This window comes from Paenalcaligenes sp. Me52, from assembly GCF_050487965.1.
Lineage (GTDB): Bacteria > Pseudomonadota > Gammaproteobacteria > Burkholderiales > Burkholderiaceae_B > Paenalcaligenes.
This window is the reverse complement of record NZ_JBKQFO010000001.1, coordinates 807402-863569: the sequence shown is the minus strand read 5'-3', so window position 1 is coordinate 863569 and position 56168 is coordinate 807402. Positions and strand designations below refer to the sequence as shown.

Annotated in this window: 59 protein-coding genes and 2 tRNA genes (2 of these 61 cut by a window edge); 27 read left to right on the top strand and 34 right to left on the bottom strand. The window is 50.4% G+C overall.

The features are described 5' to 3' along the window. On the top strand, positions 1 to 1192 hold the 3' portion of the coding sequence (recN, locus tag ACLO87_RS04045) for a DNA repair protein RecN (RefSeq protein WP_430222852.1). 458 nt of this gene lie to the left of the window's left edge; the window shows 1192 of its 1650 coding nt (coding positions 459-1650); the start codon falls outside the window, past its left edge; the stop codon is at positions 1190 to 1192. Between the two features lie 66 nt (positions 1193 to 1258). Here the strand turns inward: recN and fur are convergent, their stop codons facing one another. Further along, positions 1259 to 1717, bottom strand: coding sequence for a ferric iron uptake transcriptional regulator (fur, locus tag ACLO87_RS04040; RefSeq protein ID WP_135865641.1), 459 nt, complete (start codon positions 1715 to 1717; stop codon positions 1259 to 1261). Positions 1718 to 1875: 158 nt separating this feature from the next. Between fur and ACLO87_RS04035 the strand changes: the two genes are divergently transcribed. Next, positions 1876 to 2358, top strand: coding sequence for an outer membrane protein assembly factor BamE (locus ACLO87_RS04035; protein WP_135865642.1), 483 nt, complete (start codon positions 1876 to 1878; stop codon positions 2356 to 2358). A 14-nt stretch (positions 2359 to 2372) separates the two neighbouring features. Next, the gene (dapB, locus tag ACLO87_RS04030; RefSeq protein WP_135865644.1) at positions 2373 to 3164 is read left to right on the top strand and encodes a 4-hydroxy-tetrahydrodipicolinate reductase; all 792 of its coding nucleotides are present in this window, start codon (positions 2373 to 2375) and stop codon (positions 3162 to 3164) included. A 9-nt stretch (positions 3165 to 3173) separates the two neighbouring features. On the opposite strand, the gene murB is transcribed toward dapB, so the two are convergent. Beyond that, positions 3174 to 4178: a UDP-N-acetylmuramate dehydrogenase gene (gene murB, locus ACLO87_RS04025; RefSeq protein ID WP_430222851.1), complete on the bottom strand. Its 1005-nt coding sequence runs from the start codon at positions 4176 to 4178 to the stop codon at positions 3174 to 3176. A gap of 317 nt (positions 4179 to 4495) precedes the next feature. Between murB and ACLO87_RS04020 the strand changes: the two genes are divergently transcribed. From ACLO87_RS04020 to ACLO87_RS03980, 9 genes are all read left to right on the top strand, one after another. Next, positions 4496 to 4571, top strand: a tRNA-Gly gene (locus ACLO87_RS04020). A 111-nt stretch (positions 4572 to 4682) separates the two neighbouring features. Beyond that, positions 4683 to 4758: transfer RNA gene (locus tag ACLO87_RS04015), tRNA-Gly, on the top strand. A 350-nt stretch (positions 4759 to 5108) separates the two neighbouring features. Further along, on the top strand, positions 5109 to 6785 hold the full coding sequence (locus tag ACLO87_RS04010) for a carbon starvation CstA family protein (RefSeq protein WP_135862717.1): 1677 nt from the start codon (positions 5109 to 5111) through the stop codon (positions 6783 to 6785). A gap of 56 nt (positions 6786 to 6841) precedes the next feature. Next, positions 6842 to 7120: a cory-CC-star protein gene (locus ACLO87_RS04005; protein ID WP_135862719.1), complete on the top strand. Its 279-nt coding sequence runs from the start codon at positions 6842 to 6844 to the stop codon at positions 7118 to 7120. 8 nt (positions 7121 to 7128) lie between these two features. Then, entirely contained in the window at positions 7129 to 8154 is a 1026-nt protein-coding gene (locus tag ACLO87_RS04000; protein ID WP_430222850.1) for an ArsA family ATPase, read from the top strand. 131 nt (positions 8155 to 8285) lie between these two features. Then, positions 8286 to 9209, top strand: coding sequence for an alpha/beta hydrolase (locus ACLO87_RS03995; RefSeq protein ID WP_430222849.1), 924 nt, complete (start codon positions 8286 to 8288; stop codon positions 9207 to 9209). A 353-nt stretch (positions 9210 to 9562) separates the two neighbouring features. Continuing rightward, positions 9563 to 10510 carry a 3-carboxyethylcatechol 2,3-dioxygenase gene (locus tag ACLO87_RS03990; protein ID WP_430222848.1) on the top strand — a complete coding sequence of 316 codons (948 nt, stop codon included), beginning with the start codon at positions 9563 to 9565 and terminating at the stop codon, positions 10508 to 10510. A gap of 50 nt (positions 10511 to 10560) precedes the next feature. Then, the gene (locus ACLO87_RS03985) at positions 10561 to 11361 is read left to right on the top strand and encodes a 2-keto-4-pentenoate hydratase (RefSeq protein WP_430222847.1); all 801 of its coding nucleotides are present in this window, start codon (positions 10561 to 10563) and stop codon (positions 11359 to 11361) included. Positions 11362 to 11443: 82 nt separating this feature from the next. Further along, positions 11444 to 12313: an alpha/beta fold hydrolase gene (locus ACLO87_RS03980; protein ID WP_430222846.1), complete on the top strand. Its 870-nt coding sequence runs from the start codon at positions 11444 to 11446 to the stop codon at positions 12311 to 12313. Between the two features lie 49 nt (positions 12314 to 12362). On the opposite strand, the gene ACLO87_RS03975 is transcribed toward ACLO87_RS03980, so the two are convergent. From ACLO87_RS03975 to ACLO87_RS03950, 6 genes are read right to left on the bottom strand one after another with little or no spacing between them, the layout of a single operon-like run. Next, positions 12363 to 13235 (bottom strand): DNA-binding transcriptional regulator, encoded by an 873-nt coding sequence (locus ACLO87_RS03975; RefSeq protein ID WP_430222845.1) that lies wholly within the window; start codon positions 13233 to 13235, stop codon positions 12363 to 12365. Further along, positions 13214 to 14026: an IclR family transcriptional regulator domain-containing protein gene (locus ACLO87_RS03970; protein ID WP_135862732.1), complete on the bottom strand. Its 813-nt coding sequence runs from the start codon at positions 14024 to 14026 to the stop codon at positions 13214 to 13216. The genes ACLO87_RS03975 and ACLO87_RS03970 overlap by 22 nt, the downstream gene beginning before the upstream one ends. 10 nt (positions 14027 to 14036) lie before the next feature. Then, positions 14037 to 14822 carry an aspartate/glutamate racemase family protein gene (locus ACLO87_RS03965; RefSeq protein WP_135862734.1) on the bottom strand — a complete coding sequence of 262 codons (786 nt, stop codon included), beginning with the start codon at positions 14820 to 14822 and terminating at the stop codon, positions 14037 to 14039. A gap of 10 nt (positions 14823 to 14832) precedes the next feature. Then, positions 14833 to 15594: an SDR family NAD(P)-dependent oxidoreductase gene (locus tag ACLO87_RS03960; protein WP_135862735.1), complete on the bottom strand. Its 762-nt coding sequence runs from the start codon at positions 15592 to 15594 to the stop codon at positions 14833 to 14835. A gap of 11 nt (positions 15595 to 15605) precedes the next feature. Then, positions 15606 to 17522, bottom strand: a complete 1917-nt coding sequence (locus tag ACLO87_RS03955) for a TRAP transporter large permease (protein ID WP_430222844.1) — start codon at positions 17520 to 17522, stop codon at positions 15606 to 15608. A 2-nt stretch (positions 17523 to 17524) separates the two neighbouring features. Further along, complete coding sequence (locus tag ACLO87_RS03950) at positions 17525 to 18529, bottom strand: TRAP transporter substrate-binding protein (protein WP_430222843.1); 1005 nt, start codon at positions 18527 to 18529, stop codon at positions 17525 to 17527. 732 nt (positions 18530 to 19261) lie between these two features. Here ACLO87_RS03950 and ACLO87_RS03945 point away from each other — a divergent pair. After that, the gene (locus tag ACLO87_RS03945) at positions 19262 to 19873 is read left to right on the top strand and encodes a LuxR C-terminal-related transcriptional regulator (RefSeq protein WP_430223719.1); all 612 of its coding nucleotides are present in this window, start codon (positions 19262 to 19264) and stop codon (positions 19871 to 19873) included. Positions 19874 to 19882: 9 nt separating this feature from the next. Here the strand turns inward: ACLO87_RS03945 and ACLO87_RS03940 are convergent, their stop codons facing one another. The 8 genes from ACLO87_RS03940 to ACLO87_RS03905 form a co-directional block, all read right to left on the bottom strand. Then, the gene (locus ACLO87_RS03940) at positions 19883 to 20779 is read right to left on the bottom strand and encodes an EAL domain-containing protein (RefSeq protein ID WP_135862740.1); all 897 of its coding nucleotides are present in this window, start codon (positions 20777 to 20779) and stop codon (positions 19883 to 19885) included. Between the two features lie 228 nt (positions 20780 to 21007). Then, positions 21008 to 22711: an FAD-dependent oxidoreductase gene (locus ACLO87_RS03935; RefSeq protein WP_430222842.1), complete on the bottom strand. Its 1704-nt coding sequence runs from the start codon at positions 22709 to 22711 to the stop codon at positions 21008 to 21010. After that, complete coding sequence (locus tag ACLO87_RS03930; protein WP_430222841.1) at positions 22701 to 23495, bottom strand: SDR family NAD(P)-dependent oxidoreductase; 795 nt, start codon at positions 23493 to 23495, stop codon at positions 22701 to 22703. Before ACLO87_RS03930 ends, ACLO87_RS03935 begins: the two co-directional genes overlap by 11 nt. Before the next feature lie 11 nt (positions 23496 to 23506). Continuing rightward, positions 23507 to 24241 carry an SDR family NAD(P)-dependent oxidoreductase gene (locus ACLO87_RS03925; RefSeq protein WP_135862745.1) on the bottom strand — a complete coding sequence of 245 codons (735 nt, stop codon included), beginning with the start codon at positions 24239 to 24241 and terminating at the stop codon, positions 23507 to 23509. Between the two features lie 23 nt (positions 24242 to 24264). After that, positions 24265 to 25380 (bottom strand): C4-dicarboxylate TRAP transporter substrate-binding protein, encoded by a 1116-nt coding sequence (locus tag ACLO87_RS03920; protein ID WP_135862747.1) that lies wholly within the window; start codon positions 25378 to 25380, stop codon positions 24265 to 24267. A 20-nt stretch (positions 25381 to 25400) separates the two neighbouring features. Beyond that, positions 25401 to 26705 carry a TRAP transporter large permease gene (locus tag ACLO87_RS03915; protein WP_135862749.1) on the bottom strand — a complete coding sequence of 435 codons (1305 nt, stop codon included), beginning with the start codon at positions 26703 to 26705 and terminating at the stop codon, positions 25401 to 25403. A gap of 9 nt (positions 26706 to 26714) precedes the next feature. After that, positions 26715 to 27227: a TRAP transporter small permease subunit gene (locus ACLO87_RS03910; RefSeq protein WP_135862751.1), complete on the bottom strand. Its 513-nt coding sequence runs from the start codon at positions 27225 to 27227 to the stop codon at positions 26715 to 26717. A gap of 44 nt (positions 27228 to 27271) precedes the next feature. After that, positions 27272 to 28015, bottom strand: coding sequence for an SDR family NAD(P)-dependent oxidoreductase (locus ACLO87_RS03905; protein WP_430222840.1), 744 nt, complete (start codon positions 28013 to 28015; stop codon positions 27272 to 27274). A gap of 155 nt (positions 28016 to 28170) precedes the next feature. On the opposite strand from ACLO87_RS03905, the gene ACLO87_RS03900 reads away from it, so the two are divergent. The 3 genes from ACLO87_RS03900 (at position 28171) to ACLO87_RS03890 (ending at position 30291) form a co-directional block, all read left to right on the top strand. Continuing rightward, positions 28171 to 28884 (top strand): GntR family transcriptional regulator, encoded by a 714-nt coding sequence (locus tag ACLO87_RS03900; RefSeq protein ID WP_430222839.1) that lies wholly within the window; start codon positions 28171 to 28173, stop codon positions 28882 to 28884. Positions 28885 to 28932: 48 nt separating this feature from the next. Next, entirely contained in the window at positions 28933 to 29547 is a 615-nt protein-coding gene (locus ACLO87_RS03895) for a glutathione S-transferase family protein (RefSeq protein WP_135864271.1), read from the top strand. 132 nt (positions 29548 to 29679) lie between these two features. Further along, positions 29680 to 30291 (top strand): hypothetical protein, encoded by a 612-nt coding sequence (locus tag ACLO87_RS03890; protein ID WP_135864273.1) that lies wholly within the window; start codon positions 29680 to 29682, stop codon positions 30289 to 30291. Between the two features lie 122 nt (positions 30292 to 30413). Here ACLO87_RS03890 and ACLO87_RS03885 read toward each other — a convergent pair whose 3' ends face one another. Together ACLO87_RS03885 and ACLO87_RS03880 are read right to left on the bottom strand one after the other, a co-directional pair. Beyond that, the gene (locus ACLO87_RS03885) at positions 30414 to 32609 is read right to left on the bottom strand and encodes a TonB-dependent receptor (protein ID WP_430222838.1); all 2196 of its coding nucleotides are present in this window, start codon (positions 32607 to 32609) and stop codon (positions 30414 to 30416) included. 10 nt (positions 32610 to 32619) lie between these two features. Continuing rightward, positions 32620 to 33735 (bottom strand): YncE family protein, encoded by a 1116-nt coding sequence (locus ACLO87_RS03880; RefSeq protein ID WP_430222837.1) that lies wholly within the window; start codon positions 33733 to 33735, stop codon positions 32620 to 32622. A 252-nt stretch (positions 33736 to 33987) separates the two neighbouring features. Between ACLO87_RS03880 and ACLO87_RS03875 the strand changes: the two genes are divergently transcribed. After that, positions 33988 to 34797, top strand: a complete 810-nt coding sequence (locus ACLO87_RS03875; protein WP_135864278.1) for an IclR family transcriptional regulator — start codon at positions 33988 to 33990, stop codon at positions 34795 to 34797. A gap of 16 nt (positions 34798 to 34813) precedes the next feature. On the opposite strand, the gene ACLO87_RS03870 is transcribed toward ACLO87_RS03875, so the two are convergent. From ACLO87_RS03870 to ACLO87_RS03860, 3 genes are read right to left on the bottom strand one after another with little or no spacing between them, the layout of a single operon-like run. Then, a complete protein-coding gene (locus ACLO87_RS03870; protein ID WP_430222836.1) occupies positions 34814 to 35284 on the bottom strand; it encodes a carboxymuconolactone decarboxylase family protein in 471 nt (156 codons plus the stop codon). A gap of 30 nt (positions 35285 to 35314) precedes the next feature. After that, positions 35315 to 35929: an FMN-dependent NADH-azoreductase gene (locus tag ACLO87_RS03865; RefSeq protein WP_430222835.1), complete on the bottom strand. Its 615-nt coding sequence runs from the start codon at positions 35927 to 35929 to the stop codon at positions 35315 to 35317. Further along, positions 35926 to 36372, bottom strand: a complete 447-nt coding sequence (locus ACLO87_RS03860) for a GNAT family N-acetyltransferase (RefSeq protein ID WP_135864910.1) — start codon at positions 36370 to 36372, stop codon at positions 35926 to 35928. Before ACLO87_RS03860 ends, ACLO87_RS03865 begins: the two co-directional genes overlap by 4 nt. Positions 36373 to 36480: 108 nt before the next feature. On the opposite strand from ACLO87_RS03860, the gene pdxR reads away from it, so the two are divergent. Further along, positions 36481 to 37893, top strand: coding sequence for a MocR-like pyridoxine biosynthesis transcription factor PdxR (gene pdxR / locus ACLO87_RS03855; protein ID WP_430222834.1), 1413 nt, complete (start codon positions 36481 to 36483; stop codon positions 37891 to 37893). Between the two features lie 74 nt (positions 37894 to 37967). On the opposite strand, the gene ACLO87_RS03850 is transcribed toward pdxR, so the two are convergent. From ACLO87_RS03850 to ACLO87_RS03835, 4 genes are all read right to left on the bottom strand, one after another. Continuing rightward, the gene (locus tag ACLO87_RS03850) at positions 37968 to 38441 is read right to left on the bottom strand and encodes an RES family NAD+ phosphorylase (RefSeq protein WP_135864913.1); all 474 of its coding nucleotides are present in this window, start codon (positions 38439 to 38441) and stop codon (positions 37968 to 37970) included. Further along, positions 38441 to 38947 carry a type II RES/Xre toxin-antitoxin system antitoxin gene (parS, locus tag ACLO87_RS03845; protein WP_430222833.1) on the bottom strand — a complete coding sequence of 169 codons (507 nt, stop codon included), beginning with the start codon at positions 38945 to 38947 and terminating at the stop codon, positions 38441 to 38443. The genes ACLO87_RS03850 and parS overlap by 1 nt, the downstream gene beginning before the upstream one ends. 138 nt (positions 38948 to 39085) lie before the next feature. Continuing rightward, entirely contained in the window at positions 39086 to 39700 is a 615-nt protein-coding gene (locus ACLO87_RS03840; RefSeq protein ID WP_430222832.1) for a hypothetical protein, read from the bottom strand. Between the two features lie 152 nt (positions 39701 to 39852). Next, positions 39853 to 41241: an FAD-binding oxidoreductase gene (locus ACLO87_RS03835; protein WP_430222831.1), complete on the bottom strand. Its 1389-nt coding sequence runs from the start codon at positions 41239 to 41241 to the stop codon at positions 39853 to 39855. A gap of 169 nt (positions 41242 to 41410) precedes the next feature. Here ACLO87_RS03835 and ACLO87_RS03830 point away from each other — a divergent pair, with 169 nt between their 5' ends. The 6 genes from ACLO87_RS03830 (at position 41411) to ACLO87_RS03805 (ending at position 47003) form a co-directional block, all read left to right on the top strand. Then, positions 41411 to 42406, top strand: a complete 996-nt coding sequence (locus ACLO87_RS03830; protein WP_135864918.1) for a TRAP transporter substrate-binding protein — start codon at positions 41411 to 41413, stop codon at positions 42404 to 42406. Positions 42407 to 42506: 100 nt separating this feature from the next. After that, positions 42507 to 42989, top strand: a complete 483-nt coding sequence (locus ACLO87_RS03825; RefSeq protein ID WP_135864920.1) for a TRAP transporter small permease — start codon at positions 42507 to 42509, stop codon at positions 42987 to 42989. After that, positions 42986 to 44266 (top strand): TRAP transporter large permease, encoded by a 1281-nt coding sequence (locus ACLO87_RS03820; protein WP_135864921.1) that lies wholly within the window; start codon positions 42986 to 42988, stop codon positions 44264 to 44266. Before ACLO87_RS03825 ends, ACLO87_RS03820 begins: the two co-directional genes overlap by 4 nt. Before the next feature lie 55 nt (positions 44267 to 44321). Continuing rightward, positions 44322 to 45212: an acetaldehyde dehydrogenase (acetylating) gene (locus tag ACLO87_RS03815; RefSeq protein ID WP_430222829.1), complete on the top strand. Its 891-nt coding sequence runs from the start codon at positions 44322 to 44324 to the stop codon at positions 45210 to 45212. A gap of 25 nt (positions 45213 to 45237) precedes the next feature. Then, a complete protein-coding gene (dmpG, locus tag ACLO87_RS03810) occupies positions 45238 to 46260 on the top strand; it encodes a 4-hydroxy-2-oxovalerate aldolase (protein WP_430222828.1) in 1023 nt (340 codons plus the stop codon). Positions 46261 to 46373: 113 nt separating this feature from the next. Continuing rightward, positions 46374 to 47003 (top strand): LysE family translocator, encoded by a 630-nt coding sequence (locus tag ACLO87_RS03805; RefSeq protein ID WP_135866348.1) that lies wholly within the window; start codon positions 46374 to 46376, stop codon positions 47001 to 47003. Between the two features lie 6 nt (positions 47004 to 47009). Here the strand turns inward: ACLO87_RS03805 and ACLO87_RS03800 are convergent, their stop codons facing one another. The 4 genes from ACLO87_RS03800 to ACLO87_RS03785 are packed head-to-tail and all read right to left on the bottom strand — an operon-like array spanning position 47010 to position 51319. Further along, positions 47010 to 47846 (bottom strand): Lnb N-terminal periplasmic domain-containing protein, encoded by an 837-nt coding sequence (locus tag ACLO87_RS03800; RefSeq protein ID WP_430222826.1) that lies wholly within the window; start codon positions 47844 to 47846, stop codon positions 47010 to 47012. Further along, positions 47836 to 48975: a metallophosphoesterase gene (locus tag ACLO87_RS03795; protein WP_135866352.1), complete on the bottom strand. Its 1140-nt coding sequence runs from the start codon at positions 48973 to 48975 to the stop codon at positions 47836 to 47838. The genes ACLO87_RS03800 and ACLO87_RS03795 overlap by 11 nt, the downstream gene beginning before the upstream one ends. Positions 48976 to 48988: 13 nt before the next feature. Further along, entirely contained in the window at positions 48989 to 50053 is a 1065-nt protein-coding gene (gene alr / locus ACLO87_RS03790) for an alanine racemase (protein WP_135866354.1), read from the bottom strand. 6 nt (positions 50054 to 50059) lie between these two features. Next, a complete protein-coding gene (locus tag ACLO87_RS03785) occupies positions 50060 to 51319 on the bottom strand; it encodes a D-amino acid dehydrogenase (RefSeq protein WP_430222825.1) in 1260 nt (419 codons plus the stop codon). 129 nt (positions 51320 to 51448) lie between these two features. Between ACLO87_RS03785 and ACLO87_RS03780 the strand changes: the two genes are divergently transcribed. Further along, positions 51449 to 51916: a winged helix-turn-helix transcriptional regulator gene (locus ACLO87_RS03780; protein ID WP_135866370.1), complete on the top strand. Its 468-nt coding sequence runs from the start codon at positions 51449 to 51451 to the stop codon at positions 51914 to 51916. Positions 51917 to 52085: 169 nt separating this feature from the next. After that, positions 52086 to 52535 carry an azurin gene (gene azu / locus ACLO87_RS03775; protein ID WP_135866368.1) on the top strand — a complete coding sequence of 150 codons (450 nt, stop codon included), beginning with the start codon at positions 52086 to 52088 and terminating at the stop codon, positions 52533 to 52535. Positions 52536 to 52603: 68 nt separating this feature from the next. Here azu and hpaI read toward each other — a convergent pair whose 3' ends face one another. From hpaI to nhaA, 3 genes are all read right to left on the bottom strand, one after another. After that, positions 52604 to 53407 carry a 4-hydroxy-2-oxoheptanedioate aldolase gene (hpaI, locus tag ACLO87_RS03770; protein ID WP_430222824.1) on the bottom strand — a complete coding sequence of 268 codons (804 nt, stop codon included), beginning with the start codon at positions 53405 to 53407 and terminating at the stop codon, positions 52604 to 52606. Between the two features lie 101 nt (positions 53408 to 53508). Then, a complete protein-coding gene (locus tag ACLO87_RS03765) occupies positions 53509 to 53868 on the bottom strand; it encodes a thioredoxin family protein (protein ID WP_430222823.1) in 360 nt (119 codons plus the stop codon). Then, the gene (gene nhaA, locus ACLO87_RS03760) at positions 53865 to 55217 is read right to left on the bottom strand and encodes a Na+/H+ antiporter NhaA (protein ID WP_430222822.1); all 1353 of its coding nucleotides are present in this window, start codon (positions 55215 to 55217) and stop codon (positions 53865 to 53867) included. Before nhaA ends, ACLO87_RS03765 begins: the two co-directional genes overlap by 4 nt. 222 nt (positions 55218 to 55439) lie before the next feature. Between nhaA and ACLO87_RS03755 the strand changes: the two genes are divergently transcribed. Further along, positions 55440 to 55697 (top strand): DUF2789 domain-containing protein, encoded by a 258-nt coding sequence (locus ACLO87_RS03755; RefSeq protein ID WP_135866361.1) that lies wholly within the window; start codon positions 55440 to 55442, stop codon positions 55695 to 55697. A 17-nt stretch (positions 55698 to 55714) separates the two neighbouring features. Here the strand turns inward: ACLO87_RS03755 and ACLO87_RS03750 are convergent, their stop codons facing one another. Then, positions 55715 to 56071, bottom strand: a complete 357-nt coding sequence (locus ACLO87_RS03750; protein WP_135866359.1) for a carboxymuconolactone decarboxylase family protein — start codon at positions 56069 to 56071, stop codon at positions 55715 to 55717. A gap of 54 nt (positions 56072 to 56125) precedes the next feature. Next, positions 56126 to 56168, bottom strand: partial view of an ArsR/SmtB family transcription factor gene (locus ACLO87_RS03745; protein ID WP_135866357.1) — the end only. 299 nt of this gene lie beyond the right edge of the window; the window shows 43 of its 342 coding nt (coding positions 300-342); the start codon falls outside the window, past its right edge; the stop codon is at positions 56126 to 56128.

The following is a 56168-nucleotide window of genomic DNA, read 5'->3' as shown; positions in this document are numbered from 1 at the left end:
TTCCAAGCAAGTCGCTACAGCATGGAATACTTGGCAATCATTGCAGCAACGCTTGCGCCAAGCTCAAGAACAATCTGCTGGCCTGCAAGCCGAACGCGAAAAACTGCAATGGCAATATGATGAGCTGCAAACCTTAGCATTACAGCCAGGTGAGTGGGAACAAACCGGTGTAGAGCATCAGCGTTTAGCACACGCTCAATCGCTTCTAGATGGTGCAACGCGTGCCTTAAATCTACTGGATGGTGAAGACCAAGCCGCACAACGTGCCTTGTTCTCAGCCACTCAAGAAATCACCAAGTTGCTGCACCATGACCCTGCCGCATTGCAGCCTATTCTGGACACCTTAGAATCCGCACGTATTGCGAGTTCTGAAGCCATTTCAGATTTGAACAGCTATGTCAGCGCGGTAGAGCTAGACCCTGATCGTTTGTCAGTACTAGAAGAGCGTATGGCAGACATTTTCAGCATGGCACGCAAATACCGCTGCGAACCTGAAGAGCTGCTGGCGCTGTTTGAGTCTATTACCCAACAACTAGAACAACTGACCGAAGATGCCGACTTAGAACAGTTGGAAGCTAAAGTCGCCCAAGCCAAAGCCAACTACGACACGATAGCCACTCAACTTAGTGCAGCGCGAGCGCGCACCAGCAAACAGTTGAGCCAGCAAGTCAGCCAAGCCATGCAGGAGCTTTCCATGCAAGGTGGCCAATTTGCCGTAGAACTCAGTGCATGCAAACCCTCCGCACATGGCAATGAACAAGTGGAGTTTCTCGTAGCGGGTCATGCCGGTGTACGCCCCGCTCCCTTAGCTAAAGTCGCGTCTGGTGGTGAGCTAGCAAGGATATCACTCGCCTTGGCCGTAATTGCGAGCCAAGCCGCTCAAGTACCTACCTTAATTTTTGACGAGGTAGATACCGGCATTGGTGGCGCTGTCGCCGAAGTCGTAGGTAAGTTGCTACGCGAATTGGGACAACGCCATCAAGTACTGTGCGTGACTCACTTACCTCAAGTGGCAGCTCAAGGCCAACACCACTTACAGGTCAGCAAGCGCAGCCAAGACGGTCAAACCCGTTCACACATACAAGCGCTGGACAGCAACGCTCGTGTGGAAGAAATTTCGCGCATGTTAGGCGGTATAGCCATCACCGATACCACACGCCAGCACGCTAAAGAGATGCTATCTCGCCCATAAGAAAACGGCTTGCGCATTACTGTGCAAGCCGTTTTTCATATTACTTATGGTACTGACTACCGCAGCTTAGCGAGGCATGCCTCGGCCAGTCGCGCGACCAGTGCTGGTGCAATCGTTGCACAAGCCATACAACACCATGGTGTGGCTTTCCAACTCGAAACCTAACTTATCAGCAATTTTGTGCTGACGTTTTTCAATTTCAGGATCAGAGAACTCAACCACTTTGGCACAATTGGTGCAAATAAAGTGATCGTGGTGATCCCCATCGTTCAATTCAAATACCGCTTTACCGCCATCAAACTGACTGCGTGCCAAAATACCAGCTTGCTCGAATTGAGTCAGCACACGATACACGGTGGCCAAGCCAATATCCACATCATCAGCAATCAGTAAACGGTACACATCTTCTGCGCTTAAGTGGCGCAGTTCTTGGGTATCGTCGTTGCGGCGAAAAATATCAAGAATCTTGAGGCGTGGGAATGTCGCCTTAAGCCCCATGCTTTTCAGTTCGTTTTGATCGTTCATAGCTAAAATTAATATCTGAAAGGGGGAAGGGTTCGTGGCCCATCTGGCAACTAGCACCGACGGATTCCGAGATGAATTACATCGTAGCATAATGCACGGATGTCCTACCTCATATCCCTTATAATAACGATTTTATTTAACAAGAGCACGGTAAGCTGATGAAAGCAAAAAACTACTCTTCTGTCCTACGCACCGGCGCAGCCATGTGTTTTACCGCACTATTACTGAGCGCTTGCGGCGGCACAAAGTGGGGATTTCCTTACAAAGCAGACATTCAGCAAGGTAACTGGATTACCTCTGAGCAGGTAGAGCAACTGCGCGTCGGCATGACCCGTGAGCAAGTACGTTACGTACTAGGCACCCCTACTCTGCAAGATATCTTCCACTCTGACCGTTGGGATTACCCTTACTACAACAAACCTGGCTACGGCGACGTACAGAAACGTTTGTTTACCGTTTGGTTTGATGGCAACACCTTGGTACGTTGGGATGGTGATCACCAACCTAACCACGAACCATTCCAAAACCCAGCCACAATGGGGCCAGATACACCTAGCGCTATTAAGCAAGACGTAGATGAAGCCCCATTAGAGGCAGAAAACCCCAATGTGACAGACGGCTACCGTAGCCCTGATCAATAATTTCTGGAATTTGTATGCGTATCGCCATTGCTGGGGCAAGCGGCCGTATGGGCCGCATGCTGATTGAAGCTGTACTGAACAGCAACGACCTCACTCTTACTGTTGCCTTAGACCACGCTGGTTCTAGCTCCATCGGCCAAGACGCTGGTGCTTTTTTGGGTCAGAACACGGGGGTGCTAATTAGCGACAACCTAGATCAGTTGGCAAATGCTGACTGCCTGATTGACTTCACGCGCCCTGAAGGCACCTTGGCACACTTGGATGCATGCGTACGTCACAACACTCAGTGCGTGATTGGCACTACCGGTTTTTCTGAGGAAGAAAAAGCCCGTATCCAACAAGCCGCCGAAAAAGTTGCCGTCATGTTTGCGCCCAACATGAGCGTAGGTGTGAACGCCACACTGAAACTATTGGAAGTTGCCGCAAAAATGCTGCAAAGCGGTTTTGACGTAGAAGTGTTTGAAGCCCACCACCGCCATAAAGTAGATGCGCCATCAGGCACTGCATTGGCAATGGGTGAAGCCGTTGCTAAGGCGTGGGACAAACCGCTAGACGAGATCGCCGACTGGGCACGCCATGGTCACACTGGTGCGCGCAAAGAAGGCAATATTGGTTTCTCGGTAGTACGTGGTGGCGACATCATTGGCGATCACACCGTATTTTTCTGCGGTGAAGGTGAGCGTATTGAAATTTCTCACCGTGCTAGCAACCGTACTATTTATGCGCAAGGCAGCCTGCGCGCCGCCCGCTTTTTGAAAGGCAAAACACAAGGCCTATTCAACATGCAGGACGTATTAGCAGGCTAATTGCCTAGGTTAGGCGTACAGCACTGGCTCTTGTTCCAGCTGTACGCCAAACTTCTGCTGCACATCACTCTGAATCTGCTGCGCTAGGTTCAACACATCTTCCAGCACCGCTCCGCCACAGTTAGTCATCACTAACGCCTGACGTGGATGCATAGCTACTGCGCCTGCTTCGCGCCCTTTCCAACCAGCTTGATCAATCAACCACCCAGCTGCCAGCTTATAGCGGCCATCGGCTTGCGCATAAGCCACCACATTAGGATGCTGTGTACGCAGTACAGCGTACTGCTCAGCCTGAACCACTGGATTCTTGAAGAAACTACCAGCATTGCCCACTTTAGCGGGGTCAGGCAACTTGGTACGGCGCACCTCGCACACCGCATCAAAAACAGCCTGCGCAGTAGGAGCAGATTGGAGTGAGACATGATCACGCAAATCGGGATACTGCAACAATGGCTGCCACTGTCTGGGCAATCTAAAGCGCACCGCAACAATCAGCCATGTGCCCGGCTGAGCGCGTTTAAACATACTGTCTCGATACGAGAACTCGCACTCTTCTGCACTAAACTCGTACAGTGCACCCTCTAGCAAATTCCATGCCAATACGCTGTGCACGCGCTGCTCTAGCTCTAGACCATAGGCCCCAATATTTTGTACCGGTGCCGCGCCTACTGTGCCAGGAATCAAAGCCAAGTTTTCTAAACCATACCAACCCTGCTCTAAGGTGTAGGCCACAAAGTCGTGCCACACCTCACCCGCGCCAGCTTCCACCAACCAGAAATTCTCGTGCTCACACAATAAACGTATACCTTTGTTGGCCACTTGAATGGTCAGCCCAGGCAAATCGGGATGCATAATGACGTTGCTGCCACCACCTAATACACGATGCTGCGCATACTCTTTGATGGCTGCACTCAACGCCGACAACTGAGACACCTGCTCAAACCTAAACAGCGTCTGCGCCACACAAGGCAGTCCAAAGGTATTACAACGGGATAGATCTTGGTTATTCAACATAGTTAGGTGTGTTTGCTTGTCACGTCAGCAGAGGAAGTACAACCTTGAGTATAAAGCAGGTACTGTCCCCACTTCGCTGCATAGCAGGCCTTACACACATTTATTTCAAATCATTTCTCAAAATTGCTTGACACTATTGGGCAAAAACAGCTATATTCACTTTCTCGCTTGATTGAACACCAAACAATTAAGCAGCCAAACAAACAGCAATGTATGCGTGGCAGTGATTAGAAAAGTCGTTTCGAAGTTCCAGCAAGATACTTGCAAAACAAAAGAAACCAACTTATAATTCTAATCTTTCCTGAGAAGGAAAATATGCGGGAATAGCTCAGTTGGTAGAGCGCAACCTTGCCAAGGTTGAGGTCGCGAGTTCGAGCCTCGTTTCCCGCTCCAAATTCTTTAAAGAGCCCAAGCCATTGTTTGGGCTTTTTATATCAGCTAAGTTAGCGCTAGTTAAAACCTGAAAACAGGCAACAGTGTTAGCAAAGCAGGCAACGCTTAAATGCGGGAATAGCTCAGTTGGTAGAGCGCAACCTTGCCAAGGTTGAGGTCGCGAGTTCGAGCCTCGTTTCCCGCTCCAAATTAAAAAAGCCCAAACTTCGGTTTGGGCTTTTTTTCGTCTCTCGCTCTCCTCTAGCACACACCTCCTTGAAAGAACCTACATCTATTCATGTAGGCCTCACCCTCTTTCACCTTCTGCACTTCCCTTATTCCCCATCTCTTATACACAACAATTCTTTAGAAAATAAGAAGATACAAGGGTTTCTACCATTGTTCAGCATCTTGTCAGTATGCGGTAATTAAAAAGTTACAACCTAAAGCAATTGCCGCCCCCTCTAGTCGTACACACTTCACTTTCTTTGCGTCGTTCTCAAAAAACCACGTCATCGCTACATAGTGACGTCATTCATCACTCTAGGAGGAGACAGTATGAGTGCCATCGTACTAGTAGTTATAGGCTTAGGAGCCATGTTTCTAGGCTATGTGTTTTACTCGCGTTTTATTGCAGAAAAAATCTACAAATTAGACGATAGCAGGCCAACCCCAGCGCATGAGTTTGAGGATGGTATCGATTTTGTGCCCACTAACAAGTTTGTATTATGGGGACACCATTTCACTTCCGTTGCTGGCGCTGCGCCAATTGTTGGCCCAGCTATTGCCGTAATTTGGGGGTGGCTACCTGCTTTTCTGTGGGTCACATTTGGGACAATTTTCTTTGCTGGCATTCACGACTTCGGCGCAATTTGGGCAAGTATTCGCAACCGAGCCAAATCCGTCGGTGCACTGACCGGAGACGTAGTAGGTAAACGGGCACGCTCCATTTTCATGATCGTGATCTTCCTCGTGCTACTCATGGTGAATGCCGTATTCGGTGTGGTTATTGCCGGTTTACTGATTAACAACCCCGGTTCTGTTGTTCCCGTTTGGGGAGCTATCGCCGTTGCCTTTGTGATTGGACAAGCGATTTATCGCTTTAAGCTGAATTTAGCGATTGTGTCCTTCATAGGTGTATGTGCGTTGTACTGGCTAATTTACATAGGCCCAAGCGTTCCCGTCACGCTGCCGGAACAGGTCATGGGCTTAGGTCCCAGTGCCGTATGGATTCTACTGCTCTTTGCTTATGCGGCCATTGCCTCACTGTTACCCGTATGGATGCTCTTGCAGCCAAGAGACTACATTAACGGTTTACAGCTTTTTGTGGGTCTAGCCCTACTCTATGTCGCAGTGCTGTTTAGCAACCCCACAATGGTTGCACCTATGATCAACTCCGATGTACCGGCTGGTACGCCATCCTTAATCCCCCTCTTATTTGTCACCATTGCATGCGGTGCAATTTCTGGCTTCCACGGCCTAGTATCATCGGGCACAACCTCCAAACAGCTAGACCGTGAACGCGATGGCAGGTTTGTGGGCTATTTCGGTGCTATTGGAGAAGGTGCGTTGGCCTTGGCAGCTATAGTCGCCGCATCGGCTGGTTTTGCTTCTTTGGCTGAATGGAAAGCCATCTATCACTCCTTTGGTCAAGGTGGCGTAAATGCCTTTGTACAAGGTGGAGCTAATATTCTTAGTGCCGGTATAGGTATCAGTCCTGAAATTTCAGCCACTATGCTCACAGTAATGGCAGCTCTGTTTGCTGGCACTACGATGGATACTGGTCTGCGCTTACAGCGCTATATTTTCCAAGAATGGGGCGAAATCTATAACATCAAATGGATGGGCAAAGCTCTACCCGCTACCTTCCTCTCTGTATTCACATGTTTGATTCTGGCCTTTGGCGCAGGTGGCGCTAGCGGCTCAGGTGGCTTGATTATCTGGCCATTGTTTGGCACCACAAACCAGCTACTTGCCGGGCTAACATTGTTAGTCATTGCCGTCATGTTGGTACGCCAAAAGTCCCCCTCCATCTATGTGACTGCACCACTCTCTTTCGTGTTGGTCATGACCTTAGCAGCGCTATTAATACAGCTACGCGATTTCTATCTCAAAGAAAACTGGTTCTTGTTTTCTCTGGATCTAATCGTGTTAGTTGCTGCCATTCTGGTGACGCTAGAGTGTGTGTCTGTACTACGTAAAGAGAAGCGTGTGGCGGCCGCTACCCCCTCTTAACTTCTACCCTTACTTACTGCCCCGTTTCTCATAACGGGGCAGTACAAAGGATGGCGATGAAAGAGTCATTTACCCGGTTAACTCACTGGTGCAAACAAGCTAGTGCTTTAGGCGAAACATATTACAACGCGCCATATCGCGCTGCTATTGCTCGCGCCAAACGTGAAGAAGACGACTTATTTATGTTGTTAGTGTTTTCTGAAATGATGGGCGTCCCCAACCCTGCATCGTGGTACACGCTAGAATTGCAACCCCTGTTATTGCAGCGCTTTCACGATTGGCATACCCGAATGGGTATGGAACGCTCTCCCCTTGATCATTTCCGCTGCTGTTGAGTCTGCTTATGCTAAACATCGAAGAACTACTCGCTACACGTAGGCTTATTCTTTTGGGCGGTAAAGGTGGCGTGGGTAAGACCACCATGTCTTCCGCATTAGCGGTACTCGCTGCCTCTACTGGGCGCAAAGTATTGCTAGTTTCTACTGACCCTGCCCACAGCTTAAGCGATGCGTTTGGTCGTAGTATTGGTGACCACATCACCATGCTCGCTCCCCAGCTATGGGCTCTAGAAATAGACCCAGACAAAGAGGCAGACGCTTACTTGGAACGGGTATTGGCCCAAATGCGGCGCTACGCTGGACCTGATCAAATTAACGAACTACAACGCCACCTACAACTTAGTAGGCAATCACCTGGCGCTCAAGAAGCAGCACTGTTAGAACGGCTCGCTAAAGTCATAGAAGACGGCCTACAAAACTATGACACCGTTATCTTGGACACCGCCCCCACAGGCCACACCCTACGTCTGCTAAGCCTGCCTGAAGTGATGGCCGCTTGGACTGATGGTCTGCTGCGTCACAATAAACGCTCACAGCATTTATCCTCCGTTCTGAAGCACCTAACCCCCTCACGCAGCATAGACAGTCTCACGGGTGACCCTAATCAACACCACAGTGCCGACTTGGATGATAAAGATGCTGAACTACTCAATACCCTACTACGTAGACAACAGCTTTTTAACCGTACACGTAGGCTACTGCATGATATCGAGCACACTGCCTTTGTCTTTGTATTAACGCCTGAACGCTTACCCATTTTAGAAACGGAAAGAGCGGTACAAGCACTCATGTCGCAAGACATTCCTGTTGCAGGACTAATTGTGAATCGCTTATTACCGCCTATGGATGACAGTAACTTCTGGGCACATAGACGCCAGCAGCAGGAAAAGCACATGCTAGACCTGCACCACCGCTTACCCACCTTACGACGCTGTTTAGTCTCGCTACAAGCGGATGACATTGTTGGACTGGAGTCATTACAAATGCTAGGAAACCACTTGATCTCAAGCTCCGTGGGAGTAACTGACTAGTTTGTTGCTCCTATCAGTACCATCCAGAACCTACACGGCCCTGCTCACACATTGATGCACTCCACTTTCCTTACACCTTCATGTTAAGGTAATAACAATCACTCCTATTCTCATATTCAGAATATTCACTAATGATTGTCTTACGCCGCCTTCTAGTTAGTATCACAGCCCTCTCGTTGGCCTATGCCGCATCTACCACCGCACAGCCAGCACAACAAAATACACGTCAGATAGAACGAGCATCCGCTTCCTCTATCGTCGATCAAGAGCACGCCACATATAGATTCGAGAGCTTTACACTCTCATCAGAAGACGGCAAACGCCATTACAAGATAGAAGTAGGCATACCCAATCGCCCAGCCCCAGCTACCGGTTTTCCGGTGATTTATATGTTGGATGGCAATGCGGCGTTAACCAATATTGATACCACCGACCTCGCCGCCATTGATGCACTGTCGCCTACGGTATTAGTGGCTATTGGCTATGACATTGATGGCAGCCACGATACAACAGCCCGCGCTTATGACTACACACCTCCGGTATTTAAAGATGGTGTTGAACAAAACATTGAAGTACGTGGTCGCGTCGGTGGTGGTGCGGCTGAGTTTTTGGAACTCATTGAAACCCGCATTAAACCAGAAGTAGATTTGCGTGCACCTACTGACCACTCTCGCCAAACGTTGTGGGGGCATTCTTATGGTGGGTTATTTACCCTGTATGCCCTGTTCACTCGCCCTGAGCTGTATCAACGTTACGTTGCTGGTGATGCTTCACTGTGGTGGCACGATGGCTTTTTAGTCACCGATACCTTTAAACACTTTGACCGCAGCAAAGCCCTAGACAAGAAAATACGCATCATGGAAGGTGGCAATCGCTCTAACAGCAGAAGCGCCACGGATTCACGCACTCAATGGTCAGCAAAGAATATGGTCCGGGATTTGCAAATGGCTGGCCTAGATATTAGCTATGAGAACTTTAGTGATCTGAATCACGGCCAGATGTTGGGAGCCTCACTGAAACCTGCTCTCCGACTAGCAGCCACACCAGCACAGTAAGCGACAACACTCACACTTTACGTCGTCTAGTCCTTAGCCCCCATCAAGATCCTGCTTTTGCAGGATCTTTTTTTATGCCCTCTGACGGTGCACAGAGTGCACCTGCAAACAACTATTTTTGTGCGGCCACAAGGCCATCCATAAAATCAGTTCATACAAATACGAGGGCTCATGAGCCCCCTCCAAAACACAAGATACCGAGACAGAAATGACGCCCTCTTGCTAGCACCAGTGGCGATACACATGGCGGCATAAAGCGCATTTCCTCCCCCTACCTGATTAAGAAACAAGCCATCCTGAATCGGCGATTTGCTGTAGAGCCTACCGATTCAGCCACGAAATCTGGAGATTCTATGAGTACCAGCGTTGTTAAGCTTAAGTGCCTGTCGCACACCCCATTGCGCGGTCTCAATGACCCTGCCCCAGGCGTTGTTGCCGAAGTTGATGCAGTAATTGCCGCCGCTCGTGCCGAGGTGGAAGCCTTTGATCCAGAGTTGATCGTGGTCTTTGCACCGGATCATTACAACGGCCTGTTTTATGACTTGATGCCACCTTTTGTAGTGGCGACTGCCGCAGAATCCGTTGCAGATTACAAAACACTGCCAGGCCCTCTGTCTATTCCAGACAAGCTGGCCCTGGACCTAGTACGTCACCTGCTGGATAGCGATCTGGACGTAGCGCTTTCTCATCGCTTGCAAGTGGATCATGGCTGCACACAGATTCTGGAAGAAATGACGGGCAGCCTTACCCGCTACCCCGTAATTCCTATCATCATCAATTCCGTAGCACCACCGTTTGCTCCCTACCGCCGTATTCGTCTGTTAGGCGAAGCTGTGGGTAAGTTCATCGCTGGCCTGAACAAACGCGTACTGATTTTAGGTTCTGGCGGCTTGTCACACGAACCGCCTGTGCCCGTGTTTTCCGGCGCTAAGCCTGAGATCTCTGAATTCTTGATTTCTGGGCGCAATCCTACTCCCGAAGCACGCGCCGCACGTCAAGCACGCACGCTGGCAACGGGGAAGATTTTTGGCACACCTGACTGCGATCTGACGCCACTCAACCAAGAGTGGGATCACGCTTTCATGGATCTGCTGATCAACCGAGATCTGCACAAAGTAGATGACTTTGAAATTGATGTGATCTCAAAAACAGCGGGCCGTTCTACCCATGAAGTGCGTACCTGGATTGCCGCTTTTGCTGCACTGTCAGCCATGGGCCATTACGACGGCACTAAAGATTACTACCGCCCCGTGAATGAATGGATTGCTGGCTATGGCGTGATGAGTGCCGAACCGGCCTAACGCTCACTGCCTCACGCCACTTACTGATCTAGTCTGTAGGACACACCACTATGACACTCCATAACCAACCCTCGTCACTCACTGTTGCTGATGCCGCGCTCGCGTTACGGTTAGCAGCAGAACAAGGCCAGCCTATTGCCGCACTACGTGAGCGTCTGCAAAACGTCAGTGCTGATACAGCCTACGCAGTGCAAGAAGCGAATACGCGTTTCGCCTTAGAACAAGGCCGCCGCTTAGTAGGCCGAAAAATTGGTCTAACGTCACTGGCTGTACAAGCACAATTGGGCGTAGATCAACCTGACTTTGGCATGCTCTTTGATGACATGCACGTAGGTGATGGTGACTCTATCGCCGCTGGTCGCCTGATTCAACCTAAGGCCGAAGCAGAAATCGCTCTGGTGTTGGGCCGCGATTTAACTCGCGAACACCACAACTACGCCGACCTGATCAACGCCACCGAGTACTGTTTACCCGCCATTGAGGTGGTGGACAGCCGCATTGCCAACTGGGACATACGCTTTGTGGACACCGTGGCCGACAACGCTTCCAGCGGCTTGTTTGTATTGGGTAGCCGCCCGGTACTGCTGCGCGACATAGACCTTACTGATTGCGCCATGGAAATGGAATGCGATGGTGAAGTGGTCTCGCGCGGTAACGGTAGAGCCTGCTTAGGCAACCCCATGAATGCAGCCGTCTGGCTGGCTAACACCATGGTGCGTTGCGGGCGACCACTGCAAGCAGGCGACATCGTGTTGACTGGTGCGCTAGGCCCTATGGCGGTAGCGAAAAGCGGCCAACACTTCAACGTCAAGATTGCCGGCATGGGCCCTGTGTCCGTGCGTTTTGAATAACTCTGTTGTGCAGGTTGAATAACCAGCCTGCTCCTCTCGCATTTCCCGGCGCTCAGGTGCCGATCAATGACAAGGAATCATCATGACCACAACCGTGCTACATACTGAAGCCAGCACCAGCCGCTTCGCTCATATCAAAGAACAAGATCTAGACCTACAAATTCACTACAACGACACCGGCGGTAATGGCCCAGTAGTCGTAATGATTCACGGCTCTGGCCCTGGTGCTAGCGGTTGGGCTAACTTCAACCGCAACGTACAACCACTGTACGACGCAGGTTTTCGCGTAATCTTGATGGACTGCCCCGGCTGGAGCAAAAGCGATCCTATCGTTTGTACCGGTTCTCGCTCTGACTTGAACGGCCGCGCACTAAAAGGTTTATTAGATGTGCTGAACATCGAACGTGCCCACATCATTGGTAACTCCATGGGTGGCCACAGCACCGTTGCCTTCTCGCTGGCTAATCCTGAGCGTCTGGGCAAAATTGTCTTGATGGGTGGTGGTACAGGTGGCCCTAGCCAGTTTGTACCTATGCCTCCAGAAGGCATCAAACTGCTGCAAGCGTTATACAGTGAACCTACTATCGAAAACCTGCGTCGCATGATGCAAGTGTTTGTGTTCGATACCAAGAACCTGACCGAAGAACTGTTCCAAGCTCGTTTAGACAACATGCTGTCCCGACGCGAACACTTGGACAACTTTGTGAAAAGCTTGGAAGCTAACCCACGCCAGTTCCCTGACTTCGGGCCACGCTTGGGCGAGATCAAAGCTCCTGCATTGATTATTTGGGGCCGTGACGACCGCTTCGTACCGATGGATATTGGTCTGCGCCTGCTATGGGGCTTGGCCGATGCTGAACTGCACATTTTCAGCCGTTGTGGCCACTGGGCGCAGTGGGAACACGCTGATAAATTCAACCAGATGGTTATTGAGTTCTTCAGTAAAGACTAACTCCCTAAACGCGGCTACGGCCGCGTTTTTTGCTAACGACTTACAGCAGTTACCACATACCAGAACTGTTCAACTGTGCCTCTATTTCATCCACAGTAGAACGCAACACGGGTAATAAACGTTGCTCAGCTTCGCGGGTAGTCATCGCATTTTTAGTAAAAATAATATTGAGACATCCCAACACGCGCTGTTCATGGCAAATGGGTAACGCAATGGCCCCCATACGGGTTTGCTCATGCCAATCTCCATCGTTAGAGCCAAAGCCCTGCTCCCACGTTTTCTGCAATAACGCAGACACTAGCTGCGGATCACGTGCTAAGCGTGCTTGCTCGTCAGTTCCCGAACGCAACAAATGCAGAATTTCTTCGCGCTCAGACGCTGCACACGCACTCAAGTACGCACGACCTACTGCCGTGAACAAGATGGGCATACGCCTACGGATCATGGCCTTATGAAACGACAACGGGCTAAACCTATGTGTGGTTTCTCGTACCACCATGCTGGCACCATCCAAGACGCACAAGTCCGATGGCCACACGGCTTTTTGCTGTAGGCGTTTTAAGGCCTCGCTGGCAATTTGAGACACCCAATCTTCGTCGGTAAAGCCGTCGCTCAACTGCCGTACTTTTTGATTCAAGCTATAGCATTCATCCGCCGCATTACGACGCACATAACCTTCGTTCTGCAGAGTTTCCAGCATGCGGCGTACCGTTGTGCGATGTATGCCCGTGGCCGCACTGATTTCCTTGATAGAGGCGTAGCCCCCTGCTGCCTGATTCAAGCTGCGCAGGATTTCCAAACCACGCCGCAAACTCTCAATAGGCCTATAGCAAGATGGGTCATCTGACTCATCCCACTCTTTCACAACAATACTGTCGGCCACCCACGATGGGGAGGCTCTTAAGGCTTGTACCTGGGCCATCCATACTCTCCCAACGGTAAGGAATCGAGTTCGCTTTCTATGTCGCGCACACACTTATGCAACGCATCCAGATAACGCTCAGCCGCTTTGGCTGGGGTCATCGCGCTTCTGAAAAAGATGATATTGATCGCCCCCAACACACGATTGCGCCAGCATACAGGGTAGGCAATGGCACTGATATTGGGTTCGGTGCCGCCTGAGGACTCGGCGTAGCCCAAGCGACGGGCTTCTATACGACGTTGCAACAACTCGTGCCGCATATCGTCTTTAGAGACGCCATCAGGCTGTACAAGACTGGCGAGATCCAGCATTTGCTCTAAGCTCTCGTCTGCCACCTCGCTCAAGATGGCAATACCCATCGCTGAGCGCAGTAATGGTCGTGTTTTACCTACCATCGCACGGTTCACCGACATAGGGCTGAAACGGTGCGTAGATTCGCGAATTTCCAAATGCCCTGACGTAAAAGTCGCAAAATCGCTAGGCCACTGTACCTGTGCAAGCAAACGCCCCATATAGGGGCCTATGACCTGCACCACCCAGTCTTCGTCTTTTACGCTATCGGCAAAACGACGGAAATGCTTGGTCAGAAAATAACGTCCGTCACCGGATCGCAGGTACACATAACCCGCCTGTTCTAAGGTGAACAACAGGCGGTAAACCGTGGCTCGGTGTATGCCGGTGTACTTCGCCAGTTCCCCTGGCGTAGCCCAACCCAGATCACTCAGCGCACCGATGAGCTCCAAACCACGCTCTAGGGCTCTGACTCTGGGGTAGATATCAGTTTCTGGCATAGTCGGTGTCTCAAATAGGAGGATAGAGCTTCAGCATTTCTTCGCTGGGCTTAACGTAATGCCACCGTCTACCCGCATGCAAACCGGTGAGCTTATGCAACTTAGCCAACATCTCTGCATACGATAGTGGCGCTCCCACACCATCTAACACACTGACGCCATCTATTTCATACACATCATTGGCGGCCAGCACTTCGGCTACCAAGCCTTCAGCGGGCACGATCAGATCAGCCCCTTCTGCGATGGCGCGTCGTGCGGTTTCTGTAAAGGCCGCAATGTATTCGCTAGGGTCCAGAAACACCTGCTCAATGCTGCGCTCTGGTAGCTGCGGCTCAATCACATAGATGCCACTGATGCGTGCCTCGAAACGATGGCGGTGCATGGCATTTTTCAGGAACCACTGATTTTCTTCATTCAGCGTCACCAAACCAATTTGCTGCGCCATAGAGCACGAAATCAGCACGGTGCTTTCTGGCATGGAAATCACTGGAATATCCACCAACGAACGGCACTCACGCAGCAATGGTTCGGTGTAGGTACCAATCACAAACGCGTCATAGCCTTCTTTTTCTGCTTGATGCACATTGTGCAAAAGCTGCCGGCTCATGGCTTTGTGATAGGCATAGGGCACTTTCATCACTTCACTGGGTGACTTGCCATGCCACATAGACTCCGGCACACCATGCAATACGATTTCGGTACCCGGGTTGGCAATGCGCGCATAGTGCTTTGCCAATGAGGCTTTATACACAGGGTAGTTATCCAGATCCACGCTGGACTGATGCCAGATTTTCATCGCCATCCCCTTACACCATGTAATAGCCGCCGTTGACGTCTACGGTGCTACCTGTCACATAGGAGGCCAAAGGCCCTACCAAATACGTCACCGCAGCCGCCACTTCTTCAGGCAAACCCACACGTGCTAATGGGACCAACCCTACAGACTTGTGGTCATCTTCGGGAGCCAACCGCGTACGCAACATAGGCGTATCAATTAGACCAGGCGACACCACGTTAGCCGTAATCTTCATCGGTGCCATTTCACGCGCCAAAGCTTTAGTGAAAGCAATGACTGCTGCCTTGCTGGCCACATAGGCCGTGCACGAACGGTAGCCGCCTAACTGCGCTCCGGTAGAAGCAAAGTTAACGATGCGACCATGCTGGGTATCTTGATCTACTTGCATCACAAATGCTCTGCAAATGGCATAGGTACCAAATGCATTCACAGCAAAGACTTTATCCCATAGCTCGGGAGTGGTGCCTTTTACATCAATCACCGCACCGCCCTCCCCCACAGGGGAAATAGCGGCTGTATTCACCAATACCGACAAACGCACACCGTCATCACGCAAACTAGCAAATAGCTGCTCTACAGACGTGATGTTGCTGATGTCTACACTAGCAGCACGGTGACCATGGCCTGGTAACGTCGCCATCACGGCCTGCACCGCTGTTATATCCAAATCGGCCAATACCACTTGCAAGCCTTGCTCGGCCAAGGCGTTACATACGGCTTGTCCAATACCACCAGCAGCGCCCGTTACTAGGGCAATACGATTTTCATTCATGTTTACTTCCCTCAATTACCACTCAGCACGTTAGGCAACCACATCGTAATAATGGGGAACGACGTGAGCAGAATAATGCGGATCAAATCGGCGACTAAGAAAGGCGTCACGCCTCGGAAAATAGTAGACAACGGTAGGCGGTCACCCACCACACTGCGCATCACAAATACGTTCATGCCCAGCGGCGGCGTAATCATGCCAATCTCTACCAGCGACAGCGTCACCACTCCCCACCAGATCAGGTCATAGTTCATGCCTAGGATCAGAGGCACCACCAGTGGTGTAGTCACCAACACGGCAGCCAAGGTATCGAACACCGTACCCAGCAACAAATAGAACACCACCAAGCCAAATAGAATCAGCCATTTAGGCATAGTTTCTATGTCGATAATGCTCAATACCAACTGGGCGATATCGGTGAAGCTCATAAAACTGGCGAAGATATTTGCACCAATAAAGATGACGTAAATCGCCCCAGCATTGATGGCCGTATCCACCAACGAGGCTTTGAATTTTTCTAGCGTGAAACCTTTGGTGCTAATGGCAAACACAAAAGCCAACAATGCGCCCACAGAGGCTGCTTCTTGCGTCGTAAAGATGCCGCCATACAAACCGCCCAACACCAATGCAAATAGCAAAACAGGACGCCATGCTTTGATTAACGCCGCACGAGCAACTGGCCAGTTAAATTCTTCTACATCAGGCGCTAAACTAGGTTTGAGTCGTACTGACACAAAAATCGCCAGCACATACATAGTCAGTGCTAACAGACCAGGAACCAATGCCGCTTGGAAAGCGATCTGAATGGATTGCTCTACCACCACACAGTACACAATCAGCACGACAGACGGAGGAATCAACGCCCCCAACGTGCCACCCGCAGCGATACAACCGGCTGCCAAACTGTGCGCGTAGTTACGGCGCTCCATCTCGATGAAGGCCACTTTACCGAAGGTAGCGGTGGTCGCAATGGAAGAACCACAAATGGCACCAAAACCACCACACCCCAGTACGGATGCCATCGCCAAGCCACCACGGCGCGATCCTAGTAAGGCTGTGCCCGAGTTAAAAATATCGCCAGACAAACCTGCCCACGTTGCAAAGTTACCCATCAACAAGAACAGCGGAATCGCTGCCATGTCCATGCTAGTCAATGCACGGCCTACTTCGTTTTGAGACACCACCAGCGCCTGCTCACCGCCCATGGTTAACGCCAAACTTGCCACGCCTACCAACATCAGTGACACACCAATAGGAATTTGTGCAGCAATCAGCAAGTACAAGACCAAGAAAGCCATGCTGGCTTGCATGCCGGGGCTGCTGTCTTCATTGATGAACAACACCGTCAGTACTGCACACACCGCAATAGTGCCTACCGTCACCAATGCGCCACGCCAAAAACCGGGTTGTGCATAACCACGTTCACGGCACAGCACATACCAATGCTTTACTGTTTGGATAAGTACTGTCAGTACCGCCAGCGACATCAGTGCACCAGCTACCGCCCACCAACCTGCGGTATGCCAGCCCACCACCATCGTTTTCTCGCCGTATTCTTGCGCATCCATCGCACGGAACAGCAACGATGTGGCTAACCACCCAAACACCAGCACTTCAGCAATTTCACACACCAAATGCACGGCGGTTTGGTTACGGCCAGCCACTACCTTCATCACATCCATACGGATATTCAGATGACGCACAAAGACCAGCCCCGACAACCCGGCCACGATGATGGCCATGAACAGGCCATTCAATTCGAATAGCCCTCTCACGGTGTAAGGCGTAAAAGCGCGCAGCAAGATATCCACTAACGTTCCGGCTGAGACTACCAACAACAACGTTAATACTGCCCACGCCATTACCTTGCAGAACTGGTCTGCCCAATCAGCCTTGGCGGAATTTTCCACAATATTGGCTGAACTCATGCTTATTGTGCTCCACGCTGGGACTCAATACCTTGGGTATACACTTCCCACACACGCTGACCATTCGGCGTATTGGCCACCCATGTATCAATCACAGGCTGGATCGCTGCCGACCAACGCGCTACATCTTCTTCGCTAGGCGTCACAATAGTGTGTGCAGGGTTCTCGGCCAATTGAGCACGCAGACGTGCGTTCTCACCGCCCAAACCTTCAGACCAACGTGGTAAGAAGTTAGCACCGCCGTGTTTTTCCAAAGCAGCTTTAGCTTCTGGCGCCAAGCGGTCGTAAGCACGTTGATTGATCACTAAGAACACGGTGCTAGAACCCATAGGCACATCAATGTGGTAGGGCACAAAGTCCAGCACCTGCCATGTATATACGGCATTCCAATCGTTTAGGCTGCCGCTCAAGGTTTTCTTAGACAGGTTTTCAGCTGTTTGTGATACCGGCAAGCCTACAGGAATAATACCCAGCGCTTCTACCGATGCACTGGCCAAGGGGCCTGCTGCACGAATACGCTGTCCTTTGAAGTCATCTAACGAACTGATTTCACTTACGCTGTGGCCAGTCAAAATACCGGACGACACCATGGCAAATACCTTGACGTCATCAAAGCCGTCCATCAGCCCTTCTTCGTACAAGCGCCATACGCCATTAGAAGCTTCGCCTACGGTGCGTGCTTGGAAAGGAATCTCGGGAATGTCCGCTACTTTAAAGCGACCGGGTGTGTAGCCTGTTACACCCCACGCCATATCCACTAAACCACGACGCACTGCGTCGAAAGTATCCTCGGCTTTGACCAATGACCCACCTGAGTACAACTGAATTTTCAGTGTGCCTTGCGAATCTTCTTCTATGTCTTTGATCAAGGGCTCAAACATCCCTTTGGTCAAATACGCATTTGGCCCCGCAAAGTTGGCGAATTTTAGTGTTGTAGGTTTAGCCGTCGCCGTTACCCCGCATGTTAAAGAGAAGGCGCAAAGAGCTGCCATGAGGATTCGTTTCATCGTTATCTCCGTATTTTGGTTGGCTTACCGTGCTGAGCTAGCTCGCACTGCGCGCATCTGTGGCGGGATACGCTGCCGTGCCATTCACTTTTTTTGATCGCTTACCTAGGGTTAGGTCCGGCAAGAGTTCGTATTACACACACTCGCGTGTAGCAGATCAATCGAAATCCTTTAGGTGTTCATCTGGTAAACACATCTTCAGGGATAACCCCATAAGCCTTTATTTGCATTGTTCTGCTGTATTACCAGGGTGTTTAACAGATGAACTTTTCATATACTTCAAGAATATAAAGCGAGCGCTTTACACCCTTAACAGCACGGCACAGAACGTTAATTGCGGCCCTATTAACAGCGTCATAGTGCACAGACAACGCCTTCACGGCTTGCCCAATAAAGCCCGTTCGTTGCCTTACACCTACAAGTACTCGGCACTGTTCTGCACTATGACAATACTTAACAAAGACCAGACACCCACCTTGCTGCCTTGTACAATCGCCTAACAGCAGAGGCGTACAGCGTGGAAGGGCGGCCACATGCGCGTTCGATGCTAGGGACACAACCCACAAGGTCGTTTTCCCCTATATTCTGTTGGTAAAATAAAGATTACTCATCCCACAATTGCTTCTACGCAGCACTACGCGGTCTGCTACGTAAAACGTAGCCAAAAATACGCTAGGAACCTTGCATGTTAACTTTGAAGAAACTACGAGTCGTCATTGCTGATGACCATCCATTGATTCTTATGGTATACGCGAGTTACTGGGCCGCGATATCAACATAACCGTAGACGCTGTAGCCGCTACGCCATCAGAGCTCGTTCAGCAGCTAGAAACATCCCCACCTGATGTAGTGATTACCGACTACTCCATGCCGGGCGATGAGCAATACGGTGATGGGATTCGCTTTATTTCTTACTTACAGCGTCGATTTGAGAACGTTCAGCTTATTGTGTTAACCATGGTGTCTAACCCCATGATTATTTCATCGTTATATGATGCTGGCGTTCAGGGCGTAGTCCTCAAACAAGACGAACTTTCAGAAGTTCTGGTCGCCTTGCATTTACTTCGCCAAGGGGTCAAATACTACCCCGCGACCTTCAAGCAGTATGCGTCTAGAGCGGTGTTGCATAGTTCTGTACAAGAACGACTCAACACACTTAGCCCTCGCGAATTTGAAGTGCTACGACTCTTTGTACAAGGCAACTCTATTAGCAATATTGCCGAGCAATTAAATCGTAGTATCAAAACAGTCAGCTCACAGAAAGTGACTGCTATGCGCAAACTCAATGTGGATAACAATCAAGACTTGATTACATTTTGTTCGCAGCACAACCTCTTTACGTAGCGTGCACAGTCAAACTACACCATGTTCACGTATCCATGTTTCTAACGCGGCGGCATGCAAAGGTTTAGCAAACCTATAACCCTGAGCGTAATCACAACCAGCTTGCTGTAAAAACGCTAATTCTGCCTGCGTTTCTACCCCTTCTGCTGTAACCTTTACACCGCGTTGTTTACTGGTACGAATAACGGCTCGCACACGCTCTGCACGCTCAGGTTGCTCTGCAACGCCTTGTACCAAACTACGGTCTAACTTTAGTTCCGAAAAAGGCGCTAGCAACAGGCGTTGTCTAGAACCGTAATCGACACCAAAATCATCCAACGCTACGCCAAATCCAAGCGCAGCCAAACTACGTACCCCCGTCAATAACGCATGAGTAGTGGCAGTATCTGAGGTCTCTAGTAATTCGAACGATATGTCGCTATGTCGTCCTTTTTTTGCCTCTACAAACTGCCCCAACCTTTGTGGCAAGGTGGAATCATCCAATAAATAGGTGGGTAAATTAACGGCGACAGGGATGACTACACCCTGTTCACGCCAATACGTTTGAAAAGCTAATGCTTCTTCCAACATATACATCAGTAGCATCTCGTCCAAACCATATGAACTGAACCATGGCAGAAACGCATTTGGTGTTAGTACGCCCCATTCAGGGTGTGACCAACGAGCCAGCGCCTCCATACCGACGAGTTGCTGCGAGTCCAGCGCTATCTTGGGCTGTAACCACGCTTGAATCTGTTTTTTCTCTAAGGCACTGATTAATGTGTTGCGCGTGATGAGTAAGCCAACTTGCGCACTCTTCCACCACACATTATTTTTATGTGGCCTAGCTGCCCCGCCCAATTGTGTACGCTGAGTTGCACGCCACCCTGTACTGGTGTGTGATGGCGAACTGAATAGCGAATACATAGGAATCCCCGAAAACAGACAGGCATCTGCAAACAAAATGGTTTGCTCTCTAGGCCATCGTCAATGCTCGTAGCATAAAACTCTTCATTCGCTTTTTAACTAAGAGAAGTCTGAAAGTGAGGGTCTGCTGATCTGATACCTAGGTACGAATCCCAATCCTGTAGCACTGGGCATACCCATAAAAAAAACAGGGTGCAACACGTTGCACCCTGCTGATCCTACCGAGGCCTACACTCGTGCAGCACGCCTACCTACTAAATACCCAAAGGTTAGTGCCGGACCTAATGTAATACCGGCTCCTGGATAGGAACCTGACATCAGCGAGTTAGCATCATTACCCACCGCATACAGGCCGGGGATCACGTGCCCGGCTTGATCTCGGACCTCACCATGCGCCGTAATATCTATCCCCATTGTTGTGCCTATATCGCCCGAGAATACCTCTACCGCATACAAGCGACCTTCCAACGGCTTAAGACACTGATTAGGTGTATGGTCAGGATCTCCTAGCGCTGTTTGATACGGCGTAGAGCCTTTACCAAAAGCAGGATCTTTACCTTGTGCAGCATGTTCATTAAATTGCTGAATGGTTTGCGCCAACCCCGCCGCATCAATGCCTGTAGCCTGAGCCAACTCAGCCGCATTAGCGCCTGTTTTCAAATAGCCTGAGCGTAAATAACGTCCTATGCGACCGGGCGCACAAGGCACCGCCCCCAAGCCATAGCGCCGCAAAGCAGCGTGGTCACAAATCAACCATGCTGATTGGCGCTTTTCTACCAACAGCTTAGCTACCATGTTTTGCACAAAATCATGATAACTCAGTGCTTCATTGGTAAAGCGCTGGCCATCATGCCCCACGGCGATAACGCCCGGTTTGGCTCTATCCATAAACAAATGTGGAAATGGCCGTTTGGAACCATCCGCTTGAGGAATCAACGACACAGGTGCCCAACTGGCTGCATCCGAGTTGGTGTCCACAAACTTGGCTCCTACTTGTTCGGCAATGCGCATGGCTCCGCCAGTAGAGCTTTCAGGAGCCATAGAGTAATGGGGCAGCCCTGCTTTCACATGGGGCACGGTTGCTACACGGCGCTCAGCATCTTGTGGATAACCACCCGCCGCCAACACCACGCCGGATGTTGTCGCGATACGCTGCTCACCTTCCTGTGTGGAGACTACCGCTGCCACTACACGCCCCTCTGCATCACGCTCTAGGGATTGCAGTGCGCAATTGGTGAATACAGGAATACCCAGTTCAAAGGCAGTTTCAGCTAAGGGCGCAACCAATGCCGCACCCAGTTTGATTTTGGTATCACGCCCGTGTGTCAGACGATCTTTGTAATACGCCGCCACTGCTTTAGCTGCCCATACAAAAGATGCAAATTGTCTCGTCATACGAGGGAAGTGAAACAACCCCATACGGCCCAGCTGCAAACCACCCAGAATGGTGAACTCACGAATGGGGGGGCGCAAACGTGCTAACTCTTTACCCAAACGTTTACCGTCGTACTCCACTGGGTCCATCACCCGCCCACCTAATGCCGCCCCCTCTACATCAGGGTGGTAATCTGGTGAAAACGGTCTGTACGATAATTTCAATGCCGTGTTTTCATCGAAAAAACGTATAGCCGTAGGCGCGTTTTCCAGAAAACAGTCCACCAACTCTGCATTGAATCTCTCGCCCGTTTCATTCTGCAAATAACGTCTGGCCGCAGCAGGATCATCCTGCATGCCCGCTTCAGTCATCAAATGGTTCTGTGGACACCAAATCGCGCCACCCGACAAGGCGGTAGAGCCGCCGAACCACTGTGCTTTTTCAATGATGATGGGCTGCAAACCATGTTTCGCTGCAGAAATAGCGGTGGCAAAACCAGCCGCTCCCGAACCTACTACTACTAAATCACACGATGTAGGCAATTGCTTACTCTGCATCAACAGCCTCCTGCCTAGGGAATCGGCCAATGGTCCAACCACCATCAACGGTAAGTACTTGCCCCGTAATAAACGAGGCTTCATCTGATGCTAAAAAACGCACCGCACGGGCGATATCTTGGGGCGTACCCACTCGCGGTAAAGGCGTCTGCTCAATCATAATTTGGCGACGCCAAGGCTCAGAACGAATACGCTCAGCCGTTAAGGGCGTTTCAATAAGCCCTGGCGCTACCGCATTAATCCGTATACCGGATGGTCCAAAATCGGTAGCCATTTGACGCGTTATACCCACCACGGCAGCTTTAGACATGGAGTAACCAGCCGAGTTATGTGCCCCTACCAGCGCATACACCGATGCGGTATTCACAATGGCACCACCCCGTTTACGTTGCACCATGCGTGCAATCGCCCATCGAGATAACGCAAAAATACTTTTTACGTTGATGTCGAAATAACGCTGCACGTCATCATCGGTAGTACCCAAGGCATGCGTGCCACGAGCAACACCGGCATTGTTAATCAAGATATCCACCTCTAGACCGGATGTCGCCAATGCAGCATCTAAGGCGTTGGATAAGCTGGCATCGGTCACATCACCTACCAACGGCGTAATGCGGCTAGGGTTAGCGGCTGCCAATGCGGTAATACCCGCCGCTTCACAATCCACCGCAATTACGCGTGCACCCACCGCAACCAAGGCAAGGGAAATGGCTTCCCCTATGCCCTGTCCGGCTCCGGTAACAACCGCCGTGCGCCCTGCTAATGAAGTAGGTTCTATAGACATTTTTGACCTCCTTAAAACGCAGCGGTGCCACCAACCGACCGACCACCATCCACAATCAGCACTTGGCCAGTCACGAAGTTGGCACGAGGATCGGCAAAGTACGACACGGCATGCGCGATATCCTCAGGCACACCCAATTCTCCAGTAGGCTGTTGATCGCGCAGTAAATGCAGATCAGGTCTAGCCAGCAACATGTCCGTTTGGATCACGCCGGGAGCAACGGCATTCACCGTAATTTGCTTCTCGCCCAAATCCAATGCTAGGGCTTTAGTGAAACCTGCTACAGCGGCTTTAGAGGCCACATAGTGCGCATAATTACGTGCACCAAATGCAGCACGCGATGCCAAGTTGATGATGCGCCCCCAGCGAGGCAGCTTGCGCGCCGCCTGCTGGGACAAGGTAAACATGCTCACCAAGTTGATCTCGTACATGCGCCGAAAGTCTTCTACTGTCAGTGACTCAAAGGCTTTCACCTCAAAAATGCCAGCGTTATTCACCAGCACCCGTAGGTGCGCAGCGTCATCGATCAGCTTTTGTGTTGCGACGGCATCGGTGATGTCCAAGATTTCTGCTCTGGCCATAAAGCCCCGCTCTTGCAACTGACTCACCGTTTCCAGTGCAGGAACTTCTGCCCTATCGGCCACAATCACATAGAAACCATCTTCCGCTAAACGGTGAGCAATGGCCCGGCCTATGCCGGAGCCTGCTCCCGTTACGATCGCTGTTTGTTGAATGGAAGCATTCATTAGTGTGTTAGTCCTTGAATGCCTCACAGCCCGTAGCTGTTTTCATCGATTTTCTTGTAGATTTCTGCATCGATTAGGGCGGTCAATGCATCTTCATCATAGCGGTCGATGTTTGCAAGCAACTTGCTCCATTTGTCTTGCAGTGCCAAGAACTCGTTAGCCAATTCGCTTGGGTCTGCTACTCGACGTTCTGTTGCAGTACGACCAGGTGTACGCTCTATTAGCCCTTGGCGGAAGCTCGCCAACGCCTCTACCAAACTAGGATCTGGCTCATTAATCGCAATACCGCGCTCTTTAGACTCTTTCAGGCCAGTGTCTACAAACTGAGAGTAGGCAATTTGGGTACGTGCCACATTACGTGCCGTGACGTCTAGCAGTGCTCTGCGGTTCTCAGGACCAATTTCCTCCCAGAAGTCTTTGTTGTACACATAGGTCAGCCCAAGCACAGTACCTTGCTGCAGCATGGTGATCGTCTTCACGACTTCAGCCAGTTTGTAGCCTGAAACCAAGTTAGTAGGGTCAGATAAGGTGCAATCAATAGAACCACGCTCTAGACCGGAATACACATCCCCCATAGGCACAGCGACGGGAATAGCGCCCAAGGATGCAATCCATTCATTTTGTGCTGTACCGGCGGTACGTACTTTTTTGCCTTTGAGTGAGTTCACATCACCCAGTTCGCTCATGCAGAAAAACAAGTAGGTAGGTGTAGAGTAGCCACTCAAGGTCACCGTATTGTGTTTCGCAAATTCCTCAACCAATCTAGGGTTGTTCAGGGTGATTTCTGTTACGGCTAATGCGGTCGCCATATCGTCATCGGCCACAAACGACAAATCGTTAATCATGCCGGACAACGGTAGCTCAGAAGGTGTGTAGGAAGATGCCACCACGCCTAACTGCGCCACGCTATCGCCCACCGCACTCAATGTAGTTTGTGCTGGTACCAACGATGCGGATGAAAACAGCTCGAAGTCTATCTTCCCGCCCGTTGCTTCTTTTACATCAGCAATAAAACGCTCGTAAGCCACACCATTCAAAATATGGATGGGTGCCATCCAGTTCGTGGCTTGGTAAGTTTCAGCCTGTACAGAGGTAGCAAATACCAACGACGAAATAGCAGTAACCAAAATCTTTTTCATGTCTCACTCCTAGAGTTTTATTAGCCTTGCATGAAGCTAGGCAGCCACAGAGAAATGGCGGGGAACAGAATTAACAATGCCAAGGTGACAAAATCGATAGCAATAAACCAACTCACGCCTTTGAAGATTTCACCCAGCGTGACGCGATCACCCATTGATGACTTAATAACAAACACGTTCATCCCCATAGGCGGCGTGACCAAGCCAATTTCCAGCAGCTTGATAGTCAAAATTCCGAACCAAATCAGGTTGATGTCGTGTGCCATCAGCAGTGGCCCCAACACAGGCAAGCACAGCAGCATGATGGAAATGGATTCCAAAAACGCACCCAACACCAAGAACAGTAAGCAAATCAGCAGCAATACTTGCAGCGTAGAGAAACCATCAAACGCCCCCACAATCCATGTAGGGATGGTGGCAAAGCCAACAAAGCGCGAGAACAACGCCGCACCCAGCATCACCATGAAAATCTCTGCCGTGCCTGCTGCCGTATCAATCAAGGCTTTACGCATGATGGTGTAGCTCAAGCGTCGGCGAAGTAGGGCTAATACAAAGGCCAAAAATGCCCCCGCCGCACCGGCTTCCGTTGCCGTGACGATGCCGGAAAAAATCCCGCCCATCACCCCAAGAATCAGTACAGGCAATGGCCATGAGTCACTAATCAATGCCCATTTCTCGGCTTTAGTGACCTCGATCTTCACAGCAGGCGCCAAGTTAGGATTGAAGTAACAGCGAACGGTAATCAGCAACAAGAACATCACTGCCGTCAAAATGCCGGGAATAATGCCTGCGATAAACAGCGTTTTAATCGGCGTGTCCAACATCATCCCAAACACAATCATCAGGATAGAAGGTGGAATCAATGCCCCTAAGGTTCCAGCAGCTGCTACTGACCCTGTAGCCAACCCTTTGTTGTAGCCCGCGTTTAGCATCTCGGGCACAGCAATACGGGAAAACGCCGCCGCCGTTGCTACCGATGACCCCGATGCCGAAGCAAATAAGGCCGACGCCACCGTCGTCGACGATGCCAACCCGCCTGGTAACCACGAGAGCAATACACGCGCCGCGCCAAACAACCCTTTAGTTAGCCCTGCTTCTACAGCGATAAACCCCATCAACAAAAACATGGGTACAGCAGACAAGTTCCAGTCGCCAATCAAGTGAAACGGCACTGCCTTCACAATACCTACTGTGGCCTTCCAGCCCATCATGGCCCAGATACCCACAAATGCCGTCGCCCCCATCGCCGCCCCTATAGGTACACGCACACCTATAAGACCCAGTAAGAGAGCAATTCCAAGAAAACCAATTTCAATGCGATCCATGCTGCTTCCTTACAGTTCTGGAGTGGACTCAACAGGCGGCTCTACCAACTTGACTCGGTCGCCACCAAAAATTTTCAGCAGCAATACGATGCAAGCAATAGCCAACCCCAATGGCAGCAAGAACTTTGCTGGCCACACTGTCACTCGCCATAAACCATCTACGCTTTCATTGATTTTGAAAGCACGCATGGATACATCCCACGAGAACCAGCCCAACCCGGCGTAAAACGCCAGGGTGCCTATCTGACCTACCTTACGCATCCACGCTTGAGTACGTGGGCCTACGCTGTCGTAGATCAGATCCACAGAAATAGCAGAACCGCGCGCCTCTATATACGCCAATGCCAAAAACACGCAGGCAATCATGTAGTAGTTAGCGACTACCTCGGCAGTGCTGGGTACAGGCATGTGGAACAAATACTTGCCCAGTACATCGGCCATGACATGAAACATCATCAAAGCCACCGACAAACCCGCTAACCACGCTAATGCATTTGTTAGTGTTCTTATCGTTTTAATCATCTTTCCTCCTTTGACGGTTGCCTGCTCTGCAGGCAACCAACCTGTTACTGCATCCGGTAGCCACCGTTCACGTCAATCACTGAACCAGTGATGTACGCGGCATCGTCACTCATCAAGAAAGCGACTGCTCCTGCCACATCAGCTGGCGTACCCACGCGTTGCAGTGGAATGTTGCCGGTAACGGTGTGGTAATCCTTTGGATCCAATGACTGGTGCAACATGGGCGCATCAATCAATCCAGGAGCAACACAGTTCACGGTCACGCCCAAGTGAGCGGACTCACGCGCTGCTGCCTTCATGAAACCCAATACCGCTGATTTGGATGCAATGTAAGCCGAGCTGGAACGGTAGCCGCCCAACTGTGCAGCCACAGAAGCAAAACCTACGAATCGGCCATTCGTGATGCGTTGTTGATTGGCTCTACGCAAGAAGGCACGCGTTAGTAAAAACGTACCGGTAGAGTTCACACGTTGCGTGAGTTCCCAATCTTCTAGGTTCATTTCTGTGATTAATGGTCTATCGCCATTGGGGGCAAACAGCAAAATGCCCGCAGCAGCCACCACTTGGTCTATGTCATACTTTGCAAAGAGCGCGTCCACTGCCTTTTCGTCGGATACATCCAATGCAACCGCTTCATGCCCTGCACCGGAAACTCCTGCTAAAGACTGGGCCGCTTTTTCTTGCGACAAGTCTGCCGCTAACACCTTGAACCCATCCGCCGCCAAACGGCTAACGACTGCATTGCCTATGCCACCACCCGCACCTGTAACCAAACAAAAACCTGACATTTCGCTTAAACCTTCATCTCATTGCAAAGAAAATGTATCCAATCTATAGTTAAAAAAGCCTTTAGATCGAAATTTACGGCTAATATACCAATTAATGGATACATTTTTTCAGATCAATCCATAAACGAGGGAAAACCCCGAACAGGAATACCGTCATGACTGGAAACCAAACCAACGCAGAAGCCGCCGCAGAAAGACTGCGCGAGGCCATACTGTCTGGGGAGTTACAACCAGGAGAGAAACTGCATCAGAACCAAGTAGCAGAAATGCTAGGTGTGTCGCGCACGCCACTGCGTACTGCGTTATCTATGCTGGCGCAGTCCGGCTTAGTGGTTTATGAAAGCAACAAAGGCTTTCACGTGAGGGAATATTCGCCCGCTCATATACGGCACGCCTTTGTCGTGCGTGCGGAGCTAGAAGCGCTGGCCTGCAAATTGGCCGCCGACAACATGACGGAAGAACGCGCAGAAGATTTACACAATTTGGTAGTAGAGGGCGACAGACTCTTGGCCAGTGAAACACTGCTGCCTGAGCACCATGCGGCCTATCGCCAAATGAACGTCTCGTTTCACGGCAACATCATGGAATATTCAGCCAATCCATGGGTCAAAGAAATGATCGACCAGATCTACAACGTGCCCCTGATCTCTGATCGCGTGATCATCTGGAAAAGCCGCGAGATTTTCATTCGTACACACGACGACCACCACCGTATTGCGCGTGCCTTAGCAAACCGCGATGGCGCTCGTGCTAGCGCCATCATGCGCGAGCACGTGAGTTTCTCTATTGAGTACATGCTGAGTCAGCTTCAAGAACACACGGACCTAGCAGGGTCTAACCACGGAAAACTTCATCATATTGGCCTTTGATGCCAATCCATTTGTAGCAGTGCAACTTACACAATAAGGATAATCAACATGAGACTATTCCACTCCCCCGCCTCCCCCTATGTACGCAAAGTCATGGTGGCAGCTTGGGAACGTAACGTACAAGATTCTATTGAGATTCTTAGCTCGGCAGCTGGCCCAGTTGTACGCGACCAAAACATCGTTGCCGTGAACTCTTCCGGCAAAGTGCCTTGTGCCATTTTGCCTAACGGTGCGCCGCTGTTTGATAGCCGCGTCATTTCGCAATATGTAGACAGTCTGGGCACACCTGAAAACAGTCTGTACCCCGCTGACCGCCGCTTCGAGATTTTGACACTGGAAGCCTTAGGCGATGCCATGTTAGATGCTTGCTTGCTCTGCCGCTACGAAACCGTGATGCGCCCCAAAGAGCTGTATTGGGAAGACTGGTTTAACGGTCAGATGGCCAAAGTAGATTCTGGCTTGGACGACCTAGAAAACAAATGGTTTGAGTCCCTCACCAACGGTGGCTTCCACGCAGGTGCTATTGCCGCTGCCTGCACACTAGGCTATTTGGACTTCCGTTTCCCAGATAAAGACTGGCGCACTAACCACCCCAAATTGACGCAGTGGTTTGCGGATGTATCCAAACGGACATCCATGAAAGAGACCTTTCCAAAAGGCTAAGCATCCCCTAGATTTGGGTCACAAGTGCTACAATCGCCGGCACCCATATAGGTCGAATACAGGCCCAAACTCGTGTTTGGGCTTTTTGTTTTACGGCGCTATGTTTCGTGGACGATTAAGGAAAATCAAGCAATGGATATTGCATTAACCCTATTGGCGATCTTTGTGGTTTGGCATGTGCTACGTACTAAGTATCAACGTACGCATATTGCACTGCTGGGGCGACATTTATCCAATCTGCAACTTGAGCGCCATATGGAAACGCTAACGCAGGGCTATACCCGCGCCATCAAAGAAACCGACGAAATGCGTCAATTACAGGTGCTGGAAACCTATGCACAAACTGAGCGTGCTGTGGCTGCACAAATTCAAACCTTGGCGACATCCATTCAAAAAGAAAGCCTAGAAGCCGCCAGCATGGTGTCTTTGCCCATGTGTGTTCCTTATGCGGAGCGTTTCTTGCCTGCTATTACTAGGGACTTCCGCGAGCTGCTGGCCATTCATGCCGTAGGATTGCGTTATGTGGTGGATAACGAAGACGGCTTAGACGCTAAAGGCCGCGCTTTCCATCTGTCGGCTGAACTGTACCTGTTCCAACACAGTTGCCACTGGTTTTGTAAATCCAAAGCCGTAGCCGATGCGCGCTTGGCGGTACGCCATCAAGTCACCCATCAGAAGGTACTGGAATCGGTATCTAGTGTGACGCGTGATGCCTACCAAAAATGGTGGAAAAAACAGGCATAACCTACGCATCTGCCTATACAGCGCCCTGCTGTACCGTCACGATCGGCAGCCGCTAATTGAGTAGTAAAAAGCCATGGTAAAACTACCATGGCTTTTTTACGGCAATCACACTGAGACGCCTATCAAAACTCTGCAGAAACACTCAGCATAAAAGTACGTGGCTGCGAGAGTACCAAATAGCCATTATTCGGATAGCCCCCTACCGAAGACCAGTACGATTTGTTGGCCACGTTCTCTACACTGGCACGCACCGTAACAGGCACACCAGATACTTTTCTGGTGTAACTTGCCCCCACGTCCCAACGTATCCAACCAGGGACATTAATGGAGTTACTTGCATTCGCATATCTAGCGCCTGTGGCCAGTAATTGTGTATCCAAGGAGAACCCTTCTACACGTGGCACATCCCATGTCAGCCCTAGATTTCCTTGCCAACGCGGCACACCGATAACGCGCTTCCCATCACTGTTAGCATCACCGGTTTGTTTTTGCTTAGCATCCAACATGGTCACCCCACCAAGCAAACGTAAGGAGTCACTTAGCTGACCATAAAAACTCAACTCTACCCCGTTGTGGCGGTCTTTACCGGACTCTTCAAAGTACATATCACTGTTTACCAATGATCTAGGCTTAGTCGTGGTAAAGAAGGTTAAGCCTCCACCAAGGGAGCCGTTATCGTACTTAACACCTACTTCTTTTTGCTTAGCCACAAATGCCGATAAACGATGCCCCGCATTGGCTACGGGTCGATTGTCATAGGTATTAGGAGCGATGGCTCCTTGGGCTAAGCTTTCCGTGTAGTTACCATAAAGCGCCCACTCATCCGTTAATTTAAAGACTACCCCTACCGCAGGACTAGTGTGGCGCTGTTTATCTTTGCGCTGTAAATCAGCCGTACCATACGCATAGCTACGTGACTCCATCACCTGATGACGCAGGCCCAGCATTACTTCTAGACGGTCATCCCACATGTACATGAGATCACCAATGGTATAACTGGTGAGCTTTGTACGGCCAACCAGCCCTGGCGAACCTAAGTCTCCACCTGTAAAAGCGATTGGTGGCAAGGCATGGTCTACGGGGTTGTACAAATTACTGTTCAACGCCGAACCCATTGCCCACGCATTTTTCTCTTTATGATCATAGATCGACGCCGCGGCCACGAGCTCATGCAATACAGGCCCCGTCTCAAAACTGGCGCGTACCCCTAGCTCCCCTGTTTTGACATCATCCCGCCTACTATTATCAAAGCGAGACATCGTGCCATCACCTGTGGTGGCATTGGTGACGGTTAACCCTGCGAGCTGGTTATCTTCTTTACCATGCTTCATGCCATACGCCGCCCATAGCGTAATAGCATCATTCAAATCGTACTCACCCCGCACGGTTCCAAAGATGGTTTTCTCATTGGAATACGTCCAAGGCTGTGCAAAATTACGCTTGTTAGAAGGCATATCAGGCAGCGCTGTCAAACCAGCATGCAACGTCACATTAGGCCTAATCTCGCGTAATTTATGTTCTTGATAACCCACATCGGCAGAAAGACGTAATCGTTCGCCGCGCCAATCCATCCCAACGGTATAGAGGTCTAGACTGGCATGCTCACCATCAACCGCTGTGCCCCCTGTGCGCCTGACGGCATTCACACGTACGCCGGCGGCATTATCTGCAAAACGACGAGAGATATCGGCTTTGATATAACGTTGCGCACCCGTGCCATACCCAACACCAACGTGCGTTAGCGGTTCATCCGAAGCTCGTTTAGGCAGCACGTTAATGGTTCCACCTATACCACCACCTGAAGGGGCGGCACCATATAAGAAACCACCAGCACCGTGCAGCACTTCTATACGCTCAGCCAACTCGGCCGCTGTAGATTGTCGGGGTAACAAACCAAACAAGCCGTTGTACGCAATATCATCCGACGCTGTTAAAAAGCCCCGAATAAAAAAGCTTTCTTGGAAATTACCAAAACCCCGTGCCGTACGTACTGAAGGGTCATGGCGCACCACATCTGCTACCGTAGTCGCCTGCAGTTCTTCTATATAACGGCTGGTATAACTGTTCACACTAAAGGGGGAGTCCATATTACTTAAGGATCCCAAAATCCCTACCCGCCCCCCACTCGCTACCTGCCCACCCGCGTACTCGGGCAACAAGCCATCTTTAGAGGCATCTGCACTCGCATTCACGGTAATGGTGGATAACTGCTTAGTGGCAATGCTCTCGGCCTGCTCTTGTGCTGTCGCTACTGTAGGCACTGCAAACACCGACATCACCACCAAACGCCCTACACTCAGTCTGACTGCTCCTTGCATCGCTACACCCTTAGCCCTTCACATTGTTTAAATCAATGCGAACCACGCTTTCACGCGCACTGGCTTTGTACTGTGGAGTGAACGGTGCTTTCACGGTCACATAAAGCTGATTATCGGGCCCCAACAGCAAGCTATTTGGGTTTTCCTTCACATCGTAGCTAGCTTTAACGCTGTAGTCTTCACCGTTCAGAATGGATACTTTTCCTTGTTCTCTGTGTGTGACATACAGTTCATCACGTGTAGGGTTATACAAAATGTCCAATGCATCCCCTACAGGTAGTTTGTGCAGCAACTCACCAGTGGTGGCATCCAACACAAAAATGGTTTGCTGATGCTTGGTCTCAGTCACATATAACAAGTTCCGGTCTGCATCTAAGGCAAAATTCAACAACAGAGCCTGCTCATCACCCGCAGGCTTCCAGCGCTGTTCTATCTGATTGGTTTCGGTATTAATAACCATCACTTCGCCATCACCGTTGCCAGCAAACAGACGTGGTGCGCGAGGATCCACCAACAAACCAGTCACCCATTTCCCTGCATTTTCTATGGTATCCAGCAACTCAAAGCTGCTGTCATCCAACACCCAAATTACCGCTGGAGCCCCTACAGCACCAACGTAGACACGGCCATTTTGAGAGTCGTGGCGTATGGTTCGCGGCCCCATTTTGGTGTCGTCATAACTGGTGTTGCTAAACCGCGTACGCTGTATTGTTCCCTTTTCACCCACATCTACCTTTGAGGCGGCAGCGGCAAGACTATTGGTGACATAGAGTGTGTCGCCTGCCGTATTCACGGCCAGCCCAAAGTTACCTTCATCGGTATAAATTGCCCCCGTCACATCCAAGCTCATGGGGTCTAATTTATAAATGACGCCTCCGCGTACACCAGGCACACTTTCTGCTGAAGCCACGTACAAAGACTGATCCGCCGGACTATAGGCGACCTGATATACCCCATAAGCCAAATCCTTGCGTAGCAAACCATCTGCTGTCACTGACGTTTTCTGAGCTAATTCTGGTGTTAAGGGTAAGACAGGGGTGTTGATTGGTTGGGCATAGCTAACCGTAGCACCTGCTCCCAGCATTGCTGCAGATAAAAGATACGAGTAAATGCGACGATTTAGCATGTTTTCCCCAAGGTAATGAAAATAATAACGATTGCTATTATCACACAAATAAAAAGGGGAGCTATTCAATAGACACACAAAACCACAACTATTGCATTGCATACTCCCAGCACCACCATGCAATAGCACCCTATATTTCCCCGCTATCTATGTTGTATAGTCCTGCTTGCGAATGGTTACTGATCCATTGCATTGCCATTTGCGCTATGCTAAAAAACGGCGCTCAATCAAACATAGCGGGAGACATTTGCTGTGATAGACCAAGGTCATCGGTCTGGGGAAGCCCACTGGCCCACACCTGAAGAGAAAAAAAGCAAAACCCAAGCCAGCCAAACGCTGCTTCGTGGGTTAGATATTATTGACGCCGTCGCTAACGGCATTGATGATTTGTCTGAGATCGCTAAAGTGACAGGCATGACCTACAGCACTGCCCACCGTATTCTTAGTGCTTTACAACAGCGTCACTACATACGCCGTGAACCCGACCAAGGGTACAGATTAGGGCATGCACTGTTAGGGCTAGGCTACCAAGCTCAAGCCCAAATTGATTTGGTCAAACTGGCTAAACCCCTGTTGGTAGAGTTGGCCAGACAAACCTCGGATACCGTACATCTGGGTATGCCGTCGCAAGACAGCATTGTGTATTTGGAAAAAATATCCAGCCGCCGCCCCGTGGAAATAAGCTCACGCGTTGGGGGCAACAAACCGCTATTTTCTACCGGTATTGGCAAAGCGCTGTTGCTAGACCAAACCGAAGAACAATGGTTAGCTCTGTATGACCGCAGCCCTGCTAATCTGCAAGCTATCTGCGATCGCGATAAATGGCTGCAAATGATGCGTCACTATGCCCAAGGTGGCTATGCGTTTGATTTGGGGGAAGATGAATCCACCATTCGCTGCGTGGCCGCCCCCATCAGAGACGGCCGCAGCCATATTGTGGCAGCCGCTAGCGTATCCAGCACCGTAGAGTACATGCCGCCAGGACGTATGCAGCAATTAGTGGCAACCGTACAGGAAACGGCGCTGAAAATCAGCACCGCATTGGGTTACCGCGCCGTTTAAGTGGCTAGTGACTACATCACGCCGTTGGCATCGACGCCTCAGCTACTGCCTGAGGCGTTTTTCTAAAACTCACCCCCATGCGGTTGTAAGCGTTCATCAAGCTGATCGCAATGGTCAGGTCAGCGACCTCTTTCTCGTTAAACACTGCACTCACGGCCACGAAATCGGCCTCTGGTACGCCTGTACTCGCTACATTGGTCACGCTTTCAGCCCATGCTAACGCCGCACGCTCTCGCTCATCAAACAAGGAGCCTGCCTCAGCCCACGCCTGTACCAAAGCAATTTTCTCTACTTTCACGCCACGTTTCAGTAAGTCTCGAGTATGCAAGTCTAAGCAGTACGCGCAGTTATTGATTTGCGAGACACGCAAGTACACCAAATCAACCAATACTGGTGATAAACCTGACTGCGACACGTACCCATAAACCGAACTCAGCGCTTTAGCACCTCCAGGGGCAACATGCGCATAATCTAGTCGTGTAGTCATGTGAATAATCCTTTGAAAAAGTGGACAGCATTACTTCATAGAGGCAAAGTGACGGGCGATCTCGGCGTGAGCATCCTGCTGTGCTGCTTCACGTGCAGTCGTCCCCAAAGCTGTGCCCTGTACTGAAAAGAAAGTCAGATTGTGAATGCCAATCGTGGCAAAAACAGTGCGTAAATAAGGAGTAAGAAAATCGGGTTGCCGTGCTCGACCACCCGTCACCAAACCTCCAGACGACATCGCTATAAAGACAGGACGATCTTTGAGCGTTCCCACCTTGCCTTCAGGCGTAGCTTGAAAGGTATGGCGTACACGCACCACATGATCTATCCACGCCTTCAAGCCAGAAGGCACGGTGAAATTATGCATGGGTGTAGCAATTACTACGTAATCAGCCTCAGCCAACGTCTGCATCAGTTGCTGAGATAAGCTCAGTGAACCACCTTCCTGGTGTTCAGGATCTACCGCTGAACCCAGCGTAATAGCGTATTCCTCATCCACATGGGGCAATGAATTGGTATGTAGCTCTGTAACCTCTGTCGCCTGAACGGGGTCAACAGCAGCTAAGTGATGAAGGATATGCTGTGATAGCAAATAACTTTCTGAACGCTCACCCTGAGGGCTGCACGTTAAACGCAAAATACTCATACTACCGGTGCTCCCAACCATTTGCTAAACCGTATGGCCCCAGTCAACAAACCTTGTCTAAAATAAAAACGCTGTGCCAACGCATTATCAATTCCGGTGTCTAACACCAGTTTGGCACAGCCTTTTTCTATTGCCATGTGTTCTAAGGTATCTAACAGCAACGCGCCATAACCACTACTGCGATGCGCTGCCGTCACCACCAAATCATCCACATACATAAACGTTCCATAGATCAGATTCTCTTGGAGTCTATAGCCGGCTAACGCAACGGGCTGATGATTATCCCAAACTGCTAACAACGCGTAATTTTGCTGACGCATGCGTGCCATACGCGCTGCGAAGTCAGTTTTATCCACCAAATGGGGGCGCAATTCCTGCATGACTGCAAAACACGCGTGCACTGCCTCGGTTGTTTCTATGTGACGAATATCGTGATGACTCATCGTGATTCCCAAGTGATGATGCACTAGCAAGTGCACCTGTTTGAGCATTCATTGTAGGAGCCACATGCTACACTCCAAAGAGCCATAAATTGATCTTTTGACTAGGCCATGATGTCACCTACTCTTGTCCCTACGCTATCTACCAACCCAGGTGATACGCCTATTTATAGACAGATTTATGATCGGTTTCTGGCTGCTATCGCTCAAGGTAATTTGCAGCCTGGAGATCGCATTCCCTCTGCTCGAGCACTGGCCAAAGAGTTAGGCGTGGCACGCGGTACGGTAGAACTCGCGTATTCGCTGCTGCATGCTGAAGGCTATGTGCAACCCCAAGGTCAAGCGGGCACTGTCATTACGCCGGGGCTACTCGCTACCTCAGTGGGCAAAACACCCCCCGTCGAACATACCGCTTTGTCTACTGGGCCTACAGCCCCTGCTCTGCTGCCTTTTCAAATGGGCATCCCTGCGCTGGATGCTTTTCCACGAAAGATATGGGCACGCTTGGGGGCACGGCAATTACGCGCCACACAAACAGTGGATTTATCCTATCCGCCCGTGAATGGCTTACCTGCTTTGCGCACCGCCATTGCCGCACACTTGCAAGTGGCCCGCGGCATTCACTGTTCACCTGCACAAGTATTTATCACCGCGGGCTACCGTGAGAGTGTCAGCTTGATCATACAAACCCTGCTGAAAACAAGCGATCAAGTCTGGACAGAAAACCCTTGCTACCCACCTACTCGTGAACTACTACAGCATGCTGGGTTAACGGACATCCCCCTTAGCGTAGATGCTCAGGGTATGGATATTGCTAAAGGGCTAACACTGGCTCCAGATGCCAAAGCAGCCATTGTGACGCCAGCACACCAAAGCCCGTTAAGCGTGACGCTATCGCTGCCCCGACGCCAAAGCTTATTGGAATGGGCTGAGCAACAGCAAAGCTGGATTATTGAGGACGATTACGATGGCGAATATCGCTATATCAGTCGCCCCTTACCTGCACTGAAAAGTTTGGATAGGCATGGCCGAGTACTGTATGCAGGCACCTTTAGCAAAGTGCTATTTCCCGGCATTAGATTAGCGTACTTAGTGGTGCCCGAAGCGCTGGTATCCCGCTTCGATGCGATGAGTCGCATTCTAGGTAATGGCTCCCCTGCTCTCACGCAAAGCATCGTGAGTGCCTTCATCACAGAGGGTCACTTCGCCCGCCACATTCAGCGTATGCGTAAGCTATACGGGGAACGCCGTACTGCAACGGCAGCGGGTTTAGCCAAGGTTTTGGGTAAAGCCATGCGCATTGACCCACAGCCTGGCGGCATGCATTTGATTGCGCGATTAGCTGACAGACATAGTGATACCGAACTGGCACAACGCCTGCGTGACAATGGGCTGTATGCGCATGCCTTATCACGATGGTTTTCTGGTGCTACCTATGAGTCAGGCCTGTTGTTAGGCTTCACGAACATACGCTCGCAAGACGAAGCTGAAGAACTAGGGCAAAAGATTCGTACTTTGCTGTAGCAGGCTCATAAGACATTGCCTAGCAGCTCACCAGCCTATCAAAATGCCGCTTAGCGACGTAGGCTCTTACGTTTTTACTTAGCCGTACGATCCGCAAACATGCGATCGTCGTACATGAACGCGTACTGTTCCTCTATCTGCACCTGTTTGATCTCTGGATGCAGCGGGTTGATCACTATATTTTGTTCCAACGGTAGTACGGCCGACGGCACAATCAAACCCAAGTATTTCCCTTCACGCAGCCATGCTGTGCCATATGCCATGCTGGCTCTATCGGGGGGAATACTATTCCAGCCTTTGGGCAAGGAACGTGGGTCTGGTGTGAAATACAGCGACTCATCGTCAGGCAATTGGAAACGTGTGATTTTCAGCGGCAACATGGGATAACTGTTGGTGTGCACAAAGGTTTCCAGACAGCAGATGGCGGGCGATAAACCCATGTACACCGCCCGCACATCGGCCTCATTCCAACGCCCGCCCTCTAGGGCTGCCCCTACGCCAGATAAGTCGTTCGCGCGTTTGGCTTTAGCGATTCGCCACGCAATCATCAGGCTACACCGCCCCACTCTAAGGCATTCAAGATGCGCAGCACTTGTTTAGCACCAATGGCGGTTTCGCAGTTCATCACGGGGCTATTACCATTCAGCGCTTTATGAGGTGTAGACATCCACTTGGCGGCGGCGGCGCTGTCTTCAAACACGCTTTCGGCTTGTAATGCTACGGTGGCCACTCTATCCAAACGCTCTGATGCAGTAACGTCTAACGGTTTATCAGCAACACGTCGTCGTTCGTAGGTGGCGGTAGAAACATTCAACAGCTCTACCAGCGAACGCATATCCATGTTGAAAGTTTCGCGTACGGCATCAGCCATCGCTACCGAGTGACCCGCCTTGATAGAGCTAATACGATCTGACTCACTCATTTTGCCCACTGAGTGCGCCATCGCCCAAAAGCCTGCATCGTCAGCGCGACGTCGAGTGCGACGCTTACTACCGTCTGCTGACACCACCGCACCACGTACTGTGCGACTGCTACGTACAGGATTGGTTAACATGATTCTCTCCTACAGAGTGACAACAGCAAAACCCATCAATTGATTAAAATAATACCATCAAAAGATGAATTCATAAACTACTTACATGGATACTGCCACAACACGGCTTATGCACTGTTCCGCCTATACGTGAAGACATCATGATTCACTCAACACGCAAAATGGGCCGTTAGCTTTCAAATACAAGGATTCTGTTTTGACCTTTTCCAGCATATGCTTTCCTATCCTAAAACCTGAAACCGCATAGCCTGCTGTAGCCTGCACTTTCGCTGGTAAGGTAGTCTGCTGAAACACTTTCCAAATCAACTTAAGCTGTGTCGCCAATTCAGCTTGCGCGAGCTCATCACCATCCTGTGTATTCCAACGTATGGCCATGCGACCACACTCCACCATGTTTATCGTTGGCGGATAACGGTAGCCGGGTGCATAGTTATCAATCACATGGCTAAGCGTCTTTGGCTGAAAGAATAAAAACTGCAAAACAGAGAACTCAAACTCAACAAAGGCTTGGCTCACAAACGGTGACGCACCACAACGCAAGGCATCACTTACGCTGTCAAAGTGATGCACCACCAAATGATCGGGGCTGGGGTGCGAACACCGCCATGACAAACTAGGTAAAGCGTCATGCAATTTGCCGCTGAACTCAGTCACATCATCTTCGGTTAGCCAAAAATACGTAGATTTAGTTTTCTGCCCTTTAGGTCGCATAGCTGTAGAGTGCTGAAAAGTAGATTGGGATGCCGTATTCACCAAAACGCCTAGCGTCTTGTCCTCCTTTGCATTGTCATCTTCCTTGGCGCTATTCCCAAGCAGTATTCGTATACCTGCACACAAAAAAGCACCCCAACGACTGAGAAACTTCAATCGTTGGGGTGCTTAGCCTAGCGTTGTGTACTACACGCTTAATCCTGAATTTTGCCTGGGTTCAGAATATTGCGTGGGTCTAAGGCTTGCTTCATCACTTTCAGCGTGTGCAGTTCTGCTGCGCTACGGCTGTAAGGCAACCATGGTTTTTTGTGCAAACCAATACCGTGCTCAGCCGACACCGAACCTTCATTGTTGCGCACAACTTCGTAGAAGGCTGTTTCAATGGCAAGACCGGTTGCTTCGTCTGGGAATGGGCCCACCACTACGTGTATGTTGCCATCTCCCACGTGACCAAAGAACATCGCGCGAATACCGTCAAACTTGGAGGACATCACGTCTTTCAAGGTCTCTACACAACGGCCAATGCTAGAGATTGGGAAAGAAATATCGAAGTTAATGGTCGGTGCGTACGCTTGCAGCAATTCGGCAATCGCATCACGCAATTCCCAAAACGCTTCTGCATCAGCGTGGGATTGCGCAACCGCGGCATCCACTACCCAGCCTTCTTCCAGCGCATGCTCCAATACGGCTTCAAACTGAGCCGCTTGCACTTGTGGGTTAGCACTTTGCTGATCCATCAACACGTAGATGGGGTAATCAGCTGGCAACGGTGCACGAATACCGCCATCAGTGGTGGCTTCTTTGTAGTAGTCGTTCCACATGACTTCAAAGGCACTCACTTGGCCTGACAACTGCTGCTGTGCATACACCAGCAATTTCTCCACACCTTCAAAGCTTTCCAATGCCATCAACGCCGTGTTGGCACCATTCACTTGAGGATGCAGTTTCACCACCGCTTTGGTGATCACACCCAGCGTGCCTTCTGCACCAATAAAGGCTTGTTTGATATCAGGACCCGAGTTGTTTTTGACCATTTTGTTCAGCATAGTCAGCACCGTGCCGTCGGCCAACACCACTTCCAAGCCCAACACCAAGTCACGCGCCATACCGTAACGGATCACACGGTTACCGCCAGCGTTGGTGGAAATATTGCCACCAATCTGACACGAACCACGTGCACCCAAATCCAGAGCGAAGAAGAAACCCGCTTTCTGTGCCGCTTCTTGCATCACTTGCAAGGGCGTACCAGCCCACACGGTCATGGTGCCAGAAACACCATCCAGCTCTAGGATGCCATTCATGCGCTCCATGGAAATGGCCACACACCCATCAATAGGCGTAGCACCACCCGCCAAACCTGTGAGACCACCTTGGGGCACCACTGGACACCCGTGCTCATTACAAATTCGCAGAATTTGCGATACCGCTTCGGTGCTACGCGGCAACACTACCGCGCTCAGATCACCACCTTTTTCACCGCTCCAGTCTTGGCGGTATTTGTCGCTGATGGCATCACCAGTCAATAGCTCGTCTGCGGCTAATATGCTGCGTAGCGCATTGATGGCCTCTACATTACTGCTCATCTTTTACGTCTCCCTGCTTTACGATTAAATTCTCATATATTGAGAACACATATCAATAGTTGAAAAATTTTACCACTGATACTAGAATTTCCTCATTAATAACGATGACAGGTTGATACACTCGCTGTCACATTTTGAACCACCACCCTTGTCACACTCGGAGACTCTTATGCTGACAAAAACTTTGCGTAACCGCACCTTGACCTTGGGCTTAGGCCTCTGTGTATCCCTTTTCGCTGGCTTAGCAAACGCTAACACTGTTCTGAAAGCCGGTCACGCTTCTTCCAATACTAGTACTGGGCAAGCAGCATTTGAGTTTCTAGGCAAAGAACTTGCTGAAAAAACAAACGGCCGCATCACCGTCGAAATTTTCCCTAACTCTCAGTTGGGTAGTGAGCGTGAACTGATTGAAAGCATCCAGCTAGGTAACGTGGACATGGCATTTGCCTCTTCCGCCGTGCTGGGTAACTTCAACAAAGAATTCTTTGCGCTGGATATTCCATTCCTGTTTAAAGATCGTGAAAGCGTATACCGCGTTTTGGACGGCGAAATTGGTCAGCAATTGCTGCAAAGCCTGGAGCCTGTGGGCATTAAAGCTGTAGCCTACTGGGAAAACGGCTTTCGCCAATTGACCAACAATAAAAAAGCCATCCATACGCCTGACGATCTGAAAGGCATGAAAATGCGCACTATGGAAAACGAAGTGCACATTGCTGCGTGGAAAGAAGAAGGTGCTAACCCTGCTCCTTTAGCATTTGGTGAACTGTTTACCGCCTTGCAACAAGGCACATTCGATGCACAGGAAGGCCCAATCAACCTGTTCTACGACATGAAGTTCTACGAAGTTCAGGATCACATCACCAAAACCAACCACGTGTACTCCCCATGGCCTTTGATGATCAACCCTGACGTGTACAACAGCTTCAGCGACGAAGACCGTGCGATTTTTGACGAAGCCGTTAAAAACGCCACCAACTTCCAGCGTACTCAAGCTCAAGAAGCTGACGAGAAAGCAGTTGCCAACATGCCTAACGTGACCATCACCGAATTGACACCTGAAGAACACGCTGCCTTTGCTAACCGCATGGGCCCTGTGCACGAACTGGTGAAGAAAAAAATCGGTGCTGACATTGTTGATCGTATTGTTGCAGAAGCTAACCGTTAATACACCCTGATCGGCCACATCCACGGCCAGTTCCTTTTCTCGAGTGGGCAAGCAACAGCTTGCCCACTTGCCGACTACCTTGCCGGCATAGGAGATCCCCATGCTCAAATTTCTAGACAAGCACTTTGAAGAAAGCATCTTAGTGCTGTTGCTTGCACTCATGTCCATACTGATTGGCGTGCAAGTGTTCATGCGTTATGTGTTGAACGACTCACTAACGTGGTCCGAAGAACTCGCACGCTACTGTTTTATCTGGGCTACCTATATTGGTGTGTCCTACGGTGTGCGCGAGAACGCCCACATTTGTGTGGAAGCCGTGACTAATCGTTTGCCTGAGTTGTATCAGCGCTATGCCGCCATTCTTGCCCACATCATCTTTATCGTATTCGCGGTGTTGGTGATGAAAGAAGGCTATGCCCTGAGCATGAAGGTCTTCAAATTTGGTCAGACCTCCTCGTCCCTCAGTATTCCTATGGGCTACATCTACCTAGCTCCAACCGTAGGGTTTGGACTGGTTATTTTGCGCCTGCTGCAAAAAATCGTGCAAGAAATTCGCACTATCCGTATTGAGAGGCAGTCATGATTTCATTATTGCTATTTGGCTGCTTTGCCCTGCTATTAATCATCCGCGTACCTGTGGCCATCTCGCTGGGTTTATCCTCAGCCTTGGCCTTGATTTACAGCGGAAAAGTCAGCAGCACCTATATTGCTCAAGGTCTGGTGACCTCTATTGACTCCTTCCCATTGATGGCTGTGCCGTTCTTCATTTTGGCCGGTGACCTGATGGGACAAGGCGGTTTATCTCGTCGCTTGCTGAATGTTGCGAACGTGTTTTTTGGTCGTTACACCGGCGGCTTGGCCATTATTGCTGTGGTGACCTGCATGTTCTTTGCAGCGATCTCTGGTTCAGGCCCAGCTACCGTAGCTGCGATTGGCGGCTTGTTGCTGCCAGCCATGGCCAAAGCGGGTTACGACAAAGGTTATTCCATTGGTTTGATTGCGTCTGCGGGCAGTATTGGGATCATTATCCCGCCTAGCATTCCCATGATCATCTATGCAGTATCTGCCAACGTATCCATTACACAAATGTTCTTGGCAGGCATTATTCCCGGCTTGCTAATTGGGGTGGGCTTGATCATTACGGCCTACGTCAAAGCGCGTAAAGAAGGCTACAAAGGTTCAGAAAAACGCTATTCCGCCTCAGAAATTTGGCAAACCATTTGGGATGCCAAATGGGCGCTGATGGTACCCGTGATCATTCTGGGCGGTATTTATGGTGGCGTCTTTACCCCTACCGAAGCCGCTGCTGTGGGTGTGATCTACGGTTTTATTGTAGGTGTTTTTGTATACAAAGAACTGAAATGGTCTGACCTGTACCGCGTGATTGCTGGCTCTGCTCTGACCTCGGCCACCGTGATTGTGATTGTAGGTACTGCCACAATTTTCGGTCGCATGCTGGCGATTGAACGTATCCCGTTCATGATCGCCGACTACATCGTGCAGCTTACCGACAGCCCCATCCTGATCCTGTTGTTGATCAACGTACTGCTGCTTTTTGTGGGCATGTTCATGGAAACGTTGGCCGCCATCATTATCTTGGTTCCCATCTTGCTACCTGTAGTGACTGCCGTGGGTATTGACCCCGTGCACTTCGGTATCGTGATTATCGTCAACTTGGCCATTGGCATGGTGACTCCACCCGTAGGCGTGAACTTGTTTGTGGGTTCACGAGTAGGTGAAACCAGCCTAGAAAAAGCCATTGTGGGTGCTATCCCCTTCATCATCTCGATGCTGGCGGTGCTGTTACTGATTACTTATGTTCCGTGGTTGTCGCTGTTCCCCTTAAGCCTCGTAGGCTAACGGCAGCCCCAACTCCTTAACGCATTTATCTTTTGTTTTTCCCCTGGAGACATACATGGCTGAGAAAATTCGTACTGCCATTATTGGGCCCGGCAACATCGGCACTGACCTGCTTGCCAAGCTAATGCGCAGCCCTGTACTTGAACCCGTATGGATGGTGGGTGTAGACCCTCAATCCGACGGCCTGAAACGTGCTGCTGAACTGGGCCTGAAAACCACATCCGAAGGTGTGGACGGCCTGTTGCCACACGTGGAAGCAGACAATATCCAAATCGCGTTTGACGCCACCAGCGCTTACGTACATAAGGACAACTCTGACAAGCTGACCTCCCGTGACGTCATGATGATTGACTTGACCCCGGCGGCGATTGGCCCATTTTGTGTGCCTCCAGTAAACCTGCAAGAACTGCTGGTTGAAGGTGCACAGAACGTCAACATGGTGACCTGCGGTGGCCAAGCCACTATCCCTATGGTGAATGCAGTGTCCCGCGTGCAGTCTGTGGAATACGCTGAAATCGTAGCCACGGTGTCCTCACGCTCTGCTGGCCCAGGCACACGTAAAAACATTGATGAATTCACCCGTACTACAGCCGGTGCTGTAGAGCGCGTGGGCGGCGCCCGTCGTGGTAAAGCCATCATCATCTTGAACCCTGCCGAGCCACCGCTGATCATGCGTGACACCGTTCACTGCTTGACCGATGACACGCCAGATCAAGATCGCATCACTGAATCCGTGCATGCCATGATCGCCGAAGTACAAAAATACGTACCCGGCTACCGCTTGGTTAACGGCCCAGTATTTGATGGCAACCGCGTTTCCATTTACTTGGAAGTGGAAGGCTTGGGCGATTACCTGCCTAAATACTCCGGCAACCTAGACATCATGACTGCCGCCGCAGCACGTACAGCAGAAATGTTTGCTGAGCGTCTGCTCGCCAAAGCCTAACACCTGCTTTTGCAAGGATTGTGTAATGAGCAACAAAAACATTATTTTGCATGACATGTCGCTGCGCGACGGTATGCACCCTAAACGTCACCAGATCACTCTGGAGCAAATGCGTAACATTGCTCGTGGTCTGGACGAAGCTGGTATCCCTCTGATCGAAGTCACTCACGGTGATGGTCTGGGTGGCGCATCGGTAAACTACGGTTTCCCCGCACACAGCGATGAAGAATACCTGAGCACAGTGATCCCTGAGCTCAAACAAGCTAAAGTGTCTGCTTTGTTGATCCCCGGTATTGGTACCGTGGATCACCTGCGCATGGCGCATGGCTTGGGCGTAAACACCATTCGTGTCGCCACACACTGTACCGAAGCCGATACGTCTGAACAGCACATTTCGCTGGGCCGCGAATTAGGCATGGATACTGTGGGCTTCTTGATGATGAGCCACATGAACAGCCCCGAAGGTTTGGTGCAACAAGCCAAACTGATGGAAGGCTACGGTGCAAACTGTATCTACATCACGGACTCCGCTGGTCACTTGCTGCCAAATACTGTTAAAGAGCGTCTGCTGGCTGTACGTGATGCGCTGAAACCTGAAACTGAATTGGGTTTCCACGGCCACCACAACTTGGCAATGGGCGTAGCAAACAGTGTTGCGGCTATAGAAGCTGGTGCAAACCGTATCGATGCTGCCGCTGCTGGTTTGGGCGCTGGTGCCGGTAACACTCCAATGGAAGTGCTGGTTGCCGTATTGGATCTAATGGGTATTCCTACTGGCGTAGATGTATTCCGTATTCAGGACGTTGCAGAGGATTTGGTTGTTCCTATCATGGACTTCCCCATCCGTTTGGACCGCGACGCTCTAACACTAGGTTATGCCGGTGTTTACGGTTCATTCTTGTTGTTTGCTAAACGTGCTGAACAGAAGTTCGGCATTCCTGCTCGCGAAATTCTGGTCGAAATGGGCCGTCGCGGCATGGTTGGTGGACAAGAAGACATGATCGAAGACACCGCCCTGTCTTTGCTGCGTCAGCGTCAAGCTGGCTAAGCAAAAAACGAGCAAATCACCCTACCCCGAAAAGCCTCAAGGTTCACGCCTTGGGGCTTTTTAGTTTTACACTATAGGCTCTTTGCTACGCACACCTTTAGGCAGTTAGATTTATGGACTGGATGACCCTCATGCTGTATAGCGTAACCGTTGCGGTTGTTACGGTTACGCCCGGCCCCACCATGTTATTGGCGCTGAATAACGGTGCTCGTGGTGGCATGCGTACAGCGGCCTGCGGCATTGCAGGTGCAGCCTTGTCTGATTTAATTCTGATCTCTGCCGTAGGTTTTGGGCTAGGCGCTGTGCTGCAAGCATCTGAGCTGCTGTTTAGCATAGTGAAGTATGCGGGTGCCGCCTACTTGTTGTACTTAGCGTGGATGTTCTGGCACGCCCCCGTACAACTGGTGAATGCCTCTACCGCTGAACTGCAACTTCCCCCCAGCGGTCGCACTGCCTTCATACGTTCGTTGTTAGTGGCCTTATCCAACCCTAAAGGCTTGCTGTTTTTCTCGGCCTTTTTGCCGCAATTCATTCAGCCTAATGGCAGCGCTTTTCAGCAGTACGCAACGCTTGCTGTCGTCACTGCTCTGATTGATATTGCCTTGATGACACTCTACGCATTCAGTGGCAAACAAGCCATGCGAGCGTTATCTGGCAATGCGTTACGTTGGCTAAACAGAGGGTGTGCAGGCTTATTGGCCGGTTTGGGTGTAGCACTGGGTTTTTATCGCCGACACGATTAAGTCTGATTATTGAATACCCGGTACGCCCTTACGGATGGCGCTAGAGAAGTCCTCTCCGGTTTGATCGGCCTGTAACGCTCGCTCGTTAATGTAGCCTGCTTGCTGCAAGGCTTCATACGACACATTAGGCGTTAAGCCGTTTTGCTCTTGCACATATTCGGCCACATGCCCCGATGCCAGCAAGCGGTAATCCATAGGCAACGGAGCGATCACCTTTGCCAACTCATAAATCACGGTGGTGCAATTACTGGTCAGGGTGTTGTAGAACTCTGGCTGCTGCTCTAGTTCTTGGGCTTTAGCCACATAGGCTAAAAACAAATGCTGCAATGCTGGCTTATCTAATTGCACCCTATAGATATAGGCGTCTTCTCCGCGTGCATTGCTACGGGTACGCACAATATCACTTTCTTCTGCAGCTACTAACACCTGCTCATACTGACGGAAAAAGCCCTTCCACGCCGAAAACTGCTCATGGCTTTCTTTGCGTATTTCTAGAGAAAAGGTCAGGTAGCGGCCATCAGCAAAGCCAAAAGACACTAAAGTATGGGCGATATGCGGCCCCATCCAATACGACAGAATCAGATCGGCACTTTGCAGCTGATCTAGCGGGTATTCACGTGACTCCCAACTAGCGGTGTAATCGTCTTCGGTGCGCCAAGTGAAATTACGCACGTTATTCAGGTGTACGGTATTACCGTCTACACGAGCTTCCAACAACCTAGCCACATCGTCTGCCCAAACACGATCATGTGATGGTGTTTGGCTAAACCACCAACCCGCAGCTAGTGCGAATAGCAACGCTATCCACGGTAAACACCCTATGCGACGCAATTTACTGAACATCGCTACGTAAAGTAATTTCAGCGATTTCAGATGGACGACCTAAGCGTAAGGGAAAGCCTGACCACAGACCTGCCCCATTACCTACGTACAACTGTCGCCCACCAACACCCACTTGGTACAAGCCCGACACAAAGCCTTCGTTTGCCATACGTACCACTTGGTCTATACCCAAAATGTGGCCACCATGTGTATGACCTGACAATTGCAGGCTTACCCCTTTGGGTTCGTTACGCAGAATATTACCTGGTCTGTGATCCAGCAAAATCACGGGTACTCCTTCAGGGGCATTGGCTAAGGCCTTAGTAATATCGGGCCCAACCTGTCCAAAGTTAGCACTGATGGTATCGGGCACACCAGCTAACACCAACTGAGCACCGTCTTTATTCAGTACCACATGCTCATTTTCTAGCATGCGTATGCCTAGCTCATTAAACACGCGCATCCAGCGTTTGAAATACGCATAGTATTCGTGATTGCCAGCGACGGCATACACCCCATCTTTGGCGTGTAAATCACCCAACGGAGGATAATCGTTTTGACGAGCTTCGGGTGTACCGTCAATCAAATCACCCGAAATCACGATCAAATCCGGTGACAATGCATTCGTGCGCTCTACCACCTGCTGCGCCCACGGCCCTTGCAACAACTTGCTTAAGTGCAAGTCTGTCAGATGCACTACCTTGTAGCCATCGAACTCTTTAGCCAAACCGGGAATGGTAATTTCTAAGCGTTTTACCTGCGGCACACTCACCGCCTGCCATACCCCAATCACCGCCAGCACACACGCTAACACGCCTAAGCCATGTGCCACTGGCATGCTACGCCATAGTGCTCGTCCTTTAGAACGCGACACCACAAACAGCAACAACCCCACTACATCACGCAGCAGCAAGAAACATGCAAATAAAATGACGGCACCTAAACAAGCACCTAAAACCCACAGCGCTTGAGGCGCAATTTCAGGGGATGCAATGCTGCCACCAAATAGATATTTCACAATCCTATGCTGCAAGACTATCAGTACAGGCACGGCGCTAAGTAGCACTCGCCATGGCCATGCCAACTTGAGTCTCCACACGTAGCGCCAAAGTAAATACAGCCCAATCAGACCTGCAGCATTCAGAATCACGTTACAACACTTCCTATTCGGATTGGTACACCAGCGGCACACGTTTCACATTACACATCAGCTCGTAAGAGATGGTACCTGCTGCATTTGCCACGGCATTCACATCCACTTGCTTACCCCAAAGCTCCACCTTACTGCCTATGCCTGCGTCCGGCAAATGGGTCAGATCGACGGTTAACATATCCATCGATACACGCCCTATCAGTCGTGATGGTTGACCATCAATACTGACAGGCGTGCCATTGGGTGCTCGGCGTGGATAGCCATCGGCATAGCCTACAGCGACCAACCCCACGCGTACTAGTTCTTCTGCCACAAACGTACCGCCATAGCCCAAGGCCTCGCCGGGTAATAAGGTACGAACAGCAAACACTTCACTCTGTAAGCTCATAACAGGCTGCAGCTCGTGTTCAAAAGGCGTAGGGTCAGCACCGTACAGCAAAATACCGGCACGCCCCCAACCTTGTCTGGCTTCAGGCCATTCCAATATCCCTGCTGAATTGCAAATACTGCGTCCGCCCGCCAAGCCCTCCACTGCCGCTTCAAATACAGCCAACTGTGTTTCTGTAGTTCCGCTATCGGGTTCATCCGCCCGTGCAAAGTGCGTCATGAACGTGATGTCCATCACTTTGCCCGTCACCAGCAAACGCTTATAAATATCCGCCACCATGTCTGGTCTGAACCCCACGCGATGCATGCCGCTATCCACTTTCAGCCACACGCGTAATCCATGCACATCACCCAACTGCTCGATCATGCGTACTTGGGCTTCGTGATGTACCACAGTCCACAATTGATGGGCCTGTACCAGCTCTAGTTCATCGGCATGAAAAACACCTTCCAACAACACGATGGGCTGGGTAATACCCGCCTCGCGCAGTGTCAGTGCCTCGGCTAGAAAAGCGACGGCAAACCCATCGGCTATATCGGCTAATGCGCGGGCACACTCTACCGAACCGTGACCGTAAGCATTGGCTTTTAATACAGCCAGCGTAGGACCATCCTGCAAGCAGCGAGCCAGCAGGTAGTTATGGCGCAAAGCGCCCAAATCAATAATTGCTTGAGAAGGACGAGTCATAATGAATCAGACAGAAGTGTGATAGCGGTTAATCGCCAAACCATCCGTAGGGATTTCCGGCTTCTGGCCTGCAATCAGGTCGGCAATAAGCTTGCCTGATCCGCATGCCATGGTCCAGCCCAAAGTGCCGTGACCAGTATTCAAATACAGATTAGGGTAACGCGTTGCTCCTATGATAGGAGTACTGTCTGGCGTCATGGGTCGCAGCCCTGTCCAGAATGTGGCTTTAGGCACATCGCCTCCTGGGAACAACTCATTGACCACCAATTCCAACGTGGCTCGTCGGCGCAGATCTAGCCGTGTGTTGTAGCCTGCCAGTTCGGCCATGCCACCTACACGTATGCGTTGATCAAAGCGCGTTAGCGCAATTTTATAACTTTCATCCAACACTGTGGACTGTGGTGCTAAGGCAGGATTCACTAATGGCACAGTCAAGGAATAGCCCTTGACGGGATACACGGGTAGGTCTATATCCAACTGCTGCAAGGTCTGCCGTGAGTAGCTACCAAAGGCCAAAACGTATTTATCAGCCTTCAGCACCTTGCCGCCTACCCGCACACCAGCGATTTGCCCTTGCTCAATCACAAAGCCATCCATGCTTTGCCCAAGTAAGAATTCCACACCCAATGCACGCGCTTTCTCAGCCAGTGCTTGGGTGAATAGGTGACAGTCACCCGTTTCATCGTTAGGTAAGCGCAAACCACCGGTGAGTTTTTCTTTGGCCTGTGCCAACGCAGGTTCGTACTGGCACAGCCCTTCTCTGTCTAGCAACTGGTACGGCACACCACATTGCTCTAATACCGTGATATCACTTTGCACACCGTCCAATTGCGCTTGTGTACGGAACAGCTGTATTGTGCCCCCCGTACGTTGCTCATACTGAATATTGGTATCAACACGTAATTGTTGCAGGCAATCACGGCTGTACTCCGCCACACGCATCATGCGTTCTTTATTCACGCTGTAACGCTCTGGTGAACAGTTACGCAACATTTGCAGCATCCAACGTAGTTGGAACAAGCTGCCATCTACACGTATGGCCAACGGTGCATGCTTTTGAAATAACCACTTCAGCGCTTTGGTAGGAATACCCGGCGCTGCCCACGGTGTGGAATAACCGGGAGACACTTGGCCCGCATTGGCAAAACTGGTTTCATCCGCCACCCCTGGCTGCCTGTCTATCAGCGTCACCTCCATTCCGGCCTGACGCAAGTAGTAGGCGCTGGTGACACCCACCACGCCACCACCCAAAACAATGACATTCATTACTATCTCCACCATCTATAAGTATTTTTACTATTTTAAGTAATGACTTATAGTTAATACGGCTAAAATTTAGCCTTAAAGCAGTGTTAATCACTATAAAAAATCACACCATTCTTCTTTAAAAGTGAAATGCACCAGTTAGACAGAATCGATAAAAAAATCCTGCATATACTGCAGCGTGAGGGCCGTATTCCCATGACGGAACTAGCAGAGCGAGTAGGCCTGTCGCCTTCGCCCTGTACCGAGCGTGTGAAGCGCATGGAGCGCGATAAAATCATCACCGGCTACCACGCCAAACTGTCTGCTGCGGCCTTAGATAAGCCCATGTTGGTATTTGTAGAAATTAAATTAGCGTCTAAATCAGAAGAAATTTTTGATAAAGTAAAACAAGAACTTTCTTTGATTCCTGATGTACAAGAATGCCATTTAGTTTCTGGAAGTTTTGACTATCTAATTAAAGCCAGACTCAGCGGCATGCGTGAGTACCGTCGTTTACTCGGTGATATACTAAAACGCTTGCCTGTCGCGGCAGAATCGCAAAGCCACGTGGTCATGGAAGAAGTAAAAGAAAGCCTTTGGTTGAACCTTGATCGGTAAAACCTATTAAAAACCCCTTAAATATAGTTGGCTTCTGTATTGATCATTGACCGCTGTCAATTACACTTGAGGGAAGAGCGTGTTTCAATAGCTCTATCTGATTTCATGACATGGTACACGCCATTTTGCGTCTGCCTTTTTCTTGTTTTAAGCATGGAGATTGTGACTTATGTCTATCAAATATATTGCTGCAGCTTTGTTGACCGCTGCTAGTTTGCCTGTTTACGCTGCACAATGTGACATCACTATTGAAGGCAATGATGCCATGCAGTTCAACATGCAGGAAATCGTTGTAGATAAAACCTGCACCGAGTTCACCGTAAACCTGAAACACGTTGGTTCCATGCCTAAAGCAGCAATGGGCCACAACTGGGTACTGACAAAAACAGCCGATTTCCAAGCTGCAGCCACTGAAGGCATGTCAGCAGGTATCGACAACAACTACGTTAAAGCTGGTGACGAGCGCGTTATCGCTCACACAGACGTAGTGGGTGGTGGCGAGACCACATCCGTAACGTTCGACGTAGCTAAACTGGCTGCTGGCGAAGACTACACATTCTTCTGCTCTTTCCCTGGCCACTGGGCTATGATGAAAGGCGCACTGAAACTGAGCGAATAATTCGCCTAGTCTCTTGCATGCCAAAAGCGCCGCAATTGCGGCGCTTTTTTGTGTCTGCTAATGACGTATTAGTAACCGGGGCCAGAAGCTGTTTTAGTCACAGCTGCGCCACCTTTGTAGCGAGCTGCCATGCTGCGCAAACCAGAAGCCAGCACTGACGTATCTAAGCCTACTGCTACAAACTCACAACCTAAGTCTAGATAGTGTTGAGCGTACTCTTCGCTCACTGACAAAATACCAGCGGCTTTCCCCGCACCTTTAATACGTGCAATAGCTGTATCAATCGCTTCTTGCACATCTGGGTGACCAGGGTTCCCTAAGTGCCCCATAGCGGCTGATAAATCAGCAGGGCCAATGAAGATACCGTCTACGCCTTCTACCGCCGCAATCGCTTCTATGTTTTTCAGCCCTTCTAGGCTTTCTACCTGCACCAACAAACACATTTGATCATTGGCTAGCTCAGCGTAGTTTTCAATGGCATTCCAGCGGGAAGCACGTGCCAATGCCGCACCAACACCGCGTATACCTTGCGGTGGATAGCGCATGGCTTGCGCCATTAAAGTTGCCTGCTCTGGTGTATCTACCATAGGCACTAGCAAGGTTTGCACGCCAATATCCAACATCTGCTTAATCAACGCCACATCGCCTACCGGCGGACGTATCACAGGGTGAGAATCATAAGGAGCAACCGCCTGCAGCAATGGCAATAAGGAGCGCACATCATTAGGGGCATGCTCGCCATCCAACACCAACCAATCAAAGCCAGCGGTTGCGGCAATTTCTGCTGCAGTGCTATTGGGTAAACCTACCCACACACCCACTTGTTGTTCAGTACGTAGACGCTGTTTAAACGTATTGACGGGGAGATCCATACTTCAACCTTAGAAAGAAAAAACCATTGAAGTAAGGTAGCACACTACACTGTGCTTATCGCCTGCATAGTGCAATGTTTTTGGATGACCAGCACGAAAAACTACAACGTATGACGTTGCTCGTGTAAAAGACGCGCTAACTCTGGCAGTACTGCCACTTGCCCCGGCAATTGAGCCACTACACTGCCCTGCTTAAACACCACAATTACTGGCACAGAACGTATGCCATAACGTTGGCTAATCGCCGAAGACGCTGACACATCCACCTCGCCGTAATAAGCAAGCTCAGGATGTTGCTGTGCAAAGGCTTGCACCGCTGGGCGTAATTGATGACAAGGCTGACACCACGGTGCAGAAAAATACACCACGGCAAGCTCAGCCTGCATAACTGTTTGTGAGAAATTATCCAGGGTTAGCGCATGCCAACCCTGTTGTGTAGAACTAGAAGACGTAGGCGTCATGCCTGAGCGGCATTACGTTTAACACTACGCACAACGACAGCCCCCATACTTAAGCCCAAGATGGCAGCCAACAGTGAAGCGGTCAGCACACCCAACTTGGCGGCACCCAGTAAGCTTTCATCTACAAACGCCAGCATAGCGATAAAGATGGACATCGTAAAACCAATACCTGCCAGCAAGCCAATCAATGCAATACCAGACCAGCTCACGCCTTCAGGCAGCTTACAGAGCTTCAATGCCACCATCAGCCAGCTCACACCCATGATGCCTATAGGTTTACCCAGCACCAAGGCGGCTATCACCCCAACCATCACCCAGTTTGCGCCATCTTGGCTTAGGTCTATACCATCAAAGCTCACACCCGCATTAGCCAATGCAAACAGTGGCATCACCCCAAACGCTACCCATGTGTGCAACGCCATTTGCACGCGAGTCACAGGTGCCAGCATATCGCGTTGTGCACGGCGTACATCGCTCAATGCATGAGCAAGTTCTTCGGGTTCAACAGAGTCTCTACGTTTACGCAGGTCTTGCACCACACGCTCTAAGGTTTGCATAGGACGCTCAAGACGACGGCTAGGCAGTACGGGAGTCATCAAGCCCAACACCACACCCGCCAAGGTAGGGTGCGCGCCTGTCATCAGCACACCGCCCCAAATAATTAACCCTGGAATCACGTAGGCATAGGCACTACCAATACCAACGTGCTGTAACCCTAATACCATCGCTATACCCAGCGCTACCACCAAAAAGCCGCTGTAATCCAAACCGCCGGAATAGAAGAAAGCAATAATCAGTACCGCAACGATGTCATCAATGATGGCCAACGCCAGCAAAAACACGCGGATATTAGAAGGAATGGAACGCCCCAACAAGGCCAACACCCCTACCGCAAAAGCAATGTCTGTCGCGGTAGGCACAGCCCAACCGTGACTCTGCGGGGATTGGCTATTGAACGCCACATAAATCAAGGCCGGTGCAGCCACACCACCAAAAGCGGCTGCAATAGGCAGCATCGCTTGGCGTATATCGCTCAGCGCACCTTCATGCATTTCACGGCGTATCTCCATCCCCACCACCAAGAAGAACAACGTCATCAAGGCATCGTTAATCCAGAAGTGCAACGGACGGTCGAACACATATTCGCCCAAACCAATGGAAAACGAGGTATGCCACAACGCATGGTAGCTATCAGCCCAAGGCGAGTTCGCCCAGATCAATGCCACGGCCGCTGCAAGCAACAGCACCATGCCACTAACGGCTTCAATGTGGAGGAAACGACTTACTGTAGAAAAGGCACGCTCGGTCAGTACCTGAGCTTTAGGCAGGATGGGTGTATTCTGGTTCATTGTCTTTGATACTTTGCGTGGCGGCCCGACCAACGCTTGTGAACCTGTCTCACTGCCGGATTGCAGCTGACACCCAGCTGAAAATTTTAACGCGTCTTCTTATTTCAAGAATTAGGGTTTACCACTATTTTTCTGTTTTATATCAGGAAATCACGTAGAAATAGCCTCAAATCAGTGATCAACGGTAGACTATTTATTTCACCTATTTCTTTGGAGCTGACCATGACTTCCACTACGCCCCGCATGACCAATTTGTTTCTGCAACTAGGGCTAGATGCCAGTGAACAAGCCATTGCCGACTTCATTATTACGCATCAATTGCCAGCAGATACCTACATTTCTGATGCTCCGTATTGGGATGAAGGGCAGCGTCAATTTCTAGCAGAACAGCTCAAAAGTGACGGCGCCTGGGCAATCATTGTGGATCAACTCAATGAGTCCTTGCACGAAGACGCCGTCAAAAAAATCACTGGGCTATAAAACAGCCTGACACCACATCACGCGGCAGGCTCTGTATCGCTAAATTCCTTGTATGCTGCCACCGCATTGGCAGCATACATCACCGATGGACCACCGCCCATGTACACCGCCACACCTAGGGCTTCGTGTACTTCTGCTTCCGTCGCCCCTAACTTCACCAATGCCTTACTGTGAAAGCCTATACAGCCATCACAACGCACGGCCACACCTATGGCCAATGCAATCAATTCTTTGGTTTTTGCATCCAACACACCCGCTGCACTGCCGGCTTTGTTCAGCTCATTAAAGCCTTTGATCACCTGCGGAATACTCTTACCCAACTCACCCAAATTAGCCGCAATATCCTGCGTCAGTTTTTTGAATTCCACTGTCATGTTCCTGTTTTCCTCTTTTACAAAATACAGCGGTCATCGTCACTGACACGCTGATTAATCAACCGGAGTAGTCACTTCGGCGGGACCGCAATAAATG

What these genes read in the sequence shown, in the direction of transcription:
- fur (WP_135865641.1), bottom strand. Translation starts at nt 1,717, where the DNA reads ATGAACGATCAAAACGAACTGAAAAGCATGGGGCTTAAGGCGACATTC.
- ACLO87_RS04035 (WP_135865642.1), top strand. Translation starts at nt 1,876, where the DNA reads ATGAAAGCAAAAAACTACTCTTCTGTCCTACGCACCGGCGCAGCCATG.
- dapB (WP_135865644.1), top strand. Translation starts at nt 2,373, where the DNA reads ATGCGTATCGCCATTGCTGGGGCAAGCGGCCGTATGGGCCGCATGCTG.
- murB (WP_430222851.1), bottom strand. Translation starts at nt 4,178, where the DNA reads ATGTTGAATAACCAAGATCTATCCCGTTGTAATACCTTTGGACTGCCT.
- ACLO87_RS04010 (WP_135862717.1), top strand. Translation starts at nt 5,109, where the DNA reads ATGAGTGCCATCGTACTAGTAGTTATAGGCTTAGGAGCCATGTTTCTA.
- ACLO87_RS04005 (WP_135862719.1), top strand. Translation starts at nt 6,842, where the DNA reads ATGAAAGAGTCATTTACCCGGTTAACTCACTGGTGCAAACAAGCTAGT.
- ACLO87_RS04000 (WP_430222850.1), top strand. Translation starts at nt 7,129, where the DNA reads ATGCTAAACATCGAAGAACTACTCGCTACACGTAGGCTTATTCTTTTG.
- ACLO87_RS03995 (WP_430222849.1), top strand. Translation starts at nt 8,286, where the DNA reads ATGATTGTCTTACGCCGCCTTCTAGTTAGTATCACAGCCCTCTCGTTG.
- ACLO87_RS03990 (WP_430222848.1), top strand. Translation starts at nt 9,563, where the DNA reads ATGAGTACCAGCGTTGTTAAGCTTAAGTGCCTGTCGCACACCCCATTG.
- ACLO87_RS03985 (WP_430222847.1), top strand. Translation starts at nt 10,561, where the DNA reads ATGACACTCCATAACCAACCCTCGTCACTCACTGTTGCTGATGCCGCG.
- ACLO87_RS03980 (WP_430222846.1), top strand. Translation starts at nt 11,444, where the DNA reads ATGACCACAACCGTGCTACATACTGAAGCCAGCACCAGCCGCTTCGCT.
- ACLO87_RS03975 (WP_430222845.1), bottom strand. Translation starts at nt 13,235, where the DNA reads ATGGCCCAGGTACAAGCCTTAAGAGCCTCCCCATCGTGGGTGGCCGAC.
- ACLO87_RS03970 (WP_135862732.1), bottom strand. Translation starts at nt 14,026, where the DNA reads ATGCCAGAAACTGATATCTACCCCAGAGTCAGAGCCCTAGAGCGTGGT.
- ACLO87_RS03965 (WP_135862734.1), bottom strand. Translation starts at nt 14,822, where the DNA reads ATGAAAATCTGGCATCAGTCCAGCGTGGATCTGGATAACTACCCTGTG.
- ACLO87_RS03960 (WP_135862735.1), bottom strand. Translation starts at nt 15,594, where the DNA reads ATGAATGAAAATCGTATTGCCCTAGTAACGGGCGCTGCTGGTGGTATT.
- ACLO87_RS03955 (WP_430222844.1), bottom strand. Translation starts at nt 17,522, where the DNA reads ATGAGTTCAGCCAATATTGTGGAAAATTCCGCCAAGGCTGATTGGGCA.
- ACLO87_RS03950 (WP_430222843.1), bottom strand. Translation starts at nt 18,529, where the DNA reads ATGAAACGAATCCTCATGGCAGCTCTTTGCGCCTTCTCTTTAACATGC.
- ACLO87_RS03940 (WP_135862740.1), bottom strand. Translation starts at nt 20,779, where the DNA reads ATGTATTCGCTATTCAGTTCGCCATCACACACCAGTACAGGGTGGCGT.
- ACLO87_RS03935 (WP_430222842.1), bottom strand. Translation starts at nt 22,711, where the DNA reads ATGCAGAGTAAGCAATTGCCTACATCGTGTGATTTAGTAGTAGTAGGT.
- ACLO87_RS03930 (WP_430222841.1), bottom strand. Translation starts at nt 23,495, where the DNA reads ATGTCTATAGAACCTACTTCATTAGCAGGGCGCACGGCGGTTGTTACC.
- ACLO87_RS03925 (WP_135862745.1), bottom strand. Translation starts at nt 24,241, where the DNA reads ATGAATGCTTCCATTCAACAAACAGCGATCGTAACGGGAGCAGGCTCC.
- ACLO87_RS03920 (WP_135862747.1), bottom strand. Translation starts at nt 25,380, where the DNA reads ATGAAAAAGATTTTGGTTACTGCTATTTCGTCGTTGGTATTTGCTACC.
- ACLO87_RS03915 (WP_135862749.1), bottom strand. Translation starts at nt 26,705, where the DNA reads ATGGATCGCATTGAAATTGGTTTTCTTGGAATTGCTCTCTTACTGGGT.
- ACLO87_RS03910 (WP_135862751.1), bottom strand. Translation starts at nt 27,227, where the DNA reads ATGATTAAAACGATAAGAACACTAACAAATGCATTAGCGTGGTTAGCG.
- ACLO87_RS03905 (WP_430222840.1), bottom strand. Translation starts at nt 28,015, where the DNA reads ATGTCAGGTTTTTGTTTGGTTACAGGTGCGGGTGGTGGCATAGGCAAT.
- ACLO87_RS03900 (WP_430222839.1), top strand. Translation starts at nt 28,171, where the DNA reads ATGACTGGAAACCAAACCAACGCAGAAGCCGCCGCAGAAAGACTGCGC.
- ACLO87_RS03895 (WP_135864271.1), top strand. Translation starts at nt 28,933, where the DNA reads ATGAGACTATTCCACTCCCCCGCCTCCCCCTATGTACGCAAAGTCATG.
- ACLO87_RS03890 (WP_135864273.1), top strand. Translation starts at nt 29,680, where the DNA reads ATGGATATTGCATTAACCCTATTGGCGATCTTTGTGGTTTGGCATGTG.
- ACLO87_RS03885 (WP_430222838.1), bottom strand. Translation starts at nt 32,609, where the DNA reads ATGCAAGGAGCAGTCAGACTGAGTGTAGGGCGTTTGGTGGTGATGTCG.
- ACLO87_RS03880 (WP_430222837.1), bottom strand. Translation starts at nt 33,735, where the DNA reads ATGCTAAATCGTCGCATTTACTCGTATCTTTTATCTGCAGCAATGCTG.
- ACLO87_RS03870 (WP_430222836.1), bottom strand. Translation starts at nt 35,284, where the DNA reads ATGACTACACGACTAGATTATGCGCATGTTGCCCCTGGAGGTGCTAAA.
- ACLO87_RS03865 (WP_430222835.1), bottom strand. Translation starts at nt 35,929, where the DNA reads ATGAGTATTTTGCGTTTAACGTGCAGCCCTCAGGGTGAGCGTTCAGAA.
- ACLO87_RS03860 (WP_135864910.1), bottom strand. Translation starts at nt 36,372, where the DNA reads ATGAGTCATCACGATATTCGTCACATAGAAACAACCGAGGCAGTGCAC.
- pdxR (WP_430222834.1), top strand. Translation starts at nt 36,481, where the DNA reads ATGATGTCACCTACTCTTGTCCCTACGCTATCTACCAACCCAGGTGAT.
- ACLO87_RS03850 (WP_135864913.1), bottom strand. Translation starts at nt 38,441, where the DNA reads ATGATTGCGTGGCGAATCGCTAAAGCCAAACGCGCGAACGACTTATCT.
- parS (WP_430222833.1), bottom strand. Translation starts at nt 38,947, where the DNA reads ATGTTAACCAATCCTGTACGTAGCAGTCGCACAGTACGTGGTGCGGTG.
- ACLO87_RS03835 (WP_430222831.1), bottom strand. Translation starts at nt 41,241, where the DNA reads ATGAGCAGTAATGTAGAGGCCATCAATGCGCTACGCAGCATATTAGCC.
- ACLO87_RS03830 (WP_135864918.1), top strand. Translation starts at nt 41,411, where the DNA reads ATGCTGACAAAAACTTTGCGTAACCGCACCTTGACCTTGGGCTTAGGC.
- ACLO87_RS03825 (WP_135864920.1), top strand. Translation starts at nt 42,507, where the DNA reads ATGCTCAAATTTCTAGACAAGCACTTTGAAGAAAGCATCTTAGTGCTG.
- ACLO87_RS03820 (WP_135864921.1), top strand. Translation starts at nt 42,986, where the DNA reads ATGATTTCATTATTGCTATTTGGCTGCTTTGCCCTGCTATTAATCATC.
- ACLO87_RS03815 (WP_430222829.1), top strand. Translation starts at nt 44,322, where the DNA reads ATGGCTGAGAAAATTCGTACTGCCATTATTGGGCCCGGCAACATCGGC.
- dmpG (WP_430222828.1), top strand. Translation starts at nt 45,238, where the DNA reads ATGAGCAACAAAAACATTATTTTGCATGACATGTCGCTGCGCGACGGT.
- ACLO87_RS03805 (WP_135866348.1), top strand. Translation starts at nt 46,374, where the DNA reads ATGGACTGGATGACCCTCATGCTGTATAGCGTAACCGTTGCGGTTGTT.
- ACLO87_RS03800 (WP_430222826.1), bottom strand. Translation starts at nt 47,846, where the DNA reads ATGTTCAGTAAATTGCGTCGCATAGGGTGTTTACCGTGGATAGCGTTG.
- alr (WP_135866354.1), bottom strand. Translation starts at nt 50,053, where the DNA reads ATGACTCGTCCTTCTCAAGCAATTATTGATTTGGGCGCTTTGCGCCAT.
- ACLO87_RS03785 (WP_430222825.1), bottom strand. Translation starts at nt 51,319, where the DNA reads ATGAATGTCATTGTTTTGGGTGGTGGCGTGGTGGGTGTCACCAGCGCC.
- ACLO87_RS03780 (WP_135866370.1), top strand. Translation starts at nt 51,449, where the DNA reads ATGCACCAGTTAGACAGAATCGATAAAAAAATCCTGCATATACTGCAG.
- azu (WP_135866368.1), top strand. Translation starts at nt 52,086, where the DNA reads ATGTCTATCAAATATATTGCTGCAGCTTTGTTGACCGCTGCTAGTTTG.
- hpaI (WP_430222824.1), bottom strand. Translation starts at nt 53,407, where the DNA reads ATGGATCTCCCCGTCAATACGTTTAAACAGCGTCTACGTACTGAACAA.
- ACLO87_RS03765 (WP_430222823.1), bottom strand. Translation starts at nt 53,868, where the DNA reads ATGACGCCTACGTCTTCTAGTTCTACACAACAGGGTTGGCATGCGCTA.
- nhaA (WP_430222822.1), bottom strand. Translation starts at nt 55,217, where the DNA reads ATGAACCAGAATACACCCATCCTGCCTAAAGCTCAGGTACTGACCGAG.
- ACLO87_RS03755 (WP_135866361.1), top strand. Translation starts at nt 55,440, where the DNA reads ATGACTTCCACTACGCCCCGCATGACCAATTTGTTTCTGCAACTAGGG.
- ACLO87_RS03750 (WP_135866359.1), bottom strand. Translation starts at nt 56,071, where the DNA reads ATGACAGTGGAATTCAAAAAACTGACGCAGGATATTGCGGCTAATTTG.